Origin of the sequence: Zavarzinella formosa DSM 19928 (assembly GCF_000255705.1) — a bacterium.
In the GTDB taxonomy this organism is placed as follows: domain Bacteria; phylum Planctomycetota; class Planctomycetia; order Gemmatales; family Gemmataceae; genus Zavarzinella; species Zavarzinella formosa.
The window spans coordinates 108,942-166,612 of sequence record NZ_JH636441.1 but is presented as its reverse complement, the minus strand read 5'-3'; the positions used below and the strand labels follow the sequence as shown (position 1 = coordinate 166,612).

The 57,671-nt window shown below is 60.0% G+C and carries 50 protein-coding genes; 28 read left to right on the top strand and 22 right to left on the bottom strand.

The genetic code is table 11. From position 1 onward, the window contains the following. Positions 1–35: 35 nt before the first annotated feature. The 3 genes from kdpB to kdpF form a co-directional block, all read right to left on the bottom strand. A complete protein-coding gene (gene kdpB, locus BGIM_RS0117155; RefSeq protein WP_020470965.1) occupies positions 36–2,228 on the bottom strand; it encodes a potassium-transporting ATPase subunit KdpB in 2,193 nt (730 codons plus the stop codon). Between the two features lie 88 nt (positions 2,229–2,316). Further along, complete coding sequence (kdpA, locus tag BGIM_RS0117150; RefSeq protein WP_020470964.1) at positions 2,317–4,146, bottom strand: potassium-transporting ATPase subunit KdpA; 1,830 nt, start codon at positions 4,144–4,146, stop codon at positions 2,317–2,319. Between the two features lie 53 nt (positions 4,147–4,199). Next, positions 4,200–4,307, bottom strand: coding sequence for a K(+)-transporting ATPase subunit F (kdpF, locus tag BGIM_RS59835; protein WP_072022267.1), 108 nt, complete (start codon positions 4,305–4,307; stop codon positions 4,200–4,202). 231 nt (positions 4,308–4,538) lie between these two features. On the opposite strand from kdpF, the gene BGIM_RS0117130 reads away from it, so the two are divergent. From BGIM_RS0117130 to BGIM_RS0117120, 3 genes are read left to right on the top strand one after another with little or no spacing between them, the layout of a single operon-like run. Beyond that, complete coding sequence (locus BGIM_RS0117130; protein WP_020470961.1) at positions 4,539–5,867, top strand: sigma-54-dependent transcriptional regulator; 1,329 nt, start codon at positions 4,539–4,541, stop codon at positions 5,865–5,867. An 11-nt stretch (positions 5,868–5,878) separates the two neighbouring features. Continuing rightward, the gene (locus BGIM_RS0117125; RefSeq protein ID WP_157369166.1) at positions 5,879–7,705 is read left to right on the top strand and encodes a HAMP domain-containing sensor histidine kinase; all 1,827 of its coding nucleotides are present in this window, start codon (positions 5,879–5,881) and stop codon (positions 7,703–7,705) included. Beyond that, a complete protein-coding gene (locus BGIM_RS0117120; RefSeq protein WP_020470959.1) occupies positions 7,702–8,829 on the top strand; it encodes a universal stress protein in 1,128 nt (375 codons plus the stop codon). Before BGIM_RS0117125 ends, BGIM_RS0117120 begins: the two co-directional genes overlap by 4 nt. A 15-nt stretch (positions 8,830–8,844) precedes the next feature. Here the strand turns inward: BGIM_RS0117120 and BGIM_RS50930 are convergent, their stop codons facing one another. The 3 genes from BGIM_RS50930 to BGIM_RS50920 all read right to left on the bottom strand — a co-directional run bounded on the left by BGIM_RS50930 (position 8,845) and on the right by BGIM_RS50920 (position 12,502). Then, on the bottom strand, positions 8,845–9,849 hold the full coding sequence (locus tag BGIM_RS50930) for a DUF1559 domain-containing protein (RefSeq protein ID WP_020470958.1): 1,005 nt from the start codon (positions 9,847–9,849) through the stop codon (positions 8,845–8,847). A 362-nt stretch (positions 9,850–10,211) separates the two neighbouring features. After that, positions 10,212–11,219 (bottom strand): DUF1559 domain-containing protein, encoded by a 1,008-nt coding sequence (locus tag BGIM_RS50925; protein WP_020470957.1) that lies wholly within the window; start codon positions 11,217–11,219, stop codon positions 10,212–10,214. A gap of 284 nt (positions 11,220–11,503) precedes the next feature. Next, positions 11,504–12,502 carry a DUF1559 domain-containing protein gene (locus BGIM_RS50920; RefSeq protein ID WP_157369164.1) on the bottom strand — a complete coding sequence of 333 codons (999 nt, stop codon included), beginning with the start codon at positions 12,500–12,502 and terminating at the stop codon, positions 11,504–11,506. Between the two features lie 288 nt (positions 12,503–12,790). On the opposite strand from BGIM_RS50920, the gene BGIM_RS50915 reads away from it, so the two are divergent. Then, positions 12,791–13,585 carry a BPL-N domain-containing protein gene (locus BGIM_RS50915; RefSeq protein WP_020470954.1) on the top strand — a complete coding sequence of 265 codons (795 nt, stop codon included), beginning with the start codon at positions 12,791–12,793 and terminating at the stop codon, positions 13,583–13,585. Positions 13,586–13,780: 195 nt separating this feature from the next. On the opposite strand, the gene BGIM_RS0117090 is transcribed toward BGIM_RS50915, so the two are convergent. The 3 genes from BGIM_RS0117090 to BGIM_RS50910 all read right to left on the bottom strand — a co-directional run bounded on the left by BGIM_RS0117090 (position 13,781) and on the right by BGIM_RS50910 (position 17,222). Continuing rightward, a complete protein-coding gene (locus BGIM_RS0117090) occupies positions 13,781–14,521 on the bottom strand; it encodes a hypothetical protein (protein WP_020470953.1) in 741 nt (246 codons plus the stop codon). 267 nt (positions 14,522–14,788) lie between these two features. After that, positions 14,789–16,363, bottom strand: a complete 1,575-nt coding sequence (locus BGIM_RS0117085) for a Gfo/Idh/MocA family protein (RefSeq protein WP_020470952.1) — start codon at positions 16,361–16,363, stop codon at positions 14,789–14,791. A gap of 145 nt (positions 16,364–16,508) precedes the next feature. Beyond that, positions 16,509–17,222, bottom strand: coding sequence for a carboxylesterase family protein (locus BGIM_RS50910; protein WP_040889577.1), 714 nt, complete (start codon positions 17,220–17,222; stop codon positions 16,509–16,511). Positions 17,223–17,400: 178 nt separating this feature from the next. Here BGIM_RS50910 and BGIM_RS0117075 point away from each other — a divergent pair, with 178 nt between their 5' ends. Continuing rightward, positions 17,401–18,510 carry a TIGR02996 domain-containing protein gene (locus tag BGIM_RS0117075; RefSeq protein ID WP_029630127.1) on the top strand — a complete coding sequence of 370 codons (1,110 nt, stop codon included), beginning with the start codon at positions 17,401–17,403 and terminating at the stop codon, positions 18,508–18,510. 12 nt (positions 18,511–18,522) lie between these two features. On the opposite strand, the gene BGIM_RS0117070 is transcribed toward BGIM_RS0117075, so the two are convergent. Both BGIM_RS0117070 and BGIM_RS0117065 read right to left on the bottom strand, forming a co-directional pair. Beyond that, positions 18,523–19,503, bottom strand: coding sequence for an ABC transporter permease (locus BGIM_RS0117070; RefSeq protein ID WP_020470950.1), 981 nt, complete (start codon positions 19,501–19,503; stop codon positions 18,523–18,525). Positions 19,504–19,582: 79 nt separating this feature from the next. Further along, positions 19,583–22,858 (bottom strand): efflux RND transporter permease subunit, encoded by a 3,276-nt coding sequence (locus BGIM_RS0117065; RefSeq protein ID WP_020470949.1) that lies wholly within the window; start codon positions 22,856–22,858, stop codon positions 19,583–19,585. Between the two features lie 215 nt (positions 22,859–23,073). On the opposite strand from BGIM_RS0117065, the gene BGIM_RS63035 reads away from it, so the two are divergent. From BGIM_RS63035 to BGIM_RS0117050, 4 genes are all read left to right on the top strand, one after another. Next, a complete protein-coding gene (locus tag BGIM_RS63035; RefSeq protein ID WP_020470948.1) occupies positions 23,074–23,292 on the top strand; it encodes a hypothetical protein in 219 nt (72 codons plus the stop codon). Between the two features lie 8 nt (positions 23,293–23,300). Then, complete coding sequence (locus tag BGIM_RS63030) at positions 23,301–23,477, top strand: hypothetical protein (RefSeq protein ID WP_020470947.1); 177 nt, start codon at positions 23,301–23,303, stop codon at positions 23,475–23,477. Positions 23,478–23,620: 143 nt separating this feature from the next. Continuing rightward, the gene (locus BGIM_RS0117055) at positions 23,621–24,964 is read left to right on the top strand and encodes an amidohydrolase (RefSeq protein WP_020470946.1); all 1,344 of its coding nucleotides are present in this window, start codon (positions 23,621–23,623) and stop codon (positions 24,962–24,964) included. A gap of 42 nt (positions 24,965–25,006) precedes the next feature. Continuing rightward, positions 25,007–25,927: an ABC transporter ATP-binding protein gene (locus BGIM_RS0117050; RefSeq protein WP_020470945.1), complete on the top strand. Its 921-nt coding sequence runs from the start codon at positions 25,007–25,009 to the stop codon at positions 25,925–25,927. Positions 25,928–26,115: 188 nt separating this feature from the next. On the opposite strand, the gene aroQ is transcribed toward BGIM_RS0117050, so the two are convergent. The 5 genes from aroQ to BGIM_RS0117025 form a co-directional block, all read right to left on the bottom strand. Next, entirely contained in the window at positions 26,116–26,676 is a 561-nt protein-coding gene (gene aroQ / locus BGIM_RS57690; RefSeq protein ID WP_020470944.1) for a gamma subclass chorismate mutase AroQ, read from the bottom strand. Continuing rightward, positions 26,673–28,106: a DUF1501 domain-containing protein gene (locus BGIM_RS0117040; RefSeq protein WP_020470943.1), complete on the bottom strand. Its 1,434-nt coding sequence runs from the start codon at positions 28,104–28,106 to the stop codon at positions 26,673–26,675. Before BGIM_RS0117040 ends, aroQ begins: the two co-directional genes overlap by 4 nt. A 71-nt stretch (positions 28,107–28,177) precedes the next feature. Further along, positions 28,178–29,623, bottom strand: a complete 1,446-nt coding sequence (locus BGIM_RS0117035) for a hypothetical protein (protein WP_020470942.1) — start codon at positions 29,621–29,623, stop codon at positions 28,178–28,180. A 48-nt stretch (positions 29,624–29,671) separates the two neighbouring features. Continuing rightward, positions 29,672–30,109 (bottom strand): hypothetical protein, encoded by a 438-nt coding sequence (locus BGIM_RS0117030; protein WP_020470941.1) that lies wholly within the window; start codon positions 30,107–30,109, stop codon positions 29,672–29,674. 17 nt (positions 30,110–30,126) lie between these two features. Further along, positions 30,127–31,017: a polysaccharide biosynthesis/export family protein gene (locus BGIM_RS0117025; RefSeq protein ID WP_020470940.1), complete on the bottom strand. Its 891-nt coding sequence runs from the start codon at positions 31,015–31,017 to the stop codon at positions 30,127–30,129. 379 nt (positions 31,018–31,396) lie between these two features. Between BGIM_RS0117025 and BGIM_RS0117020 the strand changes: the two genes are divergently transcribed. The 3 genes from BGIM_RS0117020 to BGIM_RS0117010 all read left to right on the top strand — a co-directional run bounded on the left by BGIM_RS0117020 (position 31,397) and on the right by BGIM_RS0117010 (position 33,796). Next, the gene (locus tag BGIM_RS0117020) at positions 31,397–32,242 is read left to right on the top strand and encodes an alpha/beta fold hydrolase (RefSeq protein WP_020470939.1); all 846 of its coding nucleotides are present in this window, start codon (positions 31,397–31,399) and stop codon (positions 32,240–32,242) included. 38 nt (positions 32,243–32,280) lie between these two features. Continuing rightward, complete coding sequence (locus BGIM_RS0117015) at positions 32,281–32,877, top strand: class I SAM-dependent methyltransferase (protein WP_020470938.1); 597 nt, start codon at positions 32,281–32,283, stop codon at positions 32,875–32,877. 235 nt (positions 32,878–33,112) lie between these two features. Then, positions 33,113–33,796, top strand: coding sequence for an SDR family oxidoreductase (locus tag BGIM_RS0117010; RefSeq protein WP_020470937.1), 684 nt, complete (start codon positions 33,113–33,115; stop codon positions 33,794–33,796). Positions 33,797–33,835: 39 nt separating this feature from the next. Here BGIM_RS0117010 and BGIM_RS0117005 read toward each other — a convergent pair whose 3' ends face one another. The 5 genes from BGIM_RS0117005 to rnpA form a co-directional block, all read right to left on the bottom strand. Then, complete coding sequence (locus BGIM_RS0117005; RefSeq protein WP_020470936.1) at positions 33,836–34,354, bottom strand: carboxypeptidase-like regulatory domain-containing protein; 519 nt, start codon at positions 34,352–34,354, stop codon at positions 33,836–33,838. 58 nt (positions 34,355–34,412) lie between these two features. After that, on the bottom strand, positions 34,413–35,471 hold the full coding sequence (locus tag BGIM_RS0117000) for a DUF1559 domain-containing protein (RefSeq protein ID WP_020470935.1): 1,059 nt from the start codon (positions 35,469–35,471) through the stop codon (positions 34,413–34,415). Positions 35,472–35,662: 191 nt separating this feature from the next. Beyond that, positions 35,663–36,523 (bottom strand): spherulation-specific family 4 protein, encoded by an 861-nt coding sequence (locus BGIM_RS57685; RefSeq protein WP_020470934.1) that lies wholly within the window; start codon positions 36,521–36,523, stop codon positions 35,663–35,665. 44 nt (positions 36,524–36,567) lie between these two features. Then, positions 36,568–36,789 carry a membrane protein insertion efficiency factor YidD gene (gene yidD / locus BGIM_RS0116990; RefSeq protein WP_020470933.1) on the bottom strand — a complete coding sequence of 74 codons (222 nt, stop codon included), beginning with the start codon at positions 36,787–36,789 and terminating at the stop codon, positions 36,568–36,570. Next, a complete protein-coding gene (rnpA, locus tag BGIM_RS57680) occupies positions 36,762–37,166 on the bottom strand; it encodes a ribonuclease P protein component (RefSeq protein ID WP_157369161.1) in 405 nt (134 codons plus the stop codon). Before rnpA ends, yidD begins: the two co-directional genes overlap by 28 nt. A gap of 65 nt (positions 37,167–37,231) precedes the next feature. Here rnpA and BGIM_RS50890 point away from each other — a divergent pair, with 65 nt between their 5' ends. Next, positions 37,232–37,597, top strand: coding sequence for a DNA-binding transcriptional response regulator (locus BGIM_RS50890; protein ID WP_020470931.1), 366 nt, complete (start codon positions 37,232–37,234; stop codon positions 37,595–37,597). Here BGIM_RS50890 and BGIM_RS62185 read toward each other — a convergent pair. Then, complete coding sequence (locus tag BGIM_RS62185; protein WP_020470930.1) at positions 37,579–38,400, bottom strand: arginase family protein; 822 nt, start codon at positions 38,398–38,400, stop codon at positions 37,579–37,581. The two genes, BGIM_RS50890 and BGIM_RS62185, sit on opposite strands and share 19 nt — an antisense overlap. Before the next feature lie 63 nt (positions 38,401–38,463). Between BGIM_RS62185 and BGIM_RS62180 the strand changes: the two genes are divergently transcribed. The 15 genes from BGIM_RS62180 to pilM all read left to right on the top strand — a co-directional run. Next, positions 38,464–38,967 (top strand): gamma carbonic anhydrase family protein, encoded by a 504-nt coding sequence (locus BGIM_RS62180; protein WP_020470929.1) that lies wholly within the window; start codon positions 38,464–38,466, stop codon positions 38,965–38,967. 37 nt (positions 38,968–39,004) lie between these two features. Continuing rightward, positions 39,005–39,211, top strand: a complete 207-nt coding sequence (locus BGIM_RS0116965; protein ID WP_020470928.1) for a hypothetical protein — start codon at positions 39,005–39,007, stop codon at positions 39,209–39,211. 215 nt (positions 39,212–39,426) lie between these two features. Next, on the top strand, positions 39,427–40,584 hold the full coding sequence (locus tag BGIM_RS0116960; protein WP_020470927.1) for a M24 family metallopeptidase: 1,158 nt from the start codon (positions 39,427–39,429) through the stop codon (positions 40,582–40,584). A 46-nt stretch (positions 40,585–40,630) separates the two neighbouring features. Further along, the gene (locus tag BGIM_RS0116955; RefSeq protein WP_063607895.1) at positions 40,631–41,395 is read left to right on the top strand and encodes a pseudouridine synthase; all 765 of its coding nucleotides are present in this window, start codon (positions 40,631–40,633) and stop codon (positions 41,393–41,395) included. Then, positions 41,392–42,216, top strand: coding sequence for a dihydroorotate dehydrogenase electron transfer subunit (locus BGIM_RS0116950; protein ID WP_020470925.1), 825 nt, complete (start codon positions 41,392–41,394; stop codon positions 42,214–42,216). Before BGIM_RS0116955 ends, BGIM_RS0116950 begins: the two co-directional genes overlap by 4 nt. Beyond that, positions 42,207–43,640 carry a cardiolipin synthase gene (gene cls / locus BGIM_RS0116945; protein ID WP_020470924.1) on the top strand — a complete coding sequence of 478 codons (1,434 nt, stop codon included), beginning with the start codon at positions 42,207–42,209 and terminating at the stop codon, positions 43,638–43,640. The genes BGIM_RS0116950 and cls overlap by 10 nt, the downstream gene beginning before the upstream one ends. Before the next feature lie 87 nt (positions 43,641–43,727). Beyond that, entirely contained in the window at positions 43,728–44,870 is a 1,143-nt protein-coding gene (locus BGIM_RS0116935; protein WP_052639858.1) for a DUF1571 domain-containing protein, read from the top strand. A 212-nt stretch (positions 44,871–45,082) separates the two neighbouring features. Then, positions 45,083–48,346: a WD40 repeat domain-containing serine/threonine protein kinase gene (locus BGIM_RS57675; RefSeq protein ID WP_020470923.1), complete on the top strand. Its 3,264-nt coding sequence runs from the start codon at positions 45,083–45,085 to the stop codon at positions 48,344–48,346. A gap of 108 nt (positions 48,347–48,454) precedes the next feature. Further along, positions 48,455–49,432, top strand: a complete 978-nt coding sequence (locus tag BGIM_RS63025) for a hypothetical protein (protein WP_020470922.1) — start codon at positions 48,455–48,457, stop codon at positions 49,430–49,432. Continuing rightward, positions 49,429–50,430 (top strand): peptidylprolyl isomerase, encoded by a 1,002-nt coding sequence (locus BGIM_RS57670; RefSeq protein ID WP_020470921.1) that lies wholly within the window; start codon positions 49,429–49,431, stop codon positions 50,428–50,430. The genes BGIM_RS63025 and BGIM_RS57670 overlap by 4 nt, the downstream gene beginning before the upstream one ends. Positions 50,431–50,710: 280 nt before the next feature. Next, entirely contained in the window at positions 50,711–52,498 is a 1,788-nt protein-coding gene (gene dnaX, locus BGIM_RS57665; protein ID WP_020470920.1) for a DNA polymerase III subunit gamma/tau, read from the top strand. Positions 52,499–52,517: 19 nt separating this feature from the next. Next, positions 52,518–52,859: a YbaB/EbfC family nucleoid-associated protein gene (locus BGIM_RS0116910; protein WP_020470919.1), complete on the top strand. Its 342-nt coding sequence runs from the start codon at positions 52,518–52,520 to the stop codon at positions 52,857–52,859. 57 nt (positions 52,860–52,916) lie between these two features. After that, entirely contained in the window at positions 52,917–53,519 is a 603-nt protein-coding gene (gene recR / locus BGIM_RS0116905) for a recombination mediator RecR (protein ID WP_020470918.1), read from the top strand. Positions 53,520–53,579: 60 nt separating this feature from the next. Then, on the top strand, positions 53,580–55,094 hold the full coding sequence (rpoN, locus tag BGIM_RS0116900) for an RNA polymerase factor sigma-54 (protein ID WP_020470917.1): 1,515 nt from the start codon (positions 53,580–53,582) through the stop codon (positions 55,092–55,094). Between the two features lie 421 nt (positions 55,095–55,515). Continuing rightward, a partial coding sequence (gene pilM / locus BGIM_RS57660) for a type IV pilus assembly protein PilM (RefSeq protein WP_193788996.1) occupies positions 55,516–57,671 on the top strand: 2,156 nt, incomplete at its 3' end.

The following is a 57,671-nucleotide window of genomic DNA, read 5'->3' as shown; positions in this document are numbered from 1 at the left end:
TCCGTCCGCATCACCGGGCGGGATTGTTGTTTTGTTCAGGCCACGCCGGGGATCACGGACAACACCACGTCAATCAGCTTGATCCCGACGAACGGCAGGATCACTCCGCCGAGACCCCAGATCAGCAGGTTCCGTCGCAATAGTGCGTCGGCCCCGACCGGACGATACCGCACTCCCTTGAGGGCAATGGGGATCAGACACGGGATGATGATCGCATTGAAGATCACCGCCGACAAAATCGCCGAGGTCGGACTCGCCAGGTGCATAAAATCCAGGGCTTTTAACCACGGCAGGGTGCCCGCGAACAGGGCAGGCACGATGGCGAAGTATTTCGCCAAGTCGTTGGCGATTGAAAACGTCGTCAACGCCCCCCGCGTCATCAGCAACTGCTTGCCGATCTCCACGACTTCGATCAGTTTGGTCGGGTCACTGTCGAGATCGACCATGTTCCCGGCTTCCTTCGCCGCTTGTGTGCCGCTGTTCATGCACACGCCAAGATCGGCCTGGGCCAGAGCCGGGGCGTCGTTCGTCCCGTCGCCCATCATCGCCACCAACCGGCCGCCTTGTTGCTCCTTGCGGATGTAAGCGAGCTTCGCCTCCGGCGTGGCCTCGGCGATGTAGTCATCCACACCGGCCTGCGAGGCAATGCTCTTGGCGGTGAGGGGGTTGTCCCCGGTCACCATGACCGTCCGAATGCCCATCTTGCGGAGCCGTTCAAACCGTTCCCGAATGCCCGGCTTGAGGATGTCTTCCAGCACCACCAACCCGACGATCCGATTGTCCTCGGCAATCAACAGCGGGGTTGCCCCCTGGCTGGCGTAAGCGCTCACCTGTTCCTGAAGCGTCACAGGAGCCGAGCCGCCCATTGCCTGCACATGCTTGAGTACGGCATCAGACGCTCCCTTGCGGATGCGGCGGCCATCCGGCAGATCGACGCCGCTCATCCGCGTCTGGGCGGTGAACGGAACGAACCGGGCGCCTTGGGGCGGGTTGGCCGAGGCCGGGCTGCCACCGGGCAACCGACGGTACAAATCCACGATACTCTTGCCTTCGGGCGTCTCGTCGGCCGCGCTCGACAAAGCGGCCAGATGTCCGACATCGGAAGCGATCAAATCGCCCAGCGGCAGAAACTTTGTCGCCTTCCGGTTCCCCATCGTGATGGTCCCGGTTTTGTCCAGCAACAGCGTGTCCACGTCCCCGGCCACTTCGACGGCCTTGCCGCTCTTGGCGATCAAGTTGGCCCGAAGCGCCCGGTCCATCCCGGCGATGCCGATGGCGGCCAGCAAAGCCCCGATGGTCGTCGGGATCAGGCAGACGAGCAATGCCACCAATGTCGGGATGTCCGTGCCCAAACTCTTCAGATCCTTGACTCCGAGGAAGTCGCCCATGTACGACTCGGCATTCGCCGCCATCGGCCAGAGGGCGGCGACAACGATCAGAAAGATCAGCGTGAACGCCGACAAAACCAGCGACAACGCAATTTCGTTCGGTGTCCGCTGACGCGACGCCCCTTCGACGAGGGCGATCATTCGGTCCAAAAACGACTTCCCGGCGGCGGCTGTCACGCGGACGACGATCCGGTCGGACAGAACACGGGTGCCACCGGTCACGCCGGAGCGGTCCCCGCCGGCCTCGCGGACGACCGGGGCCGATTCGCCGGTGATGGCTGATTCGTCCACGCTCGCCACCCCGGCGACGATTTCGCCGTCGTTGGGAATCAATTGCCCGGCGTCGATGACCACCAGATCGCCTTCTTTGAGGTCGGTGGACACCGTCCGCTCGAACGTGCTTGGCGAGGCATTCAGGGCGGCTTTGAAGTCGTCTGACATGCCGCGCAAGCGAAACGCCAAGGTTTCTTGCCGCGTCTTCCGCAGGGCGTCGGCTTGGGCCTTGCCTCTCGCCTCGGCCAATGCCTCGGCGAAGTTGGCGAACAAAACGGTGAGCAACAGCCAGACATCCAGCGCGACGAGGTAACCGATGGTGGCCCGTGTCGAACCGGGGTCAACCACTTTCACGACGGTGTAAACCATCGACAACGCGGTTCCGACTTCGACCACGAACATCACCGGATTTTTCCACATCTTGTCCGGCCGGAGCATCGCGAGCGACTGAAGGAACGCCGCTTTCATCAAATCCGGGGCAAACAGCCCCTTCCGGCGGCTAATCTGCCGGACCGACTTCGTTTCGTCGTCGGTGGTTCGCATGGGTTCGGTCATTGTGGCGGTCATGGTATTTTCAATCCGCAGGTGATTCGGGTAAGGTCAATTGACACCCTCCGTCCGGAGCGATTTTCATCTCCGGATGGAGGCACATTTCTCAGCGGCCAAACGGCATCGGCCCGAAATGCTCGGCAACCGGCCCCAAGGCCAGCGAGGGCAGGAACAAGAGCGCCCCGATGAGCAGCACCGTCCCCAGCAGCACGAATCCGAACGTCACGGTGTCCGTCCGCATGGTGCCGGACGTGAACGGGGTTCTCTTCTTCCGGGACAAACTTGCCGCGAGGGCCAGCGGGGCGATGATCGGGATGAACCGGGAAATCAGCATCACCAGCCCGGTTGCAATGTCCCAATGCACGGCATAGGTCGCCGGGGCGGACAGGTTCTTCTTCCCGTCGTTGAACCCGTAAGTGTCCCCCAACCCCTCAAACCCGGAACCGTTGTTCGCGGAGGCCGAACTGAACTCGTACAGCACTTCGCTGAACCCGTGCGATCCGGGGTTGTTGGTCGCCGTCTTGCCCCAATCGAGGGCCGCGAACAACCCGGTCGGCCCGAGAATCATGATCGGGTGAATTAACAGGGCGAGCATCGCCAGTTTCATCTCCCTCGCTTCGATTTTCTTGCCCAGATACTCCGGCGTCCGGCCGACCATCAACCCGGCCAAAAACACACCGACCACCAGATACACCAGCATGTTGACCATGCCGACGCCCTTGCCGCCGAACACACAGTTAAGCTGCATCCCGATCAGCGGCGTAATCCCGGCCAGCGGGTTCAGGCTGTCGTGCATGCAGTTCACCGAACCGCAGGTGACTGCCGTGGTGACGGCCGCGAAAGTCGCCCCGGCGGACGGGCCAAATCGCAACTCCTTCCCTTCGGTGTTGCCAAGCCCCTCCGAATCCACCGGCAAGGCGGCCAGCGCGGGGACCTCTTTCTTAGAGGCGCCCGCAATATCGATCACCACCGCCTCATGCTTCGTAAACGCCGGGTTCGGGGTGAGCGAGTCATGGCAGACGGCCCACACGATCATCCCGACGAACATCGTCATCATCACGGCATAAATCACCGCCGCGTGGCGGTCCTGCTTGAGCATCCTCCCGAACATCACGATCAGGGAGAACGGGAAGATCAGAATGCTGACGCACTCCAGCACATTGGTCCACGCATTCGGATTCTCGAACGGGTGGGCCGAGTTGGCTCCGAAGAACCCGCCCCCGTTGGTCCCCAAGTGCTTGATCGGCAAGACTGCCGCAACCGGGCCGCGGGCGATCACCTGTGTCTTCGGCGTGCCGTCGTCATTCGACCCCATCGCCCCGACCTGCACGGTCTGCGCCTCGGCCGACGGTTCCAGCGTCATCGGCATCCCGGCGGCCATCAGCAAGATGCCCGTCAGAACGCTAAAAGGGATGAAGACGTAAACGACCACCCGCCACATGTCGAGGTAATAGTTCCCCATGTGTTCGTCGCCGCGCAGTCCGCGGATAATGGCCGCAAGGGCGCAAAAGCCGACAGCCGCCGAAGTGAACATGTTGAACACGACGAACACCAATTGCGAAAAATACGACAGGTGCTGCTCGCCTGAATAGTGTTGCAGGTTCGTGTTCGTCAGGAACGAAGTCGCCGTGTTGAAGATCGTCGATGGCGACAGCATCCCCTTGCCGTCGGCGAAGACGGAATCCTTCTGGTTCAGCGGCATCATCGGCTGGACAGCCAGGACGAGATAGCCGAACGCAAACATGACGGTGTTAAACAACAACATGCTGACGGCATACTGCTTCCAGTTCTGCGGCCCGGTGTCGAGTTGTCGCTCGAACCAGCGGAACACGGCGGGTGGTTGATACCGCCCGTCCATGATCTTGGCGAGGTACACACCCATCGGGACGGAGAGGGCAACGGTGATGCCGACGATCAATAAGGGCAGGAGCCACATGGTTCACCAATTCGGAATGAGGAATGCTGAATCGAACCCGAAGGCCGGGTCGCTCAGAATTTTTCCGGCCGCAACAGGGCGGCCAGCAAATACGCGAACAACAACGCGGTCACGATCACGGTTAGCCAGATCACGGAAATTCTCCCTAAACGCGGTCGCATGCCTCGGCGAACGCGAACATCAGAAACATGGCGACAAGCCCAAGCCCGACTGTCACCGGAATCCACACCGTCTGGTCCACGGCCGTCTCCTTCGAGTGGTTTGATTCGTGGTTTCTCAATAAAGCATTCCCGGCGCCGGGATGAAAACACCGGCAATTGCCGTGGATTTCAGCGTGTTGCCTTGCACAATGCACGGCCGGTCTTGCAAAATGCACGACAGGAGGACCATCCATGAACATCCTGCTCGTGGACGACGAAGCGAGCCTGCGCCGAACCTTGCGAACCACTCTGGAAGCGCAAGGTCATGCCGTGCGGGAGGCGGCCACCGGGGCGGCGGCCCTGCGGCAACTGGACGAACAACAAGCCGACTTGGTGTTTCTCGACCTTAAACTGGGCCGGGAATCCGGTCTGGATTTGCTCCCCAAACTCCTGGAAGCCTCGCCGGGTCTTGGCATCGTGATGATGACCGCCCATGCCAGCATCGGCACGGCCGTCGAAGCCATGCGGCGAGGAGCAACGGACTATCTCCCCAAACCCTTCACGCCGGACGAACTCCGGGTGGCCATTGACCGCTGGCACACGGTTCGCTCTTTAAGGGGGCGAGTCGCCCGGTTGGAGGAACAAGTCCGGCAAACCGTTCCGGATGTGGAATTGACGACCGCCGAACCGGCGATGGAAACCGTGTTGAAGACCGCGTTCACCGTCGCCGATTCCGAGGCCAGCGTTTTGCTTCGCGGCGAGAACGGCACCGGCAAAGGGGTGTTGGCCCGCGAGATTCATGCCCGTAGCCGCCGGAAAGATCATCCATTTGTGGTGGTTCATTGTCCGAGCCTCTCGGCCGAACTGTTGGAAAGCGAGTTATTCGGCCACGCCCGAGGGGCCTTTACCGGCGCGGTGGAGGCGACCGAGGGAAAAGTGTTCGCGGCCAATGGCGGCACTCTGTTCCTTGATGAAATCGGCGATCTGCCTTTGGGGTTGCAACCGAAGTTGCTGCGGTTCATCCAAGACCGTGAATACGAGCGAGTGGGCGAAACCAAAACCCGCACGGCCGATGTCCGGTTGATCGCCGCGACGAACCGAGATTTGGAAGCGGAGGTTAAGGCCGGGAAGTTCCGCGAGGATCTTCTCTATCGGCTCAACGTGATCGAGATCACCATGCCGCCGCTTCGCCAGCGCCGCCACGATATTCTCCCGCTCGCGGGGCACCTGCTGAAATTCTTCGCCCGTCAGAGCGGCAAGAGCATGACGGGATTCACCGCCGAGGCCCGCGAGGTGCTGATGAAACATGCTTGGCCGGGAAACCTCCGCGAATTGCGGAATGCCATCGAACGCGGTGTGATCTTGAGTCCCGGCGGCGAGGTGGGAGTCGATCAACTGCCGCCGGGATTGGGAAGCCGCAAGGCCCGGCTTGAAGTAGGCGGGTTGATCTCCCTCGAAGAGTTGGAGGCCGAGCATATCCGGCGTGTGCTGGGGGCCACAGCTTCGCTGGAGGAGGCCGCCGCCGTGCTGGGGATCGACGCCAGCACTCTGTATCGCAAGCGGAAGAAACTGGAACCGTGAGGAACATTCCCTTGTCGAAATTGTCCCTCCGCCGCCGGATCATCCTCACGTTGCTGCCGCTTGTCGTGCTGCTGGCGATCGTCGGCGGGTCCGGTGTCTGGCTGTTGCGGCAACTGGGCCAACGATCCGACGACATTCTGCGGGAAAATTTCGACAGCATCCGGGCAATGGTGGCGCTGGACAAGGCCGTCGATCACACTGACCGGGCCGTGGACGCCGAATCGGCGGAAGAACATGCCGCCGCTCGCCGGGAACTTGAACGGGAGTTGCGGATCGAGGGGAACAACCTCACGATCCAGCCGGAGGAACCGCGGTTCTTTGCCAAACTGGAAGCGGCCGTGAAGCAATACGACACGGATGCGGAACATTTTTGGAAACTTCCTTCTGGCGATCCGGCGAGAGTCTCTTTGACAGTCAGCCTGAACACCGACCGGCAGGCCATCAAAGAGGCTTCCTCGGCCATTCTCAAGCTCAACCACGATCAGATGGAAAAGGCCAATTTGCAGGCCCAGCGCACCGCCCGTATGTCTTTGATCGGTTTCAGCATCGGCTTGGTGGCCGCCGGGTTGCTGGCGTCGTTTCTGGGTTTCCAACTGGTGCGAATGATCCTTCAGCCAATCGAGGAAATGACCGCCGCCGCCGAATCCATCGGCTCCGGGCAATTGCACCGGACCGTGCCGGTTCACGGAACGGACGAACTCGGTCGGCTGGCCGTGACCTTCAACGCGATGTCGGCCCAAGTGCGGGAGTTTCGCCATTCCAACCTCCGGCAACTCCTGCGGGCGCGCGAGACGGCCCAAGCGGCGATTGATTCGTTCTCCGATCCCGTGCTGGTGCTCGACCCCGAGGGATGCGTCGAACTCGCCAACCCGGCGGCCTCGTCGCTGTTCGGCGTTCGGCCCCGCACGGACACAGACGCCTCGGTTTGGTCCGCTCCCGAGGGGATTCGCCCGGCCATTGATGCCGCATTGCGACATCAACAAACGACCGTGAACGACCGTTTCGATCAGGCGATCATCCTGCGGGTAAACAACGAAGACCGCTATTTTCTGCCGGAAGTCCGGCCGATTCGCAACGCCGCCGGGGACACGCTCGGGGCGGCCGTCGTGCTGGACGATGTCACCCGGTTCCGGTTGCTCGACCAGCTCAAGGGTTCATTGATCGCCACCGCGAGCCATGAGTTGAAAACCCCGCTGACCAGCATCCGGCTGGCCGTGCATTTGCTTCTGGAGGAAACGGTCGGCCCGCTGACGCCGAAGCAAACAGAGTTATTGCTGGATGCCCGCGAAAACGCGGAACGGCTGCTCTCCATGATTGAACAACTGTTGTCGCTGGCCCGCCTGGAGGATCGCCGGGACGAGTTTCACCTTGCCCCGCAATCGGTGGGAGCGTTGTTCCAAACCGCCGTCGACACCGCCGCCGACCGGGCGGCCGATCATCATTTGGAACTGGTCGTGGAAGATGTCTCCGACCTTCCCCAAGTGTTTGCCGATGCCGAACGGTTCAGCCATGCCCTCGACAATCTGGTGACGAACGCGATCAACCACACCCCGGCGGGCGGGACGATCACCCTCTCGGGCCGGGTGATCGACGGCAACCGAGTGGAACTCGCCGTCCGCGACACCGGGAAAGGCATCCCCCCCGAGGCGATGGCGCATTTGTTCGAGCGTTTCTACCGCGTGCCCGGCCACGATTCATCTTCCGGCACGGGCTTGGGTCTGGCCATCGTGCGAGAGATTCTGGAAGCCCACGGCGGCACGGCGACCTGCGAAAGCCAACTGAACAAGGGAACGACGTTCCTGCTCACATTGCCCGCATGGAAGGAATCAGGCCGATGAATGTCGCCGATGAACTCCGACCAAAGCCGGAAAAATTCCTTTCACTCATCCGCGAACAGCGGACGGGCCGGTTGAAGATTTATCTCGGCTTCGCCCCCGGAGTCGGGAAGACCTTCGAGATGTTGCAGGAAGCCCAGCGTCTCAAGCGGCAAAACATCGACGTGGTGATCGGGATCATCGAAACGCACGGCCGGCCCGAGACAATGGCCCAGATCGGCGACTTGGAGCAAATCCCCCGACGGCGGTTGGAATATCACGGCGTGACGCTGGAGGAAATGGACCTGGACGCCGTCATTCGCCGGAAGCCGACGGTCGTGATTGTTGATGAGCTGCCGCACACCAACGCCCCCGGCGGCCGGTTTTCCAAGCGGTTTCAGGACATTGAGGAACTGCTGCGGAACGGGATCAACGTGATTTCGGCGATGAACATCCAACATCTTGAAAGCCTGTGCGACGTGGTCGAACAGTTCACCGGGGTGAAGGTGAAAGAGCGAGTGCCGGACTATGTGCTGGCAAAGGCGAATCAGTTGGTGAACGTGGATTTGCCCGCCGAGGATTTGCAGGAACGATTGTCGGCCGGGAAGATTTATCCGCCGGAACGGGTCGAACGGGCGCTGACGAATTTCTTCACATCCCCGAATCTCACGCGATTGCGGGAACTGGCGCTGGAGGAAATCGCCCACTTGCTCGACCGGCGCCGGGAACGCCAGGGGGACACCGCGACGACCGGGTCCGACCGGGTGATGGTGTGTGTCAGCAGCAAAAGCCCGGCCGCGATGCGCCTGATGCGAAAGGCCGCCCGCCATGCCGACCGGCTTCGGGCCCCGTGGTTCGCGGTCTACATCCAAACCCCGGCCGAACGAATGGAAAAAATCGACGCGGCCACCCAACGGCAGATCACGGAATCCCTCACTCTCGCCCGGCAACTCGGCGGCATCCCGATGCAATTGAAAGCCGCCGAATTCGCCCCGGCCGTCGCGGACTTCGTGAAGGAATACGCCATCACCCAAATCCTCGTCGGCCGGAGCATGCGGCCGTGGTATCGCCGTTGGTTCGGCCAATCCCCGTTGGAGCGACTGCTGACGGCCGTGCCTGGCGCCGACGTGGTTGTTTGCGCCGGGTGATCGTTGATTTTCCCGTCAAGGCGCGGGTGTTGATTCTCCTCCGGAGATGGTGGCAAGAGCCAGCCGGACGGCGTCGGCCGTCGAGTTCGTCAGAAACCGCACGCTGCCGTCCATCAAGAGACCATTGACGCCGCCTGTGTGCCGGCTGCTGAAGGCCCCGGCCGTCCAACTGAGTTGCGGGTCGCCGCTGGTGATCGCTTTGTTGCTGTTGTAGTTCAGCGGGATGCCGAGCGAGCCAACAGACATTTGCACCGCATTGTTGTTGTTGGGCGTTCCCATCGCCCATGTGCCCAACGCCCCTGCCCCGGCCGAATTCGTGTAACCGTCGGGGATCTCAAGGATCCGATAGCGCTCGCTGATGCCGACCGTGTTGCTGGTGCCATCCGTGATCGAAGCCATGGTGGTTTTGGAGTTGAATCCGAAGGCTCCGCTGTAGCGGTAATAATAGCTGTTCGGTCCGATGTTGAAGCCCGAGCCGGCAACGCCGTCATCCATGTGAGCCATCCATTCTCCCCCGGCGCCGGCGGGAGAAGACGGGTTCCCCACGTCTCCCGATTGCACGGCCGCGTAACTGATGGCAACCCGGCTGTTGATCCCCTGGCTTGCGTAAGTCAATTGATCGGAGCTGGAAGGACAACGGAAACCCGGCACATTTGTCTGACAGGCGACGAGATAGTTGCCGGTCGTCCAGTCAGGTGTCGCGGACAGCGGAGCGTTTTGAAACAGGGCGGTTTGTTCCATGTACGGCAGGATGAAATACGTCCAAAATGTCGAAGGCGAGGCGCCTTCGGGCAGCACTGTCCGGGCGAAGCCGGGAGGGAACATGCTGTTCGTGTCGTGACAGTTGTGCAACGCCAGCCCGATCTGTTTCAAATTGTTGGTGCATTTCATCCGGTTGGCCGCTTCCCGGATTTTCTGCACCGCCGGCAGAAGCAGCCCGATGAGAATGGCGATGATCGCGATCACCACCAACAGTTCGATGAGCGTAAACGCTGATCGATCACGACGCAAATTCATCATTTTCGACTCCAAAAATGCACCAATCACAAGTCCCGATTGGAATCTTGAAAAAATTAAAAATGACCAATCGGAGAACATCCGTGGATTGGGTGCGATACTGAAACCCTAGCCAATGTGCGAGATGAGTCAAGCCACAGCCGAATACCTGAATGACAATGCATGTTTGTGTTCACCGTCATCGGTGATCAGGTATCGACAGAATCGGGCCGCTCTTTTCTCTTCTCCTGACGGCGGCCACGCAATCCGCATTTCAATTTTTGTGGAAGTCCCTAATCGAGTTTAACAAGCCAGCCGGAGCTTTCGGCCGGGCGTGACGTTTGTATCGGCCTATCGACACCCGATGGTCATTGGCGTATTTCCCGTCACGGCGCCGGGACCGACTCTCCCCCGGCGATGGTGGCGAGAGCCAGCCGGACATTATCGGCCGTCGTGTTCGTCAGGAACCGCACGCTGCCGTCCATCATCATGGCGTTGACGCCCCCGGTGTGTCGACTGCTGAAGGCCGTGGCGGTCCAACTCAGTTGGGTGTCGCCGCTGGTGATCGCCTTGTTGCTGTTGTAATTCAACGGTATCCCCAAGGAGCCGACAGACTGCTCCACGGCATTGTTGTTGTTGGGCGTTCCCATCGCCCAAGTGCCCAACGCCCCCGCTCCGGCCGAATTCGTGTAACCGTCGGGGATCTCAAGAATCCGATAACGCTCGCTAATGCCAACCGTATTGCTGGCACCGTCCGTCATGTTGGCGAACGTCGTCCTGCTGTTAAAGCCAAATGCTCCGTTGAAACGGTACATGAAAGACGTTGGCGTCAGATTGAATCCCGTGCCGCTGAAAGCGGAATCGTCCAAGTGGGCGCCAAATTCGCCCGCCCCGCCCGCGGTGGAAGCGGGATTTCCCACATCCCCGGTTTGGACGGCCGCATAACTGATGGCAACGCGAGAGTTGATGCCCTGGCTGCTGTAAGTCAATTGATCCGACGAGGACGGGCAGCGATAGCCGGGAACAGTCGCCTGAGAAAACGTGAGATAGGGGGTAGTCGTCCAGTCGGGGGCTGTTGACAGGGTGGCAATTTGGGCCAGCGAAGTTTGTTCCATCTGCGCCAGAATGAAATACGTCCAGAAAGTGCAAGGAGAAGCAGATTCCGGGGCAACAACCCTGGCATATCCGGGCGGGAATGTAGTGTTTGAATCATGATAATTGTGCAGGGCCAGCCCGATTTGCTTCAGGTTGTTCGTGCATTTCATCCGGTTGGCGGCCTCCCGGATCTTCTGCACGGCCGGCAACAACAACCCAATCAGGATGGCGATGATGGCGATCACCACCAGCAATTCGATCAGCGTGAAAGCAGATGGGTGACGACACCGATTATTCATTTCGGACTCCAAAACAAAACATTCACACCTCAATTGAAGTCTCGAAAAAATGAAAGACGAATGAAAATGAAGACATGACGCTTTGATTTTTCAGAAGCTTGTCTTCATTCTTTCTGCCGTCGCTAAAAAATGGCCAATTGAGGAACATCAGTGGGTTAGATGTGATACTAAAACCCTAACCATTATGCGGAGATGAGTCAAGTGTCGGGCGAACGCTTGGAGCAACGATAATAGAGCGGAATGTTCATTTCATCGGCATCTGACGGGCATGGCCGTGGTGACCGTCACGGAGCCTGAATCGCTTCTCCCCCGGCAATGGTGGCGAGAGCGATCCGGATGTTATCCGCAGTTGAATTTCGCAGGAATCGCACGCTGCCATCCATCATGAGTGCGTTGACCCCGCCCGTATGCCGGCTGCTGAAGGCCGTCGCGCTCCAGCTTAACGGCGTGTCGCCGGTGGTCAGCGATTTGTCGCTGTTGTAATTGAAGGGGATTCCGAGGGAGCCAACCGCCTGTTGGGTCACATTATTGAGGCTGGGCGTTCCAATGGCCCATGTTCCCAGCGCGCCGGTCCCCGCCGAGGTGGTGAATGAATCACCTTTTTCAAGAATCCGATAGCGTTCGCAGATTCCGGCCGTGTTGCTGGTGCCGTCCGTGATGGAGGCAATGTTTGTCTTGGTGTTAAAGCCAAACACGCCGTTGAATCGGTACAAGAAGTTCGTGGGCGTCAGGTTGAAGCCCGAACCGGAGAAAACCGCGTCGTCCAAATGCGCCCCAATCTCACCCGGCCCGGCGCCAGACGGATTGCCCACGTCACCGGTTTGCACACCCGCATAGCTGACGGCAATCCGGGAACCGATACCTTGGCTGCTGTACGTTTGCAGATCCGTGGTGGAAGGACAGCGAAAACCGGGAATAAATGCCTGGCAAGCCGTGAGGTAGCCGCCGCTGGTCCAGACAGGGTTTGTCGTCAGCGGGGCGTTTTGCGCCAAGGCATTTTGTTCCAGATGAGGCAGGATGAAATACGACCAGAAGGTGCATGGCGATGCGGTTTCCGGCGCCTGAATCCGCCCATACCCCGGCGGGAACAGGTTGTTTTCATCGTGGTAGTTGTGCAAAGCCAGCCCGATTTGCTTGAGGTTGTTGGTGCATTTCATCCGGTTGGCGGCCTCTCGGATCTTCTGCACGGCCGGCAATAACAGCCCGATCAAAATGGCGATGATGGCGATCACCACCAACAATTCGATGAGTGTGAAAGCGGATCGACGACGGCGAACAGACACGGTTTTGGCCCCATGTTGAGGAGGGATTTTTTCAGCCCTTGGAAACGACAACCAACGCGACGAATCAATTGGCTGACAACAGGCTGGCATGGAGAGATAAGCAAGGCAACCGTAGTAAACCTTGACGGACGAGTCAACCAATTTGCAAATCCACCGGAAATGACCGACCCGCCTTTTCATCACAACCGGCAAAATTATACTGGTCGAAGAGGGTCAACTTGTAATCTCTCCCGTATCAAGCGGTTCCCCACTCGTTTCCGCCGTTTGTTCCTTTTTTCGAGGCTACCCGTGAAGTTGATTTGTTCATTTTCGTCGCTGGCTGTTGTGCTGTTGGTCGGCTCCGTGTTTGCGGAAGATCCCAACACGCCGCTCCCTGCTCCGAGGGTGATCGTGCCGGTGGCGATGTACGACAGCGCCGGGGTCGGCGGCGACGGTCCCCGGCTCTTGGAGGAGACCTTTGCGGCAAAGACGGAATTTCGCATCACCCGCATCACGGCCGAGGAGATCCGGGCCGGCAAACTCAAAGGCTACAAAGCCTTGATCGTCCCCGGCGGCTTGAGCCAGACCCAAGGCAACACGCTGGGCGAAGACGGCCGGGACATGATCCGGGCCTTTGTGCGGGAAGGCAATTCTTATGTGGGCATCTGCGCCGGGTGCTATCTGGCGAGCAGTCATTACAAATGGTCGTTGGGCATTCTGCCGGTGAAGGTGGTTGATTCAGCCAATTGGGGTCGCGGCATCGGCGATTTGCGGATGGAACTGACGTCCGACGGCAAGGAATGGCTGACCCGCAAGGAATCCACCGCCAAAGTGCATTATCACAATGGCCCGGTGTTGGAGCCGATCAAGGATTCCAAAGAAAAATTGATTCCGTTGGCTCTTTATAAGGAAGAAATGACCCGCAAAGGGGCCAAAGAAGGCTTGATGAAGGAAACCCCGGCGATTGCCGCCGCCCGCTACGGCAAGGGTTGGGCTGTCGGCATCAGCCCGCACCCAGAACAATCAGAAGGCTTGCAAGGATTTGTCCCCTCGGCTTTGCGATTTACACTGAACCACCCGTTGCCGAATGAGACGAAGAACTGAGCACATGGCCGGGATTGGATGTGAGGTTTTCTTGATTCCTGTTCACGCCGGTTGTTGAACCCCAAGAGCCCCACTGCGTCAGCGGTGGGGGTGGCTCCCGCACTCAGGAAGCTACCCCCACCGCTGACGCAGTGGGGCTCTTGGACAACGGTTAGAAAGTTACAACCAATACTGAGTTGCTGCTTAGAAATCCGATCAGCCAAATTTCTTGTGGCATTCGCCTGAAGTCATCTTCTTCGCCTTGATCAATCCGTCGGCCATCTTTTCTCCGTCCGGGTCCAGATACAATCGATTCCCGGATGATTTGATCGACGGATCGTAGCCGTTAAAGTGCATGTTGAAGATGAACCCGGCGTCGGCGGTGCAGGTGAACCAGTGGACGTTGTCCTTGTGGTCGGAGATGGTGGACACTTCGCCGGGTTTGAAGTCGCGGTCAATCGTCGGCTTGATGATGAAGTGATCGGCCTGCGTTTCCAGCTTGTCGTAATGTCGGCCCCGGAATGTCCCCTTCAGGATGATGAATCCGGTACACATATTTTCGTGCCCGTGCGGAACAACGGCGCGGCCCTTGCCCATGCAGAAGATCTGTCTGCCGAAGTTGATCTTCGACGGCATCCCCTCGATCTTGCCAAGATCAAAACTGGTGCTGAACGCCCCGTTGGCCGGGAGTTTCACTTTCTCGGCAATCTTGTCCAGTTCGACGAACTGGAGCAGTTCGGCGAGATCGACCTTTTTGTAGAGTTCTTCCATCTTGGCCTGAAACTCGGTGTCCTTGAGTTTCCGACCCCGCAGGTCGTCCCCCAGTGCGTTCAAATCCTTGAACCACGAACCGACGACCGGCTTGACGGATTCCGCGAACAACCCGCGGCTCCAAATCATCTCAAGAAGCGTGAACGCCATCACGGTTCCGGCAAACTCTCTTCGGGTCGGCTGCATGGTTTTGGCCTTTGAAAGGGGAGAGAACTTTGTCGCTGATGGGTGGTGGCGGTCATCAGCCCAAGACAACCTCACCCCCCGTCCCCCTCTCCTAAAGCGAGAGGGGGAGCAAGCGGGTAATCGTCATTTTTAATGAGGCATTTGCGTCGGCGAGGGTTTGAAGTTTTTCACTGCATTCTCGCTTACGCTTCGGCAGATGTCTATTCCCCGCTTGCCCCCCCCCTCTCGCTTTAGGAGAGGGGGACGGGGGGTGAGGTTGCCTAATAATTAGCCTTCGGCCGGGTCTTTGCCGTCCACCCACGGGCCGGCGAGCTTTTGGTATTCCGGCGGGTGCAGGAGGCTGCCTTCCTCGCCGCCGGTCCAGCCGGCGATTTGGTTCGGCTTGCCGCGACCCTTGGAACGCTTTTCCCACATGGCCGCCCAGCTTGAATCGGCTTCGACCGGCTTGCGGGCTTCTTTGTCCCAGAACAGGGCCTTGCCCTGGCGATAGCTCTGCACGCCCATGTTGACGGTCGTGAAGGCGGCCGCCCCGAGGGCCGGAGTGCTGAAAGTGTCCTGGTCTCTCTTGGCCACGTGCTCGATGAAGTTCGCCCACAAGGCGTAGGTGTCATCCCCCTTCAGGCCGCCGGGAACCCATGTTCCCTCGGTGGCCGCCTGGCCGCCCGGTCCCTTCGGAGCGGATTGAACCTTCTGCGGCAGGATCGTGTAGCCGAATTCCTTCGGGCTCTTCGGGTCTTTGGGATTCACCGGCTTGGAGTCGAACACCAGCGTCGCCGAGTGGCCGCGAATGGCTTCTTCGATGCGGTGATCGTTCACCATCGTCGCGGTGATGATGACTTGGGCGCCTTCTTCGTAATCGGCCACAACCGTGGCAACGTCCGGCACGTCGCGGGTGTCGTATTCCATGTAGATGCCGCCGCCGCCGACCACCCGCTTCGGATACCGCAGGCCCATCGCGGCGATCAGGTGAGTCGTCTGGTGGACGAACAAGTCGGTGAACATGCCGCCGCCGAAGGGCCAGTAGCAGCGCCATTGGCCGAAGATGGCCCGGTCAAACGGGAATTCTTTCGCATCCGGGCCGATCGGCACACCGTTGACCGCGAAACCTTCGCCAAGGAATCGCTTCCAGTCGATGGTCTTCGGGTTCATATCCTTGGTCAGCGAGTAATAGCGCCATTGACCGACGTCCGAGTTACGGAAGTAACTCGTCTGCCCTTGCACCACCTTGCCGATCTTGCCGGAGCGGATGTGCTCGTTGGCCAGCCGCCACGTCGGGTCGGCCATCGACTGCACGCCGACGGTCATCACCCGGCCGGACTTCTTCCACGCATCGACGACGGCATGAGCCTCGGCGATGGTCCGCGTCATCGGCTTTTCGCAATACACGTCTTTCCCGGCTTCCAGCGCGTCGATGGTCATCTTCGCGTGCCAGTGGTCCGGGCTGGCGATGCAAACGGCGTCCACGTCCTTCTGCGCGAGGATGACTTGGTAATCCTTGCTGACGTGCTTGGAGTCGTTGGCGTCGATCCCGCAGCGCTTGGCGGCGGGAAGCAAGCCCTGCCCCTTGGCGATGCCGGTCGCGCGGTTCATCCCCTTGGTGAAGTCGCCGTCCCACACGTCGCACACGGCCACCGGCTTCACGCCTTTGCCTTCTTCCTGCATTTTCAGGATGACGTCGATGTGCTGCTGGCACCGGCCGCCGACCCCGAGGAAGCCGATGCGAAGGGCTTCGTTCGCCCCGTAAACGCGGTTGTAACTGGCGGCCGTGAAGGCCACCGCCGCCGTGGCGGCCGCCGACCCCTTCAGGAAGTCGCGGCGATCTGCGCTGGAAGATTCTGACATGGTTTTGAGATCCTTGGAAAAGGGGACTTGGTGTTGATTGTAGTCTCAGGCTTTAAGTTCCAAGTTTCAACTTCCAAGTTCCAAGTTCAAAACCAACACCGGCGTCTTGCTTTGAACTCGGAAGTTGAAACTTGGAACTCGAAACTTATTTCTTCGCGTGCTTCAGCAACCACGGATACAGTTCTTTGGTGCCATAAGCCTGATCCCAACTGTTGTGGCCGACGCCGGGATATTCCGTGTATTTGGGTTCGGCGCCGGCGGCCTTGAGGGCCTTGATCATCTCGCGGGATTTTTCCACGTTCACGGCCTTGTCCGCGTCGCCGTGGAAGTCCCAACAAGGGATGTCCTTGATCTTGGAGGCATCAGCCGGGTTGCCGCCGCCGCAAACCGGGACAATGGCCGCCCACTTGTCCGGATATTTGGCGGCGAGGCTCCAGGTGCCGTAACCGCCCATCGAGAGGCCGGTCAGGTAGACCCGTTTCGGATCGGTTTTGTAGGTTTTCATTTCGGCTTCGAGGATGGCCAGCGCCCGGTCGGCGTCCGGCTTGCCGGCCTGCCAGGATCGCAATTGCGATTGCGGGAAAATGGTGATGAAGCCGAAGTCCGGCATTTTCTTAATCGCCCCGCCGAGGCCCGTGGCGACCTGTTTTTTGCCGTCCGTCCCGGTTTCGCCGGAGCCGTGCAGGAACAGGATGACCGGATATTCCTTCTTGCCGTCGTAGTCTTTGGGCACATAGACGACATATTTCGCCTCTTTGCCGTCAGAATCCTTGTGAACTTTGTCGATGAATCCGGTGTCTGCGGCATGGGCCGACAGACCGAAGGAAAACGCCGCGAACAAACCTGACAGCCACTTCATGAGGGAAATCCTTGGAGAGATTGTCACACAGAGTACCAGAATCGACGCCCCGATGCCAACGGGGTATTCAAAGAAAAAGGAACACAGGCGGGCAAAGTTGACCGGGCGCCGACCGGCCGGTTGATCGGTCAGGAAGGTTCCTGATTGTGTTCGCTTCCGCAGAGGGTACAATCCAACCATGACTCCGATGCACCCCGAACAGGCCGCGTTGTGGGAAACCATCCGGGAGAACCCGCATGACGACGCCCCCCGGCTCATCTATGCGGACTGGCTGGAAGAGAACGACGATCCCGACCGGGCCGAGTTCATCCGACGGCAAGTCGATGATGCCCAAATGGAAGCCTGCGGAGGAATCGACGACCGGTTTGTCGAAAACCGGCTGCGTTGCCGTGAACTGTTCCAGACACATCAACGGAAATGGTGGACGCCGCTCCATAAGTTTCTGGACGACACCGACTTTGTTCGCGGCTTTCCCTCTCCCCGCTTCGACTCGCGACACTTTCGTTCGTTCATTCAACTGGCCCGTTATTATCAGTGGACTATCCCCGAATGGCGCCTCCTCATGGAGAGCGGCGTCAGCCGGCTTTTGGAATATGCCTCCCAACCTTGTTTTCGGATGGCCGTGTCGCTGGAACTCATCTCGGACATCCCAAACCCCGCCATCCTCAAACCTTACCTGAATGCCCCGAACCTGCTGAACATCTGGAGCCTGACGTTGGGCATGGACCGCATCCGCACGGGGCATCTGGAAGTGATGATGGATTCCCCCCTGCCGGACCAACTGCGGGAGTTTGCCATTCGCCGGGAATCGGCCATCAATTTCTCCCACCTGCGCGGGGCGATGCGACGGGCCGGCTTTTCCAGCCTTCGCAGTCTGACTCTCGTGAATCAACAGATCATTGACGAAGTGCTCTGGCAAATCGACGAGTGCATCCCATTACGGCGGCTGCGCTCCCTGGACTTGTCGCACAATCTGTTGGGGAAGGGAGCCGTCGCGTGCATGTCCGCCAGCGGTGAAGACTCGGCCCTCAGTGCGCTCAATCTCTCGGGCAACCAGCTCGACGACGAGGCCGCGGCCGTTATTTCGGGGACATCGAATCTGTCAAACCTGACGTCGCTCGATTTGTCTCATAATCAAATCAGCCGGGAAGGGTTGATGGCTCTGGCCGAGTCGCCCCGCCTGCCCCGGCTGAGATCATTGAACTGGTCGGGCAATCCCGGAGCCACCGACGCCGAGACTGGCGCCAGACTAACCCGGCGGTTCCCCGGCTTGGGCTTGATCGGCTGACACGAGACAACCTTACTTCTTCCCGACCGAGGATCGGCGCCGGAAAAATTCATCGGCGATGGTTCCCAGCAACAGCGTGATGCCAATCACGGCGGGGATGATCGAGTCGGGGATTTGCAGGAAGCTCACCACGTTTCTCAACAACGGCAGCACGGCCGCCCCCAGCACGATGCCGATGGCCGTTCCCTCGCCCCCTTTCAGCGAACATCCCCCCAGCACGGCCCCGGTGATCGCATACAGTTCCAATGTTTCACCGGCGTTGGTCGGATCGGCCGTTCCCACATCCAGCAGGAACAACGCCCCGGCCAGACTCGCCAGAGTGGAGCAGATCACAAAACTAATCATCCGCTTTTGGTCGGTGGAAATCCCCGCGTATTTCGCGGCCGATTCGTTGTAGCCGATCGCATACCAATACCGGCCCAGCACGCTCTTGTGCAAGATCACGCCGACAATGGCGGCGAGGACAATCAACACGAACATCTGGGCGGGGAAGTTCAACGCCCCCTCGCCGTCTTTGCCAATCAACGCCAGCCGAAGCCAGTCAATCGGCCCCTGAAACTCCGGGTGAGACTTTTGAATGGTGACGAGACCGATGGGCTTTTCCGAGAGATACCGGGCCATTCCGCGATAAACGAACAGCCCGCAAAGGGTGACAAGAAACGCTTGTAATTTCATTCGGGTGACGAGCAAACCATGCAGACACCCGATGGCGGCCCCGCCCAGCAAAATGACCAACAGGGCCAGAAACGGATGAATTCCCTTCGACATCATCAACCCGAACCCCACGGCCGACAACCCGACGACGGACCCCATCGACAGGTCGATGGACCCGGTGATGATAAGGATGGCCACGCCGAGCGTGAGAACACCGTAGAACCCCTGCCGGTTGGCCACGTCCACGAGATTGCTGGCGTTCACCGCATTCGGGTTGGTGATGAACAGGGTGGCGTACAACGCGACAAGAATGGCCAATACGCCCGCGATCCGCAGCATCGAGAAACTCCGGGGAGAGATGTCATAGTGTTAGTGACACAAAGACTTGGCGACACGGTGAGCGGCCGGAAAAACCGTGTCACCGATCCGGCGGGCCGTCAAAATGCCTGCTATCGCGGTCATCCGGGTCCAGCGAGGCCGAGGCGGTCGAGGTTTTCCGTTGCAACAGCGTGAACACGCCCGGCAACACGAACAGCGTCGCCACCGTGGCGAACAATAACCCGCCGACCACTGCCCGGCCAAGCGGGGCGGTTTGATCTCCCCCCTCGCCGATTCCCAACGCCATCGGCATCATCCCGGCGATCATCGCGCAGGTGGTCATCAGGATCGGCCTTAGACGGGTTCGCCCCGCCGTGGTGGCGGCGGTCTTCGCGTCCCCGCCGTTGGCATGGCGTTCCCGTTCCGCAAAGGTGATTAGGAGAATCGCATTCGCGACGGCCACGCCGCAAGTCATGATCGCCCCCATGAACGATTGCAGATTCAGCGTCGTCCCGGTGACGAGCAACATCACCACCACCCCGGCCAGCGCCGCCGGAACGGCCGCCACGGAGGCGAGGGCCAGACGCACCGATTGGAAGTAGGCCGTCAGCAACAGGAAGATCACCAACACCGTGAGGACCAATCCCGTTTGCATCCCCCGGAAGATTTGGGACATTGGCTCCAATTGGCCCCGCACCGCCACGGTCGCGCCGCGGGGAGGATCGCCCGCCGCCGCCACGGCCCGGCGAACTTCGCGGTCGGCCGTGCCGAGGTCGCTCCCCTCAATGTTGGCCGTCAGGCTGATGGTTCGCCGCATGTTGTAGCGGTCCACCTCGCCGGGCATCGTCCCCTCCCGCACAGCGGCGACATCCCGTAACAGGATCGACCGGCCGATGCCACCGGTCATGCCGCCGGCCTCACCGGTCGGGTAGGCGGCGTGGTTGCCCTTCACCGGCATCAGTTCGATTTCCCGTGGCGATGTCATCTTGGCGAAGGGAACTTGCACTTGCACGATGTACCCCTGTCCGGTGGCCGGGTCTCGCCAGTAATTCGGCGCCAGATATCGGCTGGAGGCCGTCGCCGCCACCAGTGAACGGGACACGTCGGACATTTTCACGCCATAAGTACCGGCCCGCTCGCGGTCCACTCGCACTTCAACGGTCGGGTAGTCTTGGGCCTGCACCGTTTGCAGGTCACGCAGCGTTTTGATCTTGGCCAGTTCCTGCCGAATCTTCTCCGCGTGGGCGATTGTTTCCGGAAGTTTTGGCCCGAACACCACCACCTCGACGGGGGTGGGGGAGCCAAAGCTCATCACCTCATTGATGATGTCCGCCGGCTCAAAAGACGCTCGCAGGCCGGGGGCGCGCCGGGCGATCTCGTCCTCGGAAATTCCCTCGGCCCGCCACTTCTCCGAAAGCCAGTTTCGCAGATGATCGGGAAGCTTTTGCCGCAGTCGCTTTTTCAACTCTTCAACGCGGATGCCGGAGCCATCCTTCAGCGCAACCTTGATGTAGGTCTCCTCCGGGCCGCTCGTCCACTGATAGATGGCCTGCACAGGATAATTCGTCGGGAACATGCCGATGTAACCCACCGTGAGATCCACGTTGTCCGGGCCAACTTCTTCTTTGATGAATCGCAGGGCTTCTTGGGCCAATTCCTCCGTGCGTTCGATGCGCGTGCCCGTCGGGGCGCGCAACCGCAATTGGAATTGCCCCCGGTCCACGCTGGGGAAAATCTCCCGGCCCACCTGTGAGCCGAGAATCAGGATGACCGCCACCGCTCCGCCGAAATACGCAGGGACGATCAGATGCCGAAGCAGCACTCCCTTCGCGGCGACACTCTCGTACAGTCGTTGCAGCCGGTTTGTTCCTTGGGCGTGATGAGCCAGCGGTTTCAGCAGCCACACGCTCAGCACGGGCACAAATGTGCTGGACAGGATGTAGGAGGCAATCATGGCGAAAGCCACGGACACCGACAACGGCAGGAACAATGCCCTTGCGGAACCCTCCATGAACGCCGAGGGAATGAACACCGCGAGGATGCACAACAACGCCAGCAATCGCGGCACGGCCGTTTCCGAATTTCCTCGCCGCACGGCCCGAGCCATTGAATCGGTCCGATCCATCTGCGTGTGGATGTTTTCCACTTCCACGGTGGCCTCATCCACCAAGATTCCGACGGCAAGGGCCAGCCCGCCAAGCGTCATTAAGTTGATGGTGTGCCCGCACAGCCAGATGCCGATGAGCGAGGCCAGCAACGCCAGCGGGATATTCAACACGACGACGATCACCGCCCGCCAGTCTCGCAGGAACAGCACGACCATCAACCCGGTGAGGGCGGCCCCCAGCAACCCCTCGAAGGCCACGCCCCACATGGCCTCTTTCACGATGGGGGATTGGTCGAAGGCGAATTCGATCTTCACATCATCTGGAACTTGTTCCCGCAGTTTCGGCAGGGATTTTTGCAGTTCGCTCACCACATCCAGCGTGGAGGCATCGGCCCGCTTCGTCACCAGCATGTAGACGGAACGCCGGCCGTTGACCAGCACATAGCCGCTGGTGATGTCGCTGCTGTCTTCGATGCCCTTTTCCTTATCCACCACATCCCGAAGGAAACGCGGATTCGGCCCCTTGGTGACGGCGATGCTCCCCAAATCTTTGATCGGGTTCGCCCCGGCCATCGCGTTGGAGGGAACAAGAACCAGCCGGTCCCCCATGCGGACATTGCCAGACGGGCTGACGACATTGCCGGTGCCGATGGCATCCACGATGTCCTCGGGCGTGAGATTCAGCCCGCGAAGTTCGTCCATGTCGAGATTCACGACGATGGCCCGTTGATTTCCACCGAACGCCGGCGGCGTGGAGATGCCGGGAATGTTGGAGAAGCCGGGGCGCACCCTCAGCGTGGCCATGTCCTGAATGTCTTTGATCGACTTTGTTTCACTCGACAGCACCAGATAACCGATGGCCGCCGATCCGGTGTCGAACCGCGACACGAACGGCGGCACCGTCCCCGGCGGCATCATGAACCTCGCCCGGTTGACGGCCGCCACCGTTTCGGACATCGATTGGGCCATGTCCGTTCCCGGATGGAAGTAGAGCTTCATCAGGGCCATTCCCTGAATGTTCTTGCTCTCCACCCGCTGGATGCCGGAGACGTACAAGAAGTGAAACTCGTAATAATTCGTCAGCAACCCTTCGACTTGGTTGGGGTCGAGGCCGCCATATGGCTGGCATACATAAACAACCGGCTGGTTGAGCGCCGGGAAGATGTCCACCTTGGTTCGGTTAAGCGCCAGCCCGCCGCCGAGGATCAAAGCCACGACGCCGACCATCACCGTGTAGGGATGACGAAGGGCAAAAACGATGGGGTTCATGGGGATAGTGTAACAGCCGGGTGTTTTTGATTTCTGGTTTCTGGAAAGCAAAACCCGTTGGGTGGAGAAATTTTTACAGCATTAGTTTGATCGTCAGGCTAAACTAAGTGGACATATTTTGCCCATGTCGATTTGTAACAGATCATTTTTTTGCCCATGTCGGTGTGAATGTCTCAACCTGTCCGGTGATCCAAAAACCACACGGAGGCTCTCCAATGACCAACACAAAATGTCCGAGTTGCAACGTGATGCTTGATTTGCGCAAATTCGCCACGGGCGCATGCGAATGGTGCGGCGAGCGACTTCCGCACGACATGGTCACCCACGCCCGCGAGCGAGTGGCCGCCCGCGAGGAAGGCCACCGACGCATTGAATCGACGGCCCAGGGGAGGCGACGGTTTCCAGCCAGAAATCCAACTCCCTCGTCGGGCTGATTCCCTTCATGGGAATCGGCGTTTTGCTGGTTCTCGTCGGTTATCTGGGGGTGACCGCTTTTCAAAACGGACACTTCCGACCCGACACTCCGCAAATCGTCGCCGCCGTGCTGCTCGGCTTGCTGGCGGCCGCCGGGGTGGTCTGGAGAATTTTCTTCAATCATCGCTCCGGGGTTCGTTCGTGAGTCTCTTCGCAACGGATTTCCCGGCGTGGCTTGCAACTGGCCCCGCTCCGGCATATCTCGCTTGAATGGGCCGGCCGACCGCATGGTCGGCGGCCCTCTCTCCTTTGTCATTCCCCCGTTGGCCCGCTTCCGCGAGTCCCGCCATGATCCGTCGATCACTTCCCTGTCTGCTGTTGTTGCTTCCGGCGGCGTTGTCCGCCAAAGAACCGGGCGAGGTTGAACCACGATTGAAGGAGCATGTGCCCCTGGTCGACGGCCACGTGAAAGAACAACTTCCCGGCCTCGTCGACATGTACAAACATTTGCACCAGAACCCGGAACTCTCCTTCAAGGAAGAGAAATCGGCCGCCTTGATCGCGGGTGAACTGAAAAAGCTCGGCTTCGAGGTGACGGAAAAAATCGGGATCACCGGCGTGGTGGCCGTGCTGAAGAACGGCGACGGACCGACCGTGCTGGTGCGGGCCGACATGGACGCCTTGCCGGTGATCGAGCAAACCGGCGTGCCCTATGCGAGCAAGGTGATGGTGCGGGACAAGACCAACCGGGAAGTCGGCGTGATGCACGCCTGCGGCCACGATGTCCACATGACCTGTTGGGTCGGGACGGCCCGCGTCCTGACAGCCATGAAGGACAAATGGAAGGGCACATTGGTGTTCGTGGCCCAACCGGCCGAGGAGATCGGGGCCGGGGCCAAGGCGATGCTGGAGGATGGTTTGTACAAGCGATTCCCGAAACCGGACTATTGCCTCGCCCTGCACGCGGATGCCTTGCTGGAAGCCGGGCACATCCACTTCACCGAGGGCCTGGCGATGGCCAACGTGGACACCGTCGAAGTGGTCATCAAAGGCAAAGGAGGCCACGGGGCCGCCCCGCACAATTGCATCGACCCGATTGTGATTGCCGCCAAATTTGTGATCGACTTGCAAACCATCGTCAGCCGGGAGGTGAACCCGGTTGACCCGGCGGTGGTGACGGTCGGCTCCTTCCACGGTGGCACGAAAGCAAACATCATTCCGAACGATGTGAAACTTCAAATCACGGTGCGGTCCACCAAGGATTCGACGCGGAAGATGATTTTGGAAGCCATCGAACGCAAGGCAAAGGCCGCCGCCGCAAGCGCCAACGCCCCGGAACCGGAAGTGACCGTTCGGATGGACGAGTTCACCCCGAAGCTCGAAAACAACGTGGACCTGACCCGCAAAACCGTCGGCCTCTTCCGGCAATTGCTCGGTGAAGACAAGTTACACGCCCGGCCAACGATCATGGGGGGCGAGGATTTTTCCCGCTACTCCCTCAACGGCCAGATCCCGGTGTTCATGTATTTCCTCGGCTCGGTGTCGGCCGACCGCGTGGCGCTGTCCAAGAAAGACGGCGGCAGCCCCCTTCCGGGCGCCCACACGGATGGCTACTACCCGCAACCGGATCTGACGATGAAAACCGGCGTAAAAACCATGTCGCTGGCGGTCTTGAATTTGCTGGTTAAATGATTGCCATTCGTCTTTTGATCCTTCTCCCACAAAGAGTTTCCGTTGCTCAACGTCACCGATCTTCGCAAATCGTATGGATCCTTCGAGGCCCTTTCGGGGGTTTCCTTCGAGATCGAGTCCGGCGAGATGTTCGGGCTTCTCGGCCCCAACGGGGCGGGGAAATCCACGCTGTTGGGAGTTCTGGCGTGCCTGCACGACGCCACTTCCGGCGAGGTCCGGCTTGCGGGTGAAATCCTGCGGCGGGACAATCTGGCCCAGCGGCAGTTACTCGGGATCGGCACACAGGAACTGGCCATCTACGGGGATCTGACGGCTCGGGAGAACCTTCGTTTCTTCGGCAAACTCTACGGGTTTTCCGGCAAAGAACTGACGATTCGCGTGGATGAGGTGCTGGAACTCACCGCCCTGCGGGACAAGGCCGACCAACGGGCGGGCACCTTCTCCGGCGGGATGAAACGGCGCCTGAACCTTGGCGTCGCCATCGTCCATCGGCCCAAGGTGTTGTTTCTCGACGAACCGACCACCGGCGTCGATCCGCAATCACGCAATCACATTTTTGAACAGGTGAAAGCCCTCAACGCGGCCGGGCTGACGGTGATTTACACCAGCCACTACATGGAGGAAGTCCAGGCTCTGTGTCCCCGCATCGCCATCATGGATCATGGCAAATTGATCGCCTGCGACACGCTTAAAAACCTGTTGCGAAAGCTCGACGACACCGTGACCTTCCGGGTCAACTCCGGGGCCGATCATGTCAAGGAGAAGTTGACGGCAGCCGGCATCAAGATCTCGAAATCCGGGGGCAATTCCATCACCGTGGCCGGTCCGGCGGTGGCCGGGCTGGTGGTAAAAGTGATGGGCATTCTGAGGGAATTGGATCTGGAACTCACCGGATTCCAAAGCGAGGAAACCAATCTGGAAAAGGTGTTTTTGCACCTGACAGAACGAACTCTGAGAGACTGACTTCGGGATGAAGAGAAGACAGAAGAAGAGAAGAGTTCTCGCAAAGTACGCAAAGGGGACGCAAAGCTCGCCAAGAGTCAATGAAAAATGGTTCTCGAACCATCCGGCATCGGAGTCATCATTTATTTCGTTGACTCTTGGCGAACTTTGCGTCCCCTTTGCGTACTTTGCGAGAACTCTTCTTTGCTTTATTTCGACAACAGTGGAGCAAGAGCCTTCGCCCGCACGGTTTCCGGGTGGGTCTTCAACAACTCGGGTCCGCGTTCGGCGAATCGTTTCCGGGCGTCCGTGTCGCGGGCCTTCCAGTCGATTTTGCCGAGGGTGGTCAACAGCTTGATGTTCAAGTCGTTAATCTTCGTTCGCAGTTCCGTGAGTTTTTCTCCCGCTTTTTTCATCCCCTCTTCGCTGGGGGCCGTTTTGGGCAGGGACTTCTTGGCCTCCGCTTGAATCAACTTGGCCGCCTCGAATTGGGCGGTGAAGAACTCGCGGGCGAAGGCTTTGTCCAGCCCGGCCGCTTTGGCATCCACCTCGACGGCCTGCAAGATCGCCTCTTCCCGGCTCGCATCCTCGACGGGCAAGTTCAACTGGAGCTTGCTCTCGGCGACCGCGTTCATTAACCCCAATCGGTCATTCATCAGGGTCAGCGTCTCATCGACCGAGGCCGCGAGTGTGTCCGGGGGCGTTGTCGGGGAGGACTGACAGCCGAAACACAGAACCAACACGCCGATCCAAATCCGTTGATGCTTCACGCCAGAATTTCCTTGATGACCGTTCCGTGATCGATGTCCAGCCGCTTCCGGCCGGGGATTTCGAGTTTCCGAGAATCGAGGCCAAGCTGATGCAACACAGTGGCGTGGATGTCGGTCACGTAATGACGGTTTTCCACGGCATGGAAGCCGAGTTCGTCCGTCGCCCCGTGAACCACGCCCCCCTTGATGCCACCCCCGGCCAGCCAGACGTTGAAACCGTAGGGATGATGGTCCCGCCCGTCACCCCCCTGGGCGCCGGGTGTCCGGCCAAATTCACTGGCCCACACCACAATGGTGTCCTTTAACAAACCGCGTTGTTTCAAATCTTTCAACAACCCGGCGATGGGTTGATCCACTTGAGCGCACAACGAAGAGTGGTTGGCCTTCAAGCCGCCGTGGGCGTCCCACGCACCGGCCCCGCCGTTGGAACCGTGGAACACCTGAATGAACCGCACACCTGACTCAACCATCCGCCGGGCGGCGAGACATTGTTGCCCGAAGGTTTTCGTGGTCGCGTTGTCGAGACCGTAGAGCTTTTGAGTCGCCTCGGTTTCCTTGCTGAAATCGACCAGTTCCGGCACGGCCGTCTGCATCCGGTAGGCCAGTTCGTAACTCTTGATGCGGGCCTTCAAGCCGGGATCATCCGGGTATTCGATGCCCGAGAGTCGATTGAGTTTGCCGAGCAAATCGAACTCAGCTTTTTGTTCCTCGCGGAATTTGTCCCCGCTCGGGGCGCCGAACGGAAGTGGGTTCTTCGGGTCGATGTTGATGCGCACGCCGCTGTGCTCCGGCCCGAGGTAATGCGCCCCGTGGCCGTTCGTGCCGCCGCAACAATCGGCGAGCGGGGTGCCCAGCACCACGAACTTTGGCAGGTTTTCGTTCAACGTGCCGAGGCCGTAAGTGGCCCAGGAGCCGATAGTCGGGAAGGCCCCTTCCAGCGCATGCCGGCCGGTGTGGAATTGAAGTTGGGCGCCGTGGTCGTTATCCGTCGTCCACATGGACCGGACGATGGCCAGATCATCGACACAATCACCAACGTGCGGCCACCAATCGGAGACCTCCACGCCAACCTTGCCCCGCTTTTTGTAACCCACTTGCATCGGGTAGATGGTCGGCTGAATTTTGTGCTGCCCCGCCACGAACTCCCGAAGGTTTTTCTTCAGATACGGCGAGTCGAGTGTCTTCTTGTGCGGGGATTCGGCGATGGTCTTCCCGGCGTATTTGTTCAGTTCCGGCTTGGGATCGAACGATTCGACCTGCGACACGCCGCCGACCATGAACAGCCAGATCACTGACTTGGCCTTGGGGGCAATGGCCGATGCCTTGACGGGTTCGCCGCCGCGAGCAATCCCCTCTTGATGGAGCAGGGAGCCGAGGGCGAGGCCGGTGAAACCCAAGCCGACATCGGAAAGAAACGCCCGTCGATTCATGGATCGTCCTCCGGGAAGTGTGTGCAGGTTACCACGACCGGGAGAGGAATTCAACAGGCGGGAAGGCGGCGTTATCGGGCGGGGATTTCAAAAGTGATAGTCAGTCGCTTCAATTCCGGCAACTTGGAAAGGCGTTCGCGGGCCTGCCAGGCGGCGTCAATATTGCCGGGTTTCAGCACCACCGCGAAGGCATTCGGGCCGGTGGGTCGGATGTCCCGCACGATCTCCCCGGCCGTGCGGCGAATCGCTTCTTCCAGCGGGTTAGGTTGCTGGGCGCGGGCGATGTAACTTGGCCGGGCCAATCGGGACATCGAGCCGGGGCTGCCGGGAATCACAATGCCGGGGGCCGACTCCACGGGAATATCCGGGCTGTCTGTATTGACGCTCGGCAAAGCCGCTCCGTCGGGACGTTCCACCGGCTGGATCGGCCTTTGCGGGGCGACTGGCATCCGAGGTTGTTCGGGGACCGGCGCCGGAATCGGCCGGACGGGCCGTTGTTCAACGGCCGGTGTCCGGGGTTGCTCCGGAGCGGGAGTCGGCACGGGGACCGGAGCCGGGAGAACCGGCGTCGGCACATCGGGCGATTCGATGCGAATCGGCCGCCGCAAGATGGCGCCGGAAGTCGGGAACGCCGAAGCGGGTGTTTCCTCTTCAACGGGTTGCTGGTCGGGCTTTGGCGGCTTCAACACGGCCGGAGCCGGTTGAATGATGGATTCGCTTCCCTCGTTCACCACGGGTGTGGCAGGCACAATGGCCGGGGGCGTCACCACCGCCGGTAGTTTGTGTTCTTCGTCCTTGGGCGTTTCGACCGTCGGCATCACAATGTCCGGCCCGAGCGGTTTCTGATCCGTGATCGACGGAGAAGCCGGGCCGAGATCCGGGACATTGCTTTTCGGCGGCGCCGGAGGCGAACCGATGTTTGTTTTCGTCGCCAACGGCATTGGCGTTGACATCGGTTCGGGCTGCGGCTTGGTGTTCACCATCAGCGGCGATCCAAGACTGGGGAGCGCGCCGGGGGTCGTGCCGTTTTGGGCGTGCCAGTCGTGCGGCACCGATTTGTAACTCCCCTGCGGGGCAAGCGGGTTCTGGCTCGGCGTCACCGTTCCATAGCCATACCACTTCCACGCCGGGCCAGCCTCGGCCGGTCGAACCATCATGGCATCAACCGGACTGGAAGACACGGTCGGTGCGGAAGTCACCGGAATGGGAGCCGCCGTTTTCGTGCCCGAAGGGACGGCCGAAACCGAAGTCGTCGGATTCGATTCCGACACGGGAACGGCCGTGACGATGGGAACCTTCTCGGACTTGACCGGCGGTTCGTCCTTGGTGAATGCGTTCTCGATCTTGCGATACCAACCCGACGGATCGTACCACGGCGTCACCCGGTCGGTGTACGTTTGCGGGTAGACCCGGCTTGGCGTCGGTTCTTCCGCGAACGCCGGCAACGCGGTGACGCAGAGAGCCAGCCCCGTCAGCAGACGAGTGGGATTGCCGGTGATCGTGGGAAGAAATCGCAAAGTAAGTTTCTGGTTTTTAGTTTCTGGTTGAAAACCTGCCGGTCAGGGTTACTTCTTTGGTTTGAACGGCGACTGCTGCGGGCGGTTGTTTTGCATGGGACCGCCGCCTCCGAAATATCCGAGTGTGTTGTTGAACCCCACGGGATGGCCCGTTGGCATCACCGCCCGCGCGGCATTGGGGTCGTCGGCCAATTCGCTCAGGTTATCCACCACCGGAAAGAAGGTTTGCCGGACTCCTTGGGAACCTTGGTTAAACATCCCCGTGAAACCGAACGGCTGGGAGCCTCCCCGCACGCCATAGTAATAATTCACCGCGTTGTTCGTTCCGCGAAGCAGGTTCAGGTACGAACTCAGCGGCTGATTGTTCCGGCCGAACGCCCCTTGATTGGCATACCCCGACGGGTTGTTCGGCGAGGTGATCTGGGCCTTCGCCTCGCTTCCGGCCCAGAGGGTTGCCATGACTGCCGCGATTCGCATCCATCTCATGGTGTCGCTCCCGATGCTCACCGGCTCGCGTTGTTGGTGTTTAGAGTCCGGTTGGTAATCGAGTTATAGGTCGAACTGCCGAGCAGCGTCACCCCAAGAACCCGCTCCACCGGCGTCAGGAACTTTTGCAGGAAACCGTCTACCGCGAAAATCTTCTCGGCTTTCACATAAATGCGGTCGCCCGGCAAAATCTGATAGTTGGTCGTCGTCACACCTTGTTGGGTGAGGGCCACATAATCGACCGGCAAAATCTGGTCCGGCTGTCCGGCGTAAGGCGTCCGGCGAGCCACCCAGATGTTGTTCCGGGAGCCGACCAGCGGGATGCCGTTGATGTTCGAGAGGGCGTCGATCACGGTTTCGTATCCCTGGCTCGGGAAGCGGTAGATCTGCTCCCCGTACCCGGCGCCGTCCGTGATGATGTAGTAGGCTTTCGAGTTGTACGCGATCACATCGACGACCACGAACAACTTGTCCGGGTCGTCCACTTCCGTGCCCTTTTCCTTGATGAACGGCAGCGTCTTCATCTGGTTGAAGATGTGCTTCCGCACGTTGTCCCGAATCTGATCGGTTGTCAGGCCGCTCACCGGCAACGAACCCCAGATGCCGAGATTCACCGTGCCATCAGGCCGGATCAGATGCTGCCCGCCAATCGGTTGGGGGGAAAGCACCGTGGCCGGTTGTCCCTTGGTTTGGGGCAGCGTGTAAACTTCGATCAGCAGAATATCCGGCGGTTCCACCACATAAGGGGGAAGCGAAATCTTGCTCAGTTCGGAAGGGATGACGGCGGGCGGGGCGACAAACGTCTGGGCGTCCGGCGCATGGTAACCACCGAGGCAACCGATGTTGGCCAGGCAGGCCAGCATCAAGCTGGTGATCAGGCACGATCGGTGGCGGCCGCGAACCCGCATGAATTTCCGGGAGGCAAATCCCGGCCTGTGTGTTGAAGGACTATCCCCTCGTCTGCGGGATCATCGGCCAATTCGGGGGGGCCACTGCAAGCTTCTTGATCGTTTCACACGGAAAATTCAAAATAACCGGCCCGACCGGCAAAGTCGGGGCTGATTGTCGGGGGTCTTCACAAACTGGGAAGAATTCTCTCAAGCCAACAGTGAAGAAACCGTGTATGCCCCTCGGTTTTCCCCTTCTCTCCGTTTTCCCTCGTCCACATTCCCGTATGCTTAGGTGAGGCGGGTTCCCATTTTTTTCAGAACAAACCCGCGTCATCAGGAACATTCTGACAATTGTCCCTGATCTCTCCGGCACCGACGCTAAGGAGTCCCGCGAACCATGCCCGCCTCTTGGAAGGGTTTGTTGAACAGGCTCCGACCGAAAAAGTACGGTCGCAAACACTCATTAATCCTGTTGAATGGTCTCGCGGAACAATCAGAGACATGGTTCCGCAACACCCGGTTCTGGGGCCGGTATTTTGATGTGCTGGCCCCCAACCTGCTGGCCTACAACGGGGAACATTTTCAGGCCCGGCTCAAGGCCGACCTGCCGATCACCATCGAATACCTTGTGGAGCAACTGCACTCATTTGTCACGCAGTTCGCCCAGACGCCGCCATACCACATTGTGTCAAGCAGCCTGGGGGGCAAGGTGGCCGTGGAGTTCGCGGCCAAATACCCGGATCTGGTTGGCCGGGTGGTGTTGATCTGTCCGTCCGGCATGGGGGACGTGGAAAAGCTGCCAATTATGGACGGCGTCCGCCGGAGCGATTATCAATCGATGGTGAAGTCCGTGTTCTACAAGCCCGACAAGGCCGACCGGAACATGCTGCTTTACTACAAGAAATGCTTTGAGAACCGCAAATGGAAACTGGCACTCATCCGCACGGTGAAGGGGACGAATGACCACACTGTTCGTCACCAGATGAAAAATCTGATGATGCCGGTGTTGTTGATCGGCGCCAAGGACGACCAGATCGTGGACCCGATGGAAGGCGAACGGGCCGCTTTGGAGTTGCCATACGGGGCGTTTGTCACGCTGCCGGCCTGCGGGCATGCCCCGCAGATTGAGAAGCCGTGGCTGGTGAACCGGCTGGTGGTTCACTTCCTCACGTCGAAGAATCCGACCGCTCAGCCCAGTTTTGTCAAACTAGTCACCAACAAGCCGAGTCAGGTTCCCTCATGATCGCACCCAGTGAGAAACAGAATTCTCCGGAAATAACCATGACGAAACAAAAGAAAACCTCCCCCGAGTCCTGGCTGATGCTTCGCAAGTTCCTCAGTCAGGGAACGGCGGTGGCCTCTTGGTATCCCAGTTCCCGCTTCCTGTGCCGGTCGATCACCAAGGGGATCGACTGGGCCACGACGAAATGCGTGGTGGAACTCGGTGCCGGCACCGGCCCGGTGACCCAGACCCTCGTGAGCCAGGCCGGGCCAAACACCCGGCTGGTGATCGTGGAGCGGGACCGGGACTTTTGCGACGTGCTGCGACAAAAGTTCCCCGGCCACGACATCGTCGAAGGCGACGCTTGCAAACTGGATGAAATCCTGGCCGCTCGGGGCATCTCCCATGCCGACCACGTGATTTCCGGCCTGCCGTTGCCGTCGTTCCCGAAGGAACTGCGGGACGCCGTGATCGCCATGTCCGCCAAGGTGTTGGGGCCGAACGGCATGTTCCGCCAGCTCACCAACATGCCTTATGTCTATCGCGGCCTGTACAAGAAGTATTTCGCGGACGTCTCTTTCACGCTGGTCCCGTGGAACATGCCCCCGGCCGGCGTGTACTACTGCAAGGGCTACCAACTCGCCCCGGCTTCGTGACTTTTTTCCGCACATTTTGACTCAGGCGAGCCGGGGCGCCCCGGCCGCCTGAGAACGTCACTTCAATTGATTAAAAGTGTCCGACGTGAGACGGCCCCCGGAACTTGATGCCTGTCCCGCCCTTCGATTCTGGCGACCAAACTGATTTGCATTCGCAAGAATGAATTTTCCGAAACAACTCTCCGTTTTTTATCCAGACGCCCGAAACTCCCTCCCCTTCGACTATTCTTGATTCATGAGCAATCCGAAGATTATCGTTCTCACCGGGGCCACCCGCGGACTTGGCCGGGCGTTGGTTCCCCGGTTCGTGGCGGCCGGACACACGGTCGTCGGTTGCGGGCGCAATGCCAGCCAGATCGCCGAATTGAAAACTCTTTTCGGATCGCCGCATTCGTTCACGGCGATTGATGTGACGGATGCCCAATCGGTCGAGGGTTGGGCCACGGGTGTCTTTGCCAAAATCGGCATCCCGGATTTGCTCATCAACAACGCCGCCCTGATGAACGACATCGCCCCGCTGTGGGAAGTTCCGGCCGAGGATTTTGACCAAGTGGTTGATGTGAACATCAAAGGCCCGGCCAACGTGATCCGGGCCTTTGTCCCCGCGATGGTCGAACGGGCTTCCGGCGTGATCGTAAACCTGTCGAGTGGCTGGGGCCGGTCCACTTCACCGAACGTGGCTCCGTATTGCGCGTCGAAATATGCCATCGAAGGAATGACGCTGGCTCTTGCCCAAGAATTGCCCGCCGGAATGGCGGCTATTCCGCTGAACCCCGGCGTGATCGACACCGACATGCTCCGGCAATGCTGGGCCGACAAAGCCGCCCAATTCCAAAACGCCGATCAATGGGCCGCCAAGGCCGCCTCGTTCTTGCTGAAACTCGGAGCGGGGGACAACGGCCGGTCACTCAGCGTTTGAAAAATAGCGGGTCATGTGACCCGCATTCGGAATTGTTCGTTATTCGGCCTTAAATTCAAACACATTTGGCCCGCCGGGCGTGACATTCGCAGTCAGCTTCGTGGCGGCATTTCCTGAAAACGCGGCGGGGAACAACTCCACCAACGGAGGTGGTTGTTTGTTCGGTGGAACGGTGCTACCGGTCTCGGCAATCTTGTTCGCCGCCTCCACCATTGCCTTGTATTTTTCGGGATCAATATTGGGCGGGGGAATCTGCTTGGAGATGGTGACCTTGTAGTTCCCAACCACCGCCCCCGGCGCGCTGGCCTGTGGTCCGAAATGCGTCGTCAACTCGAATTTGCCTGCGGCATCGGTCTTGCCGATCGCAATTTCCCCGTCGTTGATGGACGATTGACCGCGGCTGAAAACCACGGTCACGCCTTCGATGGGATTGCCCTTCCAGAGAACCGTTCCGGTGACGGGAACGGTTTTAAGACGCCCGGAATCGCAACCAGCCGGGACCGCCAGCAATCCGATGAACAGGCATCGGGACCACCAACCAGCAACAGAACGGAACATTAGGGCCAGAACCTCGGAGAGGGCAAATTAAACGGAACCATCACGGGAACAACGCGGATTACGGCAGGGGGGCAGTTTCACCGCCAGCCTTGGTTCCCAAGGCTCCCCAAACCCCGTAGGGGCTGACGCCGCCGGTGGGTTCGGCGGAGGTCAGCGAACCCGTGTTCACGCCGTCAGTCACAAAGCGGACCGAACCATCCCCCAACATCACGTTGACGCCGCCGGTGTGGAAACTGCTGGCGCTGAAAATCCCCCAACTATCCCCCCAGTTCTCGACCGCGCACGACGGGCTGTTGGGCGGCAGAATGGTGCTGAAGCCGGTAAAGGCGGGATAACCGTCGAACCATTGCACGCCGGCCGGCCGGTCGGTCATCACCGATTGCGAGGGCAGATAGAGTCCGCCGGAAGCCGTGCTGAGACAGGCGGCGGGATTCGTGTTGAGAGAGCCGACATTGTTGGCGAAATATCCCTTGGTGCTGCGATTGTTGCTGGAGCCAAAAGCCCGCTCTCCCATGAACACCGTGTTGGACAAGCCATCGGTGACCGAGGCCATCGTGGTCGCCGTCCGGCTGAACACGCCCCGGTTGTTGGCATTGGAATCAATGCCAACAATGCTGTCCCCCACACAGGTCGCATAGCTGCGAGGCCCCCAAGCCAGCCCCCAAATCTGGGCTGCCGCCGGGTTGGACGGGCACATAAACACGTTGAATGTTGTTTGATACGGTGTGTAAGGCGTGCTGCGGATCGGACCAAAAGGCAGGTAATTTACTCCACCCGTCGTGTAAGGTTGGTTGACAATCGCGTAAACGTTGTCCTGCTCCATGTATGGAAGGATGCGCATCAGACCCGTGTTGCGATTTTCATTGCCCTGCGGACTTGTGGAACGAGTTCCGCCGTTTCCTTCGTTCAACAAGGGGAAACCGGCGTTGACGTCATGGAATCCGTGCAGGGCCAACCCCAACTGTTTGAGGTTGTTGGAGCACTTCATCCGGTTGGCGGCCTCCCGGATCTTCTGCACGGCGGGCAGCAGCAAGCCGATCAGGATGGCGATGATGGCGATCACCACCAACAGCTCAATGAGCGTAAAACCACGTCGGGTGGCTTGGGGATTGGGCATGGCATTTCCTTAAAAAGCGATCATAAAAATAAAACGGCGGGAGGGCATCGGCAGATGTTTTGATTCCGGGGGAGAGTTAGAATCAATCAGGTTGGGGTGAACATCCACATTTGCAATTCGTAATTTTTGACTGATCTTCGCAAGCAAAGCAAGTGCAATTTTGCGGGCAGTTACATTTGCGGCCGAAATAATTACTGTCCCGCCAATTCCTCACAAAGCTCATTCAGATGCTTGGACAATATCCCCCACGGATTGGCGGCCTTGGGGTCATTTTCCCGGAACAGGCCCTCGGTGACGTAGACCCGACGCGAATACTGCCGGACCATCTTGAGGGCGGCTTTGTCGAGTTTGTCCTGCGAGTGGAGCAACACCGCCCGCGTGTGGGGCGGGTAGTCCGAGTTGCCGCCGAAGTAGTCGCCTTTCAAGGTTTCTTCTTTGGGCCACTTGTCCCCTTCATGCACCACAATCACATCAGCAGCCTCGGCGGCGAAGTAACGGCCGGGCGTTGGCGCGCCGGGGTTGGCGACGGTCGGCCAATAGCCAAGACCGTGGGCGTATTGGTTGAGGGTGGATTGATGCTTCACCCCGGCTTCTTTGTCCTCGTAGATCATTTCATCAAAAAAGATTCCCTGCGTTCGCGGGTAGAGTTTCAGCCATTGGTCGATGTCCTTTTTCACATCGGCTTCGGGGCGTTTGCCGTAGTTTGTTGACACGTAGCCCAACACCACGCAACCGGCCCCCATGAGGCGGTCAATGGCCTTGGTGTAATTGGCATCCACGGCCTTGCCCGGTCCGGAGGCGGGGTTGATGATGACCCACATCGGCACCGTTTCATGACGGCGTTTCAATTCGATCAGCCGATTGTAAGCCGCATTCTTGTGGATGTTTTCGGGGTAGACATACATCGGCACTAGAACCCCAGTGCGTTCTTGCGAGCGTTGATGAAACTCCTTTGCCCGTTGTAACCGTTGCCCGGCCGGTGTTTCCTCGGCCTTCACAAAAGGTCCAACGGACATCAGAAAGGCGAGCAACAGCAATGAATAATGACGCATAGAGATGGTCCAAAAGTGTTTCAGACGAATATGCCGGGATTTTTTCAGGGCCAGTCTTCGCCGCCTTTGTTGAAGGGGTGGCAGCGGCACACCCTCCAGACGCCCTTGGCGGTGCCGAAAAGCGGGCCGTATTTCCGCACGGAGAGAATCATGTATTCGCTGCAACCGGGTTGATAAATGCAACTCGGCGGCAGCACCGGCCGGATCACCCGTTGGTAGCCTCGCACCAGCAAAACGATCAGGCCGGTGAGGAGTTTTCGGAACATGGCGGCGGCTCCGGTGGTTTCGACTCCGCGTCGCGGACGATCTTCTTGATGGCGTGCTTCGCCTGCTTGAGCAACGATTTTTGAAAGTCCGCTAGTGAATACTCCGGCAAATGCCGGGGAATCAGCACCAGGTCATAACCGGGCGACAGGTCATCTTTGGTCAAACGGTAGGCTTCCCGCATCAACCGGCGAATGCGGTTTCGCCGCACGGCGATGCCGAATTTCTTGGAGACGGACATCCCCAGGCGGGAGTAACCCAAGCCGTTTTCCTTGACGTATACAATCAGCGTCGTGTCGGCCGCCGAGCGGCGCCGATCATAGACGGCCTGAAACTCGGCCGGTTTTCGCAAGTGTTCGTGTGGTTCAAATCGTGGCACGGTTGACTCTTCGCCGGAATACGATTGATTGTAGCGACACACCCGCCCCGTCGAGGTTCTCCGAAATGCCGTTATGCCTGATCCTGAGTGACGACATGATCGACGGCAGCCGTATCGGCGGCCATGCGAAGGCCCTCGGCTTCGAGGTGGTGATCGCCCGCACCCAAGCCCAGGCGGTCACGCATCTGGAAAAACAACCGGCGGCGGTGCTGGTCGATCTGCACAACAACACCCTCGACCCGGCGGCTTTGGTGTCGGCCGTGGGGAGCATCAAGCCGAGGCCGCGAATCGTCGCTTTTGGCTCCCATGTGGATGCCCAACGTCTGAAAAATGCCCGTGCCGCCGGGTGTGATCTCGTGCTTCCCCGGAGCGCGTTTTTTGATGATCTGGATGGCAATCTCGTGAAGTGGCATCAACCCGCCGATTCGTAACGCTTCAGCAGAAGCCATTCCATCAGCCACACTAGCGTCGAGAGGGAACGATCATCCCGGTCCCGTCCGGGGTCGAATTCGCTGATCGACACGCCGACGATCTTCGGCGACCATACGGCCGCCAAAATTTGCAACACATGGGCGGGACTCAACCCAAACGGCAGCGGATGCTGCACCGCCGGGAAGTATGAGGGGTCGAACGCATCGCAGTCGATATCCAGCCAGATTCGCCCGGCCTTTTTCACCAGCGATTGGAGAGACTTCAGCACACTCGCCGGATCCGTGTGCCAGTCCTCGGCGGTCCGGATGCGATGGAAATACTCTCCGGTGTGTTTGTCGGGCAAAAACTGATCCCGCGAGCCGATGTTGACGACGCGGGGCAATGACCCGTCGGTGTGCATCAGAAAATTGCCATGCGACAATTCACTAACGCTGTCCGACAGGTTGTAAACGTCGAGATGGGCGTCAAACTGAATCACCAGATCGTTTTTGTCCAAGGCTTCGTAAACCGGAAGCACACATAGATGATTCCCCGCCAGCCAGAGCAAGGATTCCCCGCCGTCGAATTTTTCGCGGATCACGGCGGCGGCGGTTTTTCTCCAATCAAGGCAATGCGCCGGCGTGTCGAAGGTGAATTCTTCGATGCTTACTTGGTCAACAAAGCAATCTCCGCGGGTGGGTTCGGTTTCTTCATCGATGTCTTCCAGCATTTCCCGCAGGGCGTCCCCCATCAGTTGAGCGCCGGCTCCCGTGCCGGCGCTGCCAAACTGGTCAAATGGAAAGACGACGGCGGTTGTTCGCATTGGTAAGATGAAGACACGGTGGTTGGAAGTTCGGCCTGTTCTACGAAATTCGGGGGCGTGGCGATGCGGGAAGTCGGCGGAGTGTTCATCGCGGAGGGAGTCGTTGTCACCGGGGATGTCGTCCTCGAACAGGGCGTCAACCTTTGGTATGGCGTCATCATTCGCGGCGATGTGGCGAAGATCACGCTGCGCGAGCGGGTCAACATCCAGGATGGCAGCGTGGTTCACTGCGAATTCGACGTTCCGCAGGTGATCGAACCGGGCGTGGTCGTCGGCCATTCGGCCGTGCTGCACGGCAAGAGCATCGGGGCCGACACGCTCATCGGCATCGGCGCCCGATTGTTGAATCGCAGCGAGATCGGCGCCGAGTGCATCATCGCCGCCGGGGCCGTCGTGCTGGAGGGGGCCGTCATTCCGCCGCGATCCTTGGTGGTGGGGGTTCCCGGCAAGGTAGTCCGTCGCGTGACAGATGAGGAAGTGGCCCGCACAAAGATGTTGAGCGATCGCTATCAGAACATGTCCCGGCGTTATGTGGCCGGAAGCATCCCGCTGCCATACGGAAAATGACACGGTCTCAATGGTGTCTTCATGATCGAGGTTGACCATGCCATCCGAAACACCCGTGCTTACTGAGAAACAGATCGCCACCGAGGCGTTGGGGTTGATGCCGGAATCCGCTTCCTTGCGGCAGATTAGCGAGGAACTGGCCATTCTGGCCGCGATACGCGAAGGGGAAGCCGACGCGAAAGCCGGGCGGGTGGTCAGCCATGAGGAGGCCATGCGGAGGTCGGCGGCATGGACTTTGAAATAGTCTGGACGAACCTGTGCAAAATCAACAAGCATCTTGTGTGTGAGATATTCAAGAGCCCCACTGCGTCAGCGGTGGGGGTTGTTTTCTGAGTGTGACGGCCACCCCCACCGCTGACGCAGTGGGGCTCTTGCAAATCATTTGCAAATGTTGCTGCTTGATTTTGCACTAGGTCTTCTCGATCACAGATCTCACGTTGAAGGCCACCCGGAGCATCAATGCCATCCCCCGAAGAGAAGACGGCCGTCACCCAATCCGAGGCGGAAATCGCCCTCCGGCGGCTGGACATCGACGCCAAGCAGGAGATGATCTCCAGACTCCTGCACGATTCTCAGAGCGATGGATTGCTGGTCTTGCACCCGGCCAATTTCCGCTGGCTGACGGCCGGAGCCGAACCCGTGGGGTTCTTCGGACGGGATGAACGCCCCGCGTTGTTCTTCAATCCCACCCAACGCTGGCTGATTTGCTCGGCCACCGATTCGCAACGATTCTTCGACGAGGAACTAGACCGGCTCGGCTTCCAACTCAAGGAATGGCAATGGACTGCCAGCCGCGACCAATTGATGGCCGATTTGGTGTATGGCCGGAAGATCGCCAGCGACCAGCCTTTCCGCGATTGCAAAGATGTTGGCTCATACTTTCTCACCGCGCGGCGGCATCTGAGCCAGTATGAATGGGACCACCTGCGGGCGCTTGGCAAATTGACGGCCCACGCCGTCGAGGCGACCGCTCGCAACATCACCAAGGGCGAGCCGGAGGAGGAAATCGCCGGCCATCTCGCCCACCGGTTGTTCCGGCACGGCGTCCATGTGGAGGCTTTGCAGGTATCCGGCGACGGTCGAAGCCGGCAGTACCGCCGCCGGGAGTTTAGCCACACGCCCGTCAATGAATGGGTCACGCTTCAAGCCACGGCCCGCAAGGATGGCCTCTTCGCCACTTGTTCCCGGACGGTCTGTTTCGGGCAGCTTGATTCCACCGTTCGTTCCGAATTCAACCTCGCCCTGCGGCTCGGGGCCACGCACATCGCCACGGCCAAACTCGGCGAGAAAGTGATCGTGGCGTTGGAGGCCGGCAAAATCCTGCTAAAGCCCACCCAATATGAGCACGAATGGCGGCTGACGCCGATGGTCGCCCTCACCGCCCGCGAGCCCTCCGAAGGGATTTTCTTGCCGACCTCCGGGGAACGCTGGCTGGAGGGCTGGGCGGCCGTCTGGCAGGAACGCATCGGCTCGGCAGCCGTCGTGGACACCTTCCTGCTGCATTCCGAGGGATGGGAGAATCTCACGCCGGCAAATGACTGGCCGGTTCGCCGGGCGGTGTTTCAGGGCCGCACCTACGACCGGCCCGACGTGCTGATCCGATCCGGTGAATCGTAAAGTTCAACACCCAAGACTCTCATACGGTCGGTACAATAACCTCATCATGATGCGTCTCAACAAATTTCTGGCCCACGCCGGTGTGGGTTCCCGCCGCCATTGCGACGGAATGATTGCTTCCGGCCGCGTGAAAATCAACGGCGACCCGGTCCGCGAACTCGGCACCCAAGTGAACGAGGAAACCGACCGCGTGAGCGTGGACGACACCCCCGTGCGCGTCGAACGCCACGTCTATTGGGCGGTCCACAAGCCGCCGGGATATATCTGCACCAACAGCGACCCGGCCGGGCGGCCGCTCGCCATCGATCTGGTGCCGCACGTCGATCAGCGGGTCTACACCGTCGGCCGGTTGGACGAGGACAGCGAAGGACTTCTTTTGCTGACCAACGACGGAGATTTGGCCCAAAAGCTGATGCACCCGCGATACGAGGTCGAGAAGACTTACGAAGTGTTGGTGGCCGGTTCGCCGACGGTCGCGGACATGGAACAACTGACCACCGGCGTCTGGCTGAGCGAGGGCCGGGTGAAGGCGAAGTCGGTGCGTCGCTTCAAGAAACAGGGTGACAGCACTTGGCTGAAAATCGTGTTGTGCGAAGGCAAAAACCGCGAAATTCGCCGAATGCTCGCCAAGCAAAATCACAAGGTGATGCGTTTGCGCCGGGTCGGCATTGGCCCCGTGCGGCTGGATCGGCTTCCCAAGGGGAAGTCCCGCAAGCTGGCGTTGGCGGAGATCGAACTGCTTCGCAAAGCGGTGACGCCAAGGGCGGCCAAGAAGGCGGAAGAACCCGCGAAGAAGGCGGGCGAGAAGTGATTTTGCAACGCCCCGCCGTCACGGTCGAAAATGTGCAACTGGCCGAACGGACGTTTCGCATCCGGCTCGAACAACCGGAAATCGCCCGGTCCATCCGGCCGGGGCAGTTCCTTATGCTCCGCATTCCGGAGACGACGGACCCGCTGTTGGGCCGTCCTTTTGCCCTGTACGATACCGTCTTGGACTCCGGCGGCGAACCCGTCGGGCTGGATGTGGTTTACCTCGTCGTCGGCAAGATGACCACACATCTGATGGCCGTGAAGGCAGGCGAACCCATCGAAGTCTGGGGACCACTGGGCAACGGGTTTCCGAAATTCCCGAACATCGATCAAGTGACCTGCGTGGCCGGGGGCATCGGCCAAACACCGTTTTTGGCCTACGTTCGCGAATTACTGGGGACGCGAGGCTACGCCGGTCAACCGGCGGTTCGGCAGGTCAACAAGGTCTCCCTGTATTACGGCGTGCGGTCGGCCGGTTTCGCGGCCGGGGTGGAAGATTTCCGACAAGCCGGATGTGATGTTCGTCTGGCCAGCGACGATGGCACGGTGGGAACAAAGGGCTTCGTCACGCAATTGCTGGCCGCCGACAAACCGGCCGGGCCGTTCGTGGGATGCGGGCCGGAACCGATGCTGAAGGCGCTGGCCAAGCTCACGGCCTCGTGGAACGCGAGTTGTCATGTCTCGTTGGAAACGCCGATGGCCTGCGGGTTCGGCGCTTGTTTTAGCTGTGTCACCCCCGTTTGCACCCCGGCGGGTCGGGATTACAAACGGGTCTGCGTCGAGGGGCCGGTGTTCGACGCCGCCACACTGGCATGGGATTGATCGCCGCCATCGAGTGGCCCGGCGTCGCCGGGATGATCGCCTTCGCGGATTTGTTCGCCGTGGTCCTCACCATTCTTTGGGTGCTGACCATCAAACGGGAACCCACGTCCGCCATTGCGTGGTGCCTGCTGGTTTTCTTCGTGCCCGTTGCCGGCATCTTTCTGTTCATCACCTTCGGCTACCAAAGCATTCACCGGCCGCTGAAGCGGAAGAAACGGCACGCCCGCGGATATCGCACCAAGCCGGTTCACACCCTCTCGCCCCCGGCGACCGACACCGAGGGGCTGGCCGCGCTGGCCGAACGGCTGGGGGCGATGCCGATGACCGGCGGCAACCAAGTGCAATTCTTCCATGAACCGGCGGATGCTTATGTGGCGATGCTGGACGCGATCAAGCAGGCCAAACATCACATCCACATGGAGTTTTTCATCACGCGGGGGGACGCCTCCGGCCGCCGGTTCATGACCGCCCTTGCGGAACGGGCGGCGGCGGGTGTGCGGGTCCGGTTTCTGTATGACGCCGTCGGCTCGTGGAATTTCAAACATAAGGTACGGGAAATTCTCACCAACGCGGGGGGGCGGGCAGTGTCGTTTCTGCCGCTCTCCAATCCCTTGCGGCGACGGTTGCAAATCAATCTGCGAAACCATCGGAAGATCTTGGTGATTGACGGCCAAGTCGGTTTCACCGGCGGCTTGAACATCGGGGACGAGTATCTCGGCTTGGTCGCCCGTTTCGGCCTCTGGCGGGACACTTTTCTCCGAATCGACGGCCCGGCGGTGGCGGGGTTGCAACGGGTGTTTGGAGAAGATTGGGACTTTGCGGCCAATGAAGAATTCGACGGCCCGGAGTATTTCCCGGTGATCCAACCGGCGGGCGCGGAAGCGGTTCAGATTGCGTGGTCCGGGCCGGATCAGGACACCAAAGCAGTCCGCGAGGTCTACTTTGCCGCCATCATGCGGGCCAGAAAGCGGGTGTGGATCAGCACGCCGTATTTTGTGCCGGACGCCCCGCTGGCCGATGCCCTCGCCCTCGCGGCCCGATCCGGCCGGGATGTCCGGATTGTTGTGCCGTTCCGGCCGGACAAGTGGGTTCCGCTGATGGCCAGTCGCTTCATCTGGCAAACACTGCTGGAGGCGGGCGTCAAAATCTTCCAGTTCACGGCCGGGTTCATGCACGCCAAGATGATGATCGTGGACGACGCCTGGGCCTCCGTGGGAAGCGTCAACTTTGACAACCGCAGCTTGCACCTCAACTTCGAGGTGACAGCCTTGATGGAATCAACGGCGTTGGTCGCCGAACTGGAAGCTGCCTTCCGTCGGGACATGGCCCGAAGCATCGAGGTGAACGCGGAGACGTTTCAGCGCCGGCCGTTCGTTTCCAAGATGGCCGAGAACGCCGCCCGGTTGGCGTCGCCGATCCTGTGATTCGTCTTGCGGCAGTTCCTTGAAGTCGCTATCTTCCCGTATCGTTCAAAGTCATTCGTCCGTCCGTCCACCGCACGGAAGCGGTTCATGAACATAAAACTCCGTCGTTTGGCCGTTGCCAGCCTGATTTTCTTGTCCGGTTGCGGACTCTTTGAGAAAAAGCGGGACCAAGCTGTCGTGCGCCCCGTTTCTCATGAACCCGGCCCGTTGCCGACGGAGCCGAGGCCAAAGATGCTGGCCATCGCCAACGGCAACACCAGCCCCAACACTCCGCTCGCCGACCCGGTGCGACCGCCGCCGCCGGATGAGCAAATCTTCGAGGCCATTCCTCCGGTTAATCCGAAGGACACCGCCGTGGCCGCCCAACCGAAAGCGACGGGCGCCGACCCAACGGATGTCGTCGTTCCCGCAATGGGCATTGCCCCGCCGATGAGCGAATCGCCGATGCTCGTTCAGAGCAATGTGAAGCCTCCCGTCGAACAGCCCAAGCCCGTTGAACAGCCGAAGAAAGTGGCCGAAACGCCCCTGCAATCGATGAAACGCATTCAGCAACTCGCGGCCGAGAAACTGGCTCGCATGGAAGGTTTTGAGGCGAAACTCATCCGCAGGGAAACGGTTCCCGGCAAGTCGGCGCCGGAACCGGAGCAGGAAATGCAATTCAAGCTCCGCGCCCAACCGTTGAGCATGCACCTGAAATGGGTCGGGAAGGAAGCCACCGGCCGGGAATTGGTGTATGTGGGCGGACGCAAGGAAGAAAAGGTGGAAATCCTGACGGCCCGCAGCGATGGCTTGCTGATCGGCGGAAAGCGAATGAGCTTTAACCCCGGCGATTCGATGATTCGCTCCCAGAGCCGCTATGACCTTCGGGAAGGCGGCATGCAAATGGCCGTGGTCAATCTCGGCAAGTCAATGATCAAAGCCGACCGCGATCCCAAAGTGGCCGCCAATTTCCGATACTTGGGCATCGTCGACCGGCGCGAACGCAAAGGCGGTTTCGAGGCGATCGAGGAAACCATCGCGCCGGGCGCCGAACCCGCTTTCCCCAAGGGGGGCAAACGAACCCTCCATTTCGACCCGGAATCCACATCGCCAAGTTACGGCCTGCCGATTCTGGTGACCGCCACCGACGAAGCCGGCCGGGAGGTCGAATATTACTTCTTCGACCAACTCAAGCCCGCCCGCTTCACCGACGCCGACTTCGACGCCAATGTTCTGTTGAAGAAGAAGTGACCGTTTATTGGGGAAGCGAATTTTTCCTTTTCCATTGCCTTTTGTGAAGAAGTTTGACCAGCCCGCCGTCATCCGGGCTGGTCACCAAATCACTTTCATGTTCAACTCATCCTCCGAACCCGACGCAACTTCCCTCCCGCTTCGCGTTCTTGGTTAGGAGGGTTCCGGGTCGTTCATGCCCTATAATGACCCCCTCTCCCTGGAGTGTGTGAATGAACGGCGACAACCCCGAAACCAAACCGGCCACACCGCCGCCGGGTGATCCGACGGGGGCGTTGCCAATCTCCTCGGGGGACTTCCCGAGCATCACCCCGCCGCCGTTGGTGATGTCCCACACCACCACCCTCGTCACGGCCCGGCCGGCCTCGGCCGTCCCGTCGACCAAGCCCGCCGACATCGTGCCGGTTCATCGGCGGATCGGCAAGTATTCGCTTCTCAAGGAAATCGGCCGCGGCGGCATGGGTGTTGTTTACCTGGCCCATCAGGATGATCTCAACCGCGATGTGGCCCTCAAGGTCATCCCCTCCGGGCCGGATGCGGATCAGACCGAAGTGGCCCGGTTCCATGCCGAGGCCGAGACGGCCGCCAACCTGCACCACCCCAACATCGTGCCGGTCTTTGATGTCGGAACCGCCGACGATCTTTCCTATCTGGCGATGGAACTCGTCGAGGGGGGAAGCCTCTACAAGCTCATCAGCCGGAAACCGCTGGAGCCGATTCTCGCGGCCCGCCTGTTGGAACCCGTCGCCCGCGCGATGCACTACGCCCACCTGCAAGGGGTGATCCACCGCGATTTGAAGCCGAGCAACATCCTGCTCTCGGATGCGGAACAAAGAAGCAACACGCCAAACGGCCAGACCGTGCCGGTGAACGATCACGACTTGGTCCCCAAAATCGTGGACTTCGGGCTGGCCAAGCGAATCCACCGGCCGCTGGCCCTCACGCAAACCGGTCTGGCTGTCGGCACGCCGCACTACATGGCCCCGGAACAGGCGTTGGGCAAGGCCGACCAAATCAGCCCGTTGACGGATGTCTACGCGCTGGGAGCCATCCTGTACGAGATGCTCACGGGGCATCCCCCTTTCGGGGCGGGGAGTTCGCTGGAAACCATGCAACAGGTGGTGAGCCGAAAGCCGGTTCCCCCCAGCAGTTTGCGGGCGAGCATTCCCCGCGAATTGGAGCACATTTGCCTGAAGTGCCTGGAGAAGAAACAGGCTAACCGTTACCCGTCCGCATTGGCCGTGGCCGACGCCCTGCACACATATATGCACCGCACGGAACCGCCGACCATCCTGGCCCGGACGGTGGTTCACGAGGACAGCGATCCCTCGTTGATCGTGCGCCGACTGGGCGGATGGTCCTTCTGGCCGGCCACCGTGGCCCTCGTCTTGCTGACAGGCTTCCTGACTTGGCGAATCACCCATCGGAATTGGATTCCCGTTCAAAACGAACTGACGGACAAACTTGAGGAACGCAACCGGCTGGCGAAATTCCTGCAATTTGAGAACGCCGTCCTGCTCGCGGATCGGGGCGACTTCGACCGGATCATCGCCTTGGAACCGGGGCAGTTTCCCGAACATCGCTCCGTCCTGGCCGAGTATCGTTCCCATGATCTCGCGGCGGCCCCGTGGGCAAGAACGATCAAGGCCCGACGGGTCGCCTTCGATTATTCCGGCCGGTTTTTGATGGCGCTGATGGACACGCGCGTGGTGACGATCAACGCCGAATCCGGCGAGGTGTTGAACACCAGCCCGCTGTCCGAACCGGAGGCGGGCAACCGCGACTCGCACGATGGTTATGTCATCGGCCGATCCCGGTTCACCCCGCTGTTTGCCGTCGTCGCCGACCCCGCCCGGCTGGCGATGGGGAACGCGGCCCACCAACCGCTGGTCGAGGGAAACGTCACGTTGCCGACCGCCGCGAGGCTGATCCAACCCCTCGGGGATGGCTCGACGATTCTCTTGAGCGACGGGACGGATCGCTGGACAGTGGACTTCAAAACGCGGAAGCCAGTCCCGGTTCCGGTGGTTGAAACCGAGCCGAAATTTGGGAAAGTGCTTGCCATCTCCGAACAGGGAAAGTGGCTGGTCGAATCGGCCGAGGGCTGGCATGTGTTGCCGGGCGCCGGGGGAAGTTCGCCTGTGATCCCTTCGCCGGGGGTCACCACCGAGGTGATGTTCTCTCCCGCAGGCTCCCACCTGTCGGCCATCCTGCGCAACGGGGCTGTCCGGTTGTTTGATTTCAACGAACATCGTTGGTTTGATCTCCCCGCCGATGGCGTCGCCACGGCCGCCGGGTTCAGCGCCGATGGCAACATCCTCGCGGTGGGCACTCGGGCCGGGACCGTCCGCCTGTGGGATGCCTTCTCCCGCGCCCGCCTCTCCGCGGCGGCCAACTTGGACAAGTCGATTGTCTGCGTGGACATCGCCAAAAACCGGCAAACGGTGGTCGTCGTCACGAGTGACGGGACGGTGAGTCGCTTCCGCTTCGGCGCCTCGCCGTTTCATGCCCCGGTCATGCGGCTGGAAAACAAACCCTTCAAGGACGTGGTGGACATCGCGTTTTCCCCCAATGGCGATTCGCTCTATGTGACCACGCCGTACGGTCTTTCCCGTTGGACCGTGCGAACAGCCACCCGTCAACAATTCGGCGGGAATCAGGAAATCGCGGCCACCGAGGAGATGATGCAATCCGGCCGGCCGAATCGGCGAACCCCGGAGTTCAAGGCGATGGCCATCCGGGCGCCGTCGGCCAGGGAAACAGGCGAGCAAGTCTTGGTCGGCGGCGTGGATGGCAAAATGGCCTTGCTGGCCGTGAGGCCCGAGGGGGTCACCCCGCAGACGCAAACGGAAGTGGAGGGAGGCCAGAATGTCACCGGCGTGGCCTTTAGCCCCAACGGCGAAAAGACTGTGGCCGTATGTGACTCGGAGGCCCCCGGCGAGGCGTTCGTCAAATACTGGAACTCCAATTTCGGAACCGATCCGTCGGGCCGGAAGAAATCGACCCGCTTTCCCTTCCGCATCACGGCGGAGCGTTTCACGCCGAACGGCCGGCACATCGCCTTCGGCACGGACGATGGCTTCGTGCGATTGTGGGACCCGGAGAAACCACCCGATGAATTCATCCGGGAATTCAAATGTGATTCCCGCGTGATCTGCGTGACCATCGACCGGGACGGCGAACTCCTCCTCGCCGGTTGCGCGGACGGCAACGCCCGGATCTTTGAGATGCAGGGGGGCAACCTGCTCCGCACCCTGAAACACCGCACCGAGGTTCGCCGGGTGGCCTTCCATCGGGACCGGCCGGTCACGGCCGCCGCCGACGGGGCGATTCGGATCTGGCATCCGCAGCACGATTTCACGCTCGGCCCCCCCTTCCGGCACGGCGACGCCATCACGGCCATGAGCATCCGGGGGGATCTGCTGGCCTCCAGTTCCCGCGACCGCGCCATCCGGGTGTGGAATCTTCCTGATTGAGAATTCGGAATTCGGAATCCCGGATGACGGGAGCCGTAAAACAATCAAACACCGGCGAATGACCGGTGTTTGGTTTTGAATTTCTCGCACCGAATGGAAACGGTCCCCATGCGACTTCTCTGCCCGTTCTGCCAACAGGTCATCACCCTGCCGGACAATGAGGCCGGGAAGGCCGTCAACTGTCCCCTGTGCAAACAGGCGTTTCAAGCCCCGCAACCCTACATCCCACTGGCCGCCGAGAAACCGGTCGAATCTCCCGCCCCGGCCCCGGCGCCACCAAGCCCGGCCCCGGTCTACCGGACACAACAGGTGGACATCAAGCCGGTCACCCCGGCGTCCCTTCCGGAGATGCCTTCCAAATCCTTCGACAACCTGCCGGACATTCCCGGCGTTCCAACCGGCCCCGGCGTGTTTCACGGCATCACCCTGTATCCCGAAGTATTGGCATGGATTCCCGCCGTCGCCCTCACGCTGGCGTTGTTGCTGACGTTCTTCCGATGGGCCGGGGCCTACCCCGCCGGGTATCCGGCCTACACGCAAACCCCCTGGCAGGCATTGTTCGCCGGTTTTACCTCGGATGCCGTGGCGGAGGATACGATCAAACTGGAAGGTGAAATCAAGGAAAAAATCAAATCAAACTGGTGGATGCTCTTCTACTTCCCGTTGCTCCTCGGCGGCATTGCCGTCGCCTGGGCCGGACCGGTGGTGAGCGGGTTGAAGATCAAGCTGCCGGACGTGGTGAAAAAGTTCTGGCCGTACCGTCCGGCTCTGTTGGCCATCTTCGCCGTTTTCACATTGTTGCTCCTGTCCGTGCAATGGGTCAACAGTTTTGGCATCGAGAAAGCCATCACGGAACTCGGCGAGGCCCGGCATGTGGAAGCCAAGGCGGCCGTGAAAACGCCGGAGCAATTGCAGCGGTGGGAAATGGGGGTCGCCCGCGATTTGGGGGGATTTCAATTGCAAACAACCTCCTGGCTGCGGCTGGCGTGGTTTGCCCATTTGCTCGCGGCCCTCGCGGTTGGTTTGGAGGCGGTCGGCACCTTGCGAGGAAAACGGCCTCCGATCCGAGTCGGAATACAGGTGTGAGCTTGACCAAAATCACCGGGGCGGGTATCGCCGTCTTCGGAAGTTCGACGAGTTGTTCTCCGGGGAAGGATTCCGCGATGTCGCTCCGCCGCCATGTTCGTACCCGTTGGCTGGCCGCCGGGGCCGGTGTGTTTGCCGGCCTCTCGGCGGGAATCACGCTCAGCGGTTGCGGGTCAAAAGCCGGTGATCCTCCGGTTGCCGCCATCCCCGCCGCCGAATCAAGCCCGGCCACGCCCGCGGGGGACGCGACGAAACCGGCCCCCGTCAATCTGGCCGTGCCCTTCAATCAAGCCGTCACGGATGAATTGGGCGAAGACCAATTGCTGCCGCCGGATCGCACCATTTCCGGCAAGGCAACCGCCCCGCTGCGGGAGGCTGTCGAAAAACTCTGGCCGACCATCTCGCTCACGGACAAATCCGGCCGGCCGCAGCCTTACGTCGTCACCATCGAGACGGACGAGGGAACTGTTGAAATCACCCTCACCCCCGAATCGGCCCCGAACCATGTGCGGAACTTTCTCGCCCTCATCAAGGTCGGGTATTACGACGGCTTGAAGTTCGACCGCGTGATTCATCAAGAAGCGGAACAGGCCGACGGCAAAAAATTCCGGCTGGACATGCTCAAGGCCGGTTGCCCGGCCGGAACCGGCGACCCCGGAGTCGGTCACATCGGCTATCACTTGAAGCCGGAATTCCACGAAACAATCAAACACGACGAAGGCACCGTCGGCTTCGGCCGGGACGCAGACCCCGCCACCGCCGGAGTGCGGTTCTACATCACCCTCGGCACCGCCACCGCCCTCGACGGCAATTTCAGCCTGATCGGCAAAGTCACCAAAGGCATGGATGTGCTGAAACGCATCTCCACTGCGAAACTGCTGCCCCCGGAGATCGACCCGGCCCGCGAATTCCCGGAAAAACCGGCCACCATGAAAAAAGTGACCGTGAACCCGGACCCGACCAACAACGGACATCCCGTGGCCCATTCGGGCGGGTAAAATGGAAGGGAAGAGAAGCAAAGAAAAGAGAAAGCATTAACCACAAAGACTCAAAGATCACACAAAATTTCACAAAGAATGAACGAAACTTGAGAAGCAAAGGAAAGACAAAAGGACACGAATTCCAAACCGTCTAATCGTCTTCTGATCTTTGTTTTGCTCATTCTTCCTTTGCTTCTTCTCTGTTTTTGATCTGATTTGATCTTCTTTGTGAAACTTTGTGTGATCTTTGCGTCTTTGTGGTTAATGCCTTTTTTTCTCTTCCATTCACGCCAGAACAATGTCCAAAAAGAAGGCCACTCCCGAATCAGCCCCGCCGGAAGACTCGCCGGTTCCGGGGGAATACACGGTCGTTGCCCGGCGTTATCGGCCGCAGCAGTTCGCGGAACTCATCGGGCAGGAGGCCGTCTCGAAGGCGATCACCAATGCGATCACGAGTGACCGCGTCGCCCATGCCTATCTCTTCACCGGGGCGCGCGGCGTCGGCAAAACCTCGGCGGCCCGGATTTTGGCCAAAGCCCTGAATTGCGAAACCGGGCCGACGGTGAACCCGTGCGGCGTCTGCGGAGCGTGCCGGGCCATCACCGCCGGGGAAGACATTGACGTCATCGAGATTGACGGGGCGAGCAACAACGGCGTCGACGAGGTGCGGACGATTCGGCAGAACGTCGCCACCCGGCCGAGCCGGTCGCGGTACAAGATCTACATTATCGACGAAGTTCACATGCTCTCGAAGGCCGCGTTTAACGCGCTGCTGAAGACGCTGGAGGAACCGCCGCCGCACGTCAAATTCATCTTCGCCACGACGGAAGTCGGCAAGATTCCGGTCACGATCCTGTCCCGCTGTCAGCGGTTTGACTTTCCGAGCATCACCACCGCCCGCATTTTCGAGCATTTGAAAAAGGTGATGGCCGGGGAAAACCGCCAGGCCGACGACGAGGCCCTGCGATTGATCGCCCGACGGGCGGGCGGGTCGATGCGGGACGCCCAATCACTGCTGGAACAAATGCTCTCGGCCGGAGACGGGAAACTCTCGGCCGAGTTGGTTCACGCCGTGCTGGGGACGGCCGCCGGGGACCGGGTGATTGAGATCGCCTCGGCCATCCTCGGCAAAGATCCGGGGAAAGCCCTCGAACGGGTGGCCAAGTGCGCGGACGACGGGTTGCAACTCGGCGAAGTGCTGGACCAACTCATCGAATACTGGCGGGCGTTGATGTTGCTCTCCTGCACGGAGGGACGGTTCGACGAACTTGATGTTCCCGAAGCGCATGTGGAGACCATCCGCAGGCAGTCCGCTTCCCAAACATTGGACACCATTTTGGCGGGGCTGGATGTGCTGGCCACCACCAAAGCCCGGCTGAAGGCGACCAACCACGGACAAGTGCTGCTGGAAATGGCCGTCGTGCGACTGAGCCGGATGGAGGATCTGATTCCGCTGACTCAAATCGCCCAATGGATCAGTCAGGGGGGCGGGGCGAAGGTCATCGCCGGAACTTCACCGGGCGCAGTCGCTTCCGGCGCGGAGCCGTCAAAAAAAAACGGCCACCTGAGTCTGGCTGACAGTTTCCGGGCTGGAAATCTCGCGGCCCCGCCACCGCCGGAAACGAGCAACGAACTTCTCGATCTGACGGCCGCAACTCTCAATGACGTATGGGCTAAGGTCAAATCCACATTGGGCGTCATGCACGGGGCCGAGCTTAGTCAAGCGAGTCTTCCTGCAATTGTCGGGCCAAAAACGCTAGTGTTGCGCTTCCCCGCACGGTATGATAGTGCCTATGAGTATTGCCGGGAGGCGACTCGGGCGACGATCATCGAGACGAACCTGAAAAAACTCACGGGGGTTCCGTGGGCGGTTCGCTTTGAACTCGACGCCAAAAACGGCTCCCCCGGCCCGACGGTTCCGGCGGTTTCCGCCAAGGACCGCGAGCGAATGGCCCTGAAAGATCCCTTGCTGACGGCGATCCTCGGCAAACTGGAAGGGCGAATGCTCAAGATGGAAGAAGGCTTTGGCGTCGTCGTCACCGAGGGCGAGGCCGAAGCCGTGCCGTCACCCGAAGAATCGCCGTGAAGACCGGCAAAGAGGATTTATGTTTCAGGGACTCGGCCAGATGATGGGGATGCTCAAAAACCTCCCCAAATTGCAGTCCGCGATGAGCGAGATGCAGGAGAAAATGGCCAAAATCGTCGTCGACGGAAACGCCGGCGGCGGGATGGTCGTCGTGAAGGCGAACGGCCGGATGGAACTGACCAGTTGTGTCATTTCTGAACAAGCGATGGCCCTCAACGACCGGGACATGCTGGCCGACCTCATCATTTCGGCCTCAAACATCGCCCTTTCCAAAGCCCGTGAAGAAATGGCGAAAGCCAGCGCCAACATCGCCCAAGAACTGGGAATGCCCATCCCCCCCGGCGGGTTGCCCGGATTTTGAGGTGTCGCCCGTCCGTGGCCGGTTGCCGGATCAAGTCTTGTGCGAGAAGGATATCCCGTGTCAGATCAGCCCGTCGGGGTGATTGCCCGACTGATTCAGGAATTAACCAAACTTCCGGGCGTCGGGCCGAAATCGGCGGAGCGGATGGCACACTTTTTGCTTGCAGGTGACCGCCATAATTGTATTCTTCTGGCGGAGGCTCTCGAATCGGTGGCGACCAACGTCCGGCCTTGCGGACAGTGCTTCAATCTCACCGAAGGCGAGTTATGCTCCGTGTGCCGCGATCCCCGGCGGGAACCGGGAACCATCTGTGTGGTGGAAACCCCGCGGGATTTGGCCATGTTTGAGCGAACGGGTTCTTTCCGGGGCCTCTACCATGTCCTCGGCGGCCGGTTGGCCCCCTTGGACAATGTGGGACCGGAGAAGTTAACTTTTGATCCGCTGTTGAAGCGGGTGCAGCGGGGAGGCGTGCGGGAAGTGATTCTCGCCACCAGCCCCACAATGGAAGGCGACGGGACGGCCCTGTTCGCCTCCAATATGCTCGCCGTCACCGGGGTGAACATCACCCGGCTGGCGAGAGGTTTGCCGAGCGGGTCGTCGTTGGAAATCGCCAACTCGCAAATGTTGGCCGATGCGTTGGAAGGTCGTCGGGCGTTTTGACCACGCTCCGACGAGTTGGGTTGGGTTGGTTGGTCTGTCGATAGTTCGAGGATTGGCATCATGAAAATGGGAATGGATTTATCGCACCGTCAGACGTTTCAGCTGAAGCTGCAACTGGCTCCCCGAATGATCCAGTCGATGGAAATTCTGCAACTTCCCATCGCGGAATTGCAGGCCAGAATCGAAAAGGAATTACAGGAAAACCCGGTTCTTGAGTTGAGGGATTCCAACCCGGACATGGAAGCCGCCGATACGGCCCCGCCGGAATTCAACGCGGACTCCCCCCTCAAGCATGACATGAACGACAACGGGGCCGAGCTTGAATTCAAGCGGCTCGAAGCCCTCGACAAAGACTGGGGCGGCGTCTTCAACGAGGAGGAACACCGGCCCTCCCGCGGCTCGATGGACGAGCTGGGCGACAAAAAGATGGACGCGATGCAGAATCTGCTTGAGCGTCCGCAATCATTGCAAGATTACCTTGCGGAACAACTTTCCGATCTCGAAATCACCGACGACGACCGCACCGTCGCCATGCACATCATCTCGATGCTGGACCGGACCGGATACGTTGCCCGCCGCAACGAGAAGGACGAATTTCTCCCGATCTCCCTGCTGGAAATCGCCAGCACCATTGATCCCCCGGTCAGCCAGGAGCGGATCGAGGAAGTCTTGTCGCTGGTGCAGGATCTCGATCCGCCGGGCGTCGGCGCCCGCGATCTTCGGGAATGTTTGACCCTGCAAATTCAGGGGGACACGCCGCACCGCGAACTGGTCCGGCAACTGATTCACGACCACATGGAGGACATCGCCCACAACCGTCTTCCGGCCATCGCCAAGAAGACCGGGGCCGATCTCGACACGATCCGCGAGGCGATTGACTGCATCAAGCACTTCAATCCGAAGCCGGGGGCGCAGTATTCAACCGAAAGCACCCGCTACGTCACGCCGGACGTCATCATCGAAAAGACCGAGGAAGGCGAATACGAAATCCGGCTGACGGACGACTGGGCCCCCCGGCTGAACATTCCGAAACGCTACTACTCGATGTACAAAGACCGGGAAAACACCCCGGAAACCCGCGATTATCTCAAAAAGAAGCTGCAATCGGCCGAGTGGCTGCGGGACGCCATCGAACAACGCCGCAACACGCTGATGCGGGTGACGCGGGCCATCATCGACCACCAGAAGGAATTCCTGAACGAAGGCCCGGATGCGATTCGACCCCTGAAGATGCAGGAAATCGCCGACTTGGTGAAGGTTCACGTCACCACCGTCAGCCGGGCCGTGGACGACAAGTGGATTCAGACGCCGCGCGGAGTGTTCCCTCTCAAGCGTTTCTTCGTCGGAGCGGCCACCAACAAGGAAACCGGCGAACAAATCCCGTGGGAAAAGGTGAAAAAAGCCCTCCTCGACATGGTCGGCAACGAGGACAAGGCCAACCCGCTTTCGGACGAAGAACTTGAGGAAAAGCTCACCGCCGCCGGCTTCCCGGTGAAACGCCGGACGGTGACGAAATATCGAAAACTGCTGAGCATCGCCTCGTCGCGGGAGCGGAAAGAACACGCCCCGGCGTAAAGAGGGATTGGCGTGGTGTTGGTTTTCCGGTCTGAAAGACCGGCTAATCCAGCCCAGTCCGTCAGGGCTGGGAACACGATGCCCCCAAGTTTTATTACCCGGCCCTCAGGGACCGGGCTGGATTAACCGGTCCTTCAGACCGGAAAACCATTATCGCGCCGGTTGTTTGTCATTCCAGTCAACCCGCCCCCCAAAGGGCCGGTCGTGCCGTTCGTCCGGGTATGGCGGGCAATTGCCCGGTGGCGCGCCAACATCTTCTTGCCATCTGTGTTAAGATATTTGACACCCCCGCTGCCGACGTGATACCCTGTCGATGATTTCGTACATCAATCACGTCGCCATCGGGTGATGAGGGGTTGGCCCGTTCGCGGCCAATTCCATTTTGGGTGACCATCCCGTCCGCGTGCGGAGCAGTTCAATCATGGCTGTCAATCCCGGCTTCTGGGGCATCGATATCGGCCAGTGCGCCCTCAAGGCCATCCGTCTCGAAATGATCGGCGGGGTGGTCACGACCACGGCCTTTGATTATGTCGAGCATCCCAAGATTCTGAGCCAGCCGGACGCCAACCCGGACGAACTCACCCGCGAAGCCCTCGAAAAATTCCTCGAACGCAACCCCGTGAAGGGGGACATGGTCGCCATGAGCGTGCCCGGCCAGTCCGGTCTCGCCCGCTTTGTGAAACTGCCGCCGGTCGAGGAAAAGAAGATCGGCGACATCGTCAAGTTTGAAGCCAAGCAACAAATTCCGTTTCCGCTCGACGAAGTCGTGTGGGACTTCCAGAAGATCAGCGACGGCGTGGTGACGGATGGTTTTGCCATCGACACCGAAATCGGCCTGTTCGCCATGAAACGGGACATGATCAGCCGGTTCATCGGCCACTTCCTAAATGTGAAGATGGAAGTCCACACGGTCCAGATGGCCCCGCTGGCCTTGGTGAACTTCCTGACTTACGAAATGATGAAACGCGGCGGCCCGGATGGCGAACCCGCCCCGCCGGCCGCCCCCGGCAAGAAAAAATGCGTCGTCGGCATGGACATCGGCACGGACGGGTCCAACCTCGTCATCACCGACGCCGCCCGGATCATCTGGCAGCGGCCCATCCCCATCGGCGGGAACCACTTCACACGGGCGCTCACCAAGGAATTGAAACTCACCTTCGCCAAGGCCGAACACCTGAAGCGGAACGCGGCCAAGTCGCCGGAACTGGCCAACATCTTGAAGGCTCTCAAACCCGTGTTGACGGAGTTTGTCGGCGAAGTGCAACGTTCCCTTGGTTATTTCACCAACACCCACCGCGACGCCCAGATTGAATATCTGGTCGGCATGGGAAGCGCCTTCCGGCTGCCGGGCTTGCAAAAGTTCCTCGCGGAAAAGTTGCAGTTGGATGTCCGCAAGCCCGCGAAGTTCGCCCGCATCACCGGGGAAGCGGTCACCGGGGCGCCGGTGTTCATGGAAAACCTGCTGAGTTATCCGGTCGCCTACGGGCTGGCGATCCAAGGGCTGGGGGTCGCCCGTCTGGCGACGAACCTGCTGCCGCCGGAAATCTCGTTCGATCGCAAGATCCGCGCCAAGAAGCCCTATGCGGTCGCCGCCGCCGCGTCGCTCCTGTTGGGGACGACGGTGCTGGCGTATGGCTATTCCCTGCCGCTCGCCGATGTCTACGACGGCCGCATCAAGACGGCCATCGACAAAGGCAAGGGGGTCATCGAGCAAGCCAACAAGGTGGATAAGGAAATCAAGGACAAGAAGGACGAGATCAAGAAAACGCAGACGGAAGTGGAATCGATCATTGCCGGGCAACTGGAACGGGCGAACTGGATCGCCATCAACAAGCTTCCCTATCAAGCCCTGCCCGTCCCCGGTGAAAACGGCAACATGACGGCCGACTGGCTGGCCCCTTACTGGCGAACGACGGAAGGGCTGAAGGCCTTGGAGAAATACCGTCAACGGATGTCCCAAGGGATCAACCCGCTGGCGACCACGGCTTCCGACGACGACAAACGGGAATTCCTGCCGACCATCGACATCGAGGCCGTCTATTCCCGGCACACCAAGGATCTCAAGACTCTTTACACGAACATCAAGGAAAGACGCCGCCTGGACATTGGCGGGCCGAGATCATTCCCCGGTTCCGAACTGGCCCCGACCGAATGGTGGAGCCCCAAGGAAGGGCTCAACATGAACAACATCCCGGATAAGGAACGCGAGGATCTGGTTCCTGAAGGGGAAGGTTGGGTCGTCGAAGTGCGGGGTTACACCTATTTCCACCCGGATGAGAAGTTTCAGACCAATTTATTCATCCGTGACACGTTGTTGAAGAACATCATCGACATCGGCCGGGTGGCCAACGATGAAGAGAAGAAGAGGCTGGCGGCCGATCCGATTCGCGGCAAGATCAGCAACGCGTTCATCTACAACGTCTGGGAAGACAAATTCCCCTCCGCCGGCACGCTGAAAAACGTCGGCCTCTCGTGGCTGGATCAGTTCGTTCCCGCCCCCGGCGCCGGGGGGGATGCGGGCGCTCAGCCGAGCACTCCGAGTTTTGGCGGCGCTCCTCCGGCGGCGGGCGGCGGATT

Bases quoted from the DNA above. Each gene is read 5' to 3' on its own strand.
- BGIM_RS63030 (WP_020470947.1), top strand. From the start codon at position 23,301: ATGGGAATCGGCGTTTTGCTGGTTCTCGTCGGTTATCTGGGGGTGACC.
- BGIM_RS0116965 (WP_020470928.1), top strand. From the start codon at position 39,005: ATGCCATCCGAAACACCCGTGCTTACTGAGAAACAGATCGCCACCGAG.
- BGIM_RS0117030 (WP_020470941.1), bottom strand. From the start codon at position 30,109: ATGAGATGGATGCGAATCGCGGCAGTCATGGCAACCCTCTGGGCCGGA.
- BGIM_RS50930 (WP_020470958.1), bottom strand. From the start codon at position 9,849: ATGATGAATTTGCGTCGTGATCGATCAGCGTTTACGCTCATCGAACTG.
- BGIM_RS0117085 (WP_020470952.1), bottom strand. From the start codon at position 16,363: ATGTCAGAATCTTCCAGCGCAGATCGCCGCGACTTCCTGAAGGGGTCG.
- BGIM_RS0117070 (WP_020470950.1), bottom strand. From the start codon at position 19,503: ATGCTGCGGATCGCGGGCGTATTGGCCATTCTTGTCGCGTTGTACGCC.
- BGIM_RS0116935 (WP_052639858.1), top strand. From the start codon at position 43,728: ATGAACATAAAACTCCGTCGTTTGGCCGTTGCCAGCCTGATTTTCTTG.
- cls (WP_020470924.1), top strand. From the start codon at position 42,207: ATGGGATTGATCGCCGCCATCGAGTGGCCCGGCGTCGCCGGGATGATC.
- kdpA (WP_020470964.1), bottom strand. From the start codon at position 4,146: ATGTGGCTCCTGCCCTTATTGATCGTCGGCATCACCGTTGCCCTCTCC.
- yidD (WP_020470933.1), bottom strand. From the start codon at position 36,789: ATGTTCCGAAAACTCCTCACCGGCCTGATCGTTTTGCTGGTGCGAGGC.
- BGIM_RS0117075 (WP_029630127.1), top strand. From the start codon at position 17,401: ATGACTCCGATGCACCCCGAACAGGCCGCGTTGTGGGAAACCATCCGG.
- BGIM_RS0117015 (WP_020470938.1), top strand. From the start codon at position 32,281: ATGACGAAACAAAAGAAAACCTCCCCCGAGTCCTGGCTGATGCTTCGC.
- dnaX (WP_020470920.1), top strand. From the start codon at position 50,711: ATGTCCAAAAAGAAGGCCACTCCCGAATCAGCCCCGCCGGAAGACTCG.
- BGIM_RS0117130 (WP_020470961.1), top strand. From the start codon at position 4,539: ATGAACATCCTGCTCGTGGACGACGAAGCGAGCCTGCGCCGAACCTTG.
- BGIM_RS0117090 (WP_020470953.1), bottom strand. From the start codon at position 14,521: ATGCAGCCGACCCGAAGAGAGTTTGCCGGAACCGTGATGGCGTTCACG.
- BGIM_RS50925 (WP_020470957.1), bottom strand. From the start codon at position 11,219: ATGAATAATCGGTGTCGTCACCCATCTGCTTTCACGCTGATCGAATTG.
- BGIM_RS0117120 (WP_020470959.1), top strand. From the start codon at position 7,702: ATGAATGTCGCCGATGAACTCCGACCAAAGCCGGAAAAATTCCTTTCA.
- BGIM_RS57675 (WP_020470923.1), top strand. From the start codon at position 45,083: ATGAACGGCGACAACCCCGAAACCAAACCGGCCACACCGCCGCCGGGT.
- BGIM_RS0117005 (WP_020470936.1), bottom strand. From the start codon at position 34,354: ATGTTCCGTTCTGTTGCTGGTTGGTGGTCCCGATGCCTGTTCATCGGA.
- BGIM_RS0116910 (WP_020470919.1), top strand. From the start codon at position 52,518: ATGTTTCAGGGACTCGGCCAGATGATGGGGATGCTCAAAAACCTCCCC.
- BGIM_RS62185 (WP_020470930.1), bottom strand. From the start codon at position 38,400: ATGCGAACAACCGCCGTCGTCTTTCCATTTGACCAGTTTGGCAGCGCC.
- BGIM_RS63035 (WP_020470948.1), top strand. From the start codon at position 23,074: ATGACCAACACAAAATGTCCGAGTTGCAACGTGATGCTTGATTTGCGC.
- BGIM_RS57685 (WP_020470934.1), bottom strand. From the start codon at position 36,523: ATGCGTCATTATTCATTGCTGTTGCTCGCCTTTCTGATGTCCGTTGGA.
- kdpB (WP_020470965.1), bottom strand. From the start codon at position 2,228: ATGACCGCCACAATGACCGAACCCATGCGAACCACCGACGACGAAACG.
- BGIM_RS0116955 (WP_063607895.1), top strand. From the start codon at position 40,631: ATGATGCGTCTCAACAAATTTCTGGCCCACGCCGGTGTGGGTTCCCGC.
- BGIM_RS0117055 (WP_020470946.1), top strand. From the start codon at position 23,621: ATGATCCGTCGATCACTTCCCTGTCTGCTGTTGTTGCTTCCGGCGGCG.
- BGIM_RS0117065 (WP_020470949.1), bottom strand. From the start codon at position 22,858: ATGAACCCCATCGTTTTTGCCCTTCGTCATCCCTACACGGTGATGGTC.
- BGIM_RS0117020 (WP_020470939.1), top strand. From the start codon at position 31,397: ATGCCCGCCTCTTGGAAGGGTTTGTTGAACAGGCTCCGACCGAAAAAG.
- BGIM_RS0117000 (WP_020470935.1), bottom strand. From the start codon at position 35,471: ATGCCCAATCCCCAAGCCACCCGACGTGGTTTTACGCTCATTGAGCTG.
- BGIM_RS0117010 (WP_020470937.1), top strand. From the start codon at position 33,113: ATGAGCAATCCGAAGATTATCGTTCTCACCGGGGCCACCCGCGGACTT.
- BGIM_RS50890 (WP_020470931.1), top strand. From the start codon at position 37,232: ATGCCGTTATGCCTGATCCTGAGTGACGACATGATCGACGGCAGCCGT.
- BGIM_RS0117040 (WP_020470943.1), bottom strand. From the start codon at position 28,106: ATGAATCGACGGGCGTTTCTTTCCGATGTCGGCTTGGGTTTCACCGGC.
- rpoN (WP_020470917.1), top strand. From the start codon at position 53,580: ATGAAAATGGGAATGGATTTATCGCACCGTCAGACGTTTCAGCTGAAG.
- BGIM_RS50910 (WP_040889577.1), bottom strand. From the start codon at position 17,222: ATGAAGTGGCTGTCAGGTTTGTTCGCGGCGTTTTCCTTCGGTCTGTCG.
- BGIM_RS0117025 (WP_020470940.1), bottom strand. From the start codon at position 31,017: ATGCGGGTTCGCGGCCGCCACCGATCGTGCCTGATCACCAGCTTGATG.
- BGIM_RS62180 (WP_020470929.1), top strand. From the start codon at position 38,464: ATGCGGGAAGTCGGCGGAGTGTTCATCGCGGAGGGAGTCGTTGTCACC.
- BGIM_RS0116960 (WP_020470927.1), top strand. From the start codon at position 39,427: ATGCCATCCCCCGAAGAGAAGACGGCCGTCACCCAATCCGAGGCGGAA.
- BGIM_RS63025 (WP_020470922.1), top strand. From the start codon at position 48,455: ATGCGACTTCTCTGCCCGTTCTGCCAACAGGTCATCACCCTGCCGGAC.
- kdpF (WP_072022267.1), bottom strand. From the start codon at position 4,307: ATGCGACCGCGTTTAGGGAGAATTTCCGTGATCTGGCTAACCGTGATC.